The 55,371-nt window shown below is 66.6% G+C and carries 56 protein-coding genes (2 of these 56 running past the window's edge); 25 read left to right on the plus strand and 31 right to left on the minus strand.

Annotation, left to right across the window (positions count from 1 at the left end; genetic code table 11):
* The 3 genes from ACZYZF_RS25675 to ACZYZF_RS25685 all read right to left on the minus strand — a co-directional run.
* Positions 1 to 269, minus strand: partial view of a nuclear transport factor 2 family protein gene (locus tag ACZYZF_RS25675; protein ID WP_463747912.1) — the 5' portion only. It extends 148 nt beyond the left edge of the window; the window shows 269 of its 417 coding nt (coding positions 1-269); it begins with the start codon at positions 267 to 269; the stop codon falls past the left edge of the window.
* Between the two features lie 31 nt (positions 270 to 300).
* Positions 301 to 2,091, minus strand: a complete 1,791-nt coding sequence (locus ACZYZF_RS25680) for an N-acyl-D-amino-acid deacylase family protein (protein WP_463747853.1) — start codon at positions 2,089 to 2,091, stop codon at positions 301 to 303.
* A gap of 100 nt (positions 2,092 to 2,191) precedes the next feature.
* Positions 2,192 to 3,118 (minus strand): SDR family oxidoreductase, encoded by a 927-nt coding sequence (locus ACZYZF_RS25685; RefSeq protein ID WP_463837170.1) that lies wholly within the window; start codon positions 3,116 to 3,118, stop codon positions 2,192 to 2,194.
* Positions 3,119 to 3,185: 67 nt separating this feature from the next.
* Here ACZYZF_RS25685 and ACZYZF_RS25690 point away from each other — a divergent pair, with 67 nt between their 5' ends.
* From ACZYZF_RS25690 to ACZYZF_RS25705, 4 genes are all read left to right on the plus strand, one after another.
* On the plus strand, positions 3,186 to 4,112 hold the full coding sequence (locus ACZYZF_RS25690; protein ID WP_463837172.1) for a dienelactone hydrolase family protein: 927 nt from the start codon (positions 3,186 to 3,188) through the stop codon (positions 4,110 to 4,112).
* 88 nt (positions 4,113 to 4,200) lie between these two features.
* Positions 4,201 to 5,307 carry a glycosyltransferase gene (locus ACZYZF_RS25695; RefSeq protein WP_463747856.1) on the plus strand — a complete coding sequence of 369 codons (1,107 nt, stop codon included), beginning with the start codon at positions 4,201 to 4,203 and terminating at the stop codon, positions 5,305 to 5,307.
* Positions 5,308 to 5,415: 108 nt separating this feature from the next.
* Positions 5,416 to 6,834, plus strand: coding sequence for an APC family permease (locus ACZYZF_RS25700; protein WP_463837173.1), 1,419 nt, complete (start codon positions 5,416 to 5,418; stop codon positions 6,832 to 6,834).
* Positions 6,835 to 6,904: 70 nt separating this feature from the next.
* Positions 6,905 to 7,291 (plus strand): cupredoxin domain-containing protein, encoded by a 387-nt coding sequence (locus ACZYZF_RS25705; RefSeq protein WP_463747858.1) that lies wholly within the window; start codon positions 6,905 to 6,907, stop codon positions 7,289 to 7,291.
* On the opposite strand, the gene ACZYZF_RS25710 is transcribed toward ACZYZF_RS25705, so the two are convergent.
* On the minus strand, positions 7,284 to 8,576 hold the full coding sequence (locus ACZYZF_RS25710; RefSeq protein WP_463747859.1) for a cytochrome P450: 1,293 nt from the start codon (positions 8,574 to 8,576) through the stop codon (positions 7,284 to 7,286). The genes ACZYZF_RS25705 and ACZYZF_RS25710 overlap by 8 nt on opposite strands.
* A 177-nt stretch (positions 8,577 to 8,753) precedes the next feature.
* Between ACZYZF_RS25710 and ACZYZF_RS25715 the strand changes: the two genes are divergently transcribed.
* Positions 8,754 to 9,233, plus strand: coding sequence for a hypothetical protein (locus tag ACZYZF_RS25715; RefSeq protein ID WP_463747860.1), 480 nt, complete (start codon positions 8,754 to 8,756; stop codon positions 9,231 to 9,233).
* Positions 9,234 to 9,250: 17 nt separating this feature from the next.
* Here the strand turns inward: ACZYZF_RS25715 and ACZYZF_RS25720 are convergent, their stop codons facing one another.
* Positions 9,251 to 9,691, minus strand: a complete 441-nt coding sequence (locus tag ACZYZF_RS25720; RefSeq protein ID WP_463747861.1) for a DUF6188 family protein — start codon at positions 9,689 to 9,691, stop codon at positions 9,251 to 9,253.
* Between the two features lie 86 nt (positions 9,692 to 9,777).
* Between ACZYZF_RS25720 and ACZYZF_RS25725 the strand changes: the two genes are divergently transcribed.
* The 3 genes from ACZYZF_RS25725 to ACZYZF_RS25735 all read left to right on the plus strand — a co-directional run bounded on the left by ACZYZF_RS25725 (position 9,778) and on the right by ACZYZF_RS25735 (position 12,197).
* Entirely contained in the window at positions 9,778 to 10,659 is an 882-nt protein-coding gene (locus ACZYZF_RS25725; RefSeq protein ID WP_463837174.1) for a TIGR03854 family LLM class F420-dependent oxidoreductase, read from the plus strand.
* A gap of 107 nt (positions 10,660 to 10,766) precedes the next feature.
* Positions 10,767 to 11,279 carry a protein disulfide oxidoreductase gene (locus tag ACZYZF_RS25730; RefSeq protein WP_463837328.1) on the plus strand — a complete coding sequence of 171 codons (513 nt, stop codon included), beginning with the start codon at positions 10,767 to 10,769 and terminating at the stop codon, positions 11,277 to 11,279.
* A gap of 9 nt (positions 11,280 to 11,288) precedes the next feature.
* Positions 11,289 to 12,197, plus strand: a complete 909-nt coding sequence (locus tag ACZYZF_RS25735) for a cytochrome c biogenesis CcdA family protein (protein WP_463837176.1) — start codon at positions 11,289 to 11,291, stop codon at positions 12,195 to 12,197.
* Here ACZYZF_RS25735 and ACZYZF_RS25740 read toward each other — a convergent pair.
* A complete protein-coding gene (locus tag ACZYZF_RS25740) occupies positions 12,149 to 12,373 on the minus strand; it encodes a hypothetical protein (protein WP_463837177.1) in 225 nt (74 codons plus the stop codon). The two genes, ACZYZF_RS25735 and ACZYZF_RS25740, sit on opposite strands and share 49 nt — an antisense overlap.
* A 71-nt stretch (positions 12,374 to 12,444) precedes the next feature.
* Positions 12,445 to 12,867, minus strand: a complete 423-nt coding sequence (locus ACZYZF_RS25745) for an acyl-CoA thioesterase (protein WP_463837179.1) — start codon at positions 12,865 to 12,867, stop codon at positions 12,445 to 12,447.
* Between the two features lie 69 nt (positions 12,868 to 12,936).
* On the opposite strand from ACZYZF_RS25745, the gene ACZYZF_RS25750 reads away from it, so the two are divergent.
* Positions 12,937 to 13,890: a threonine ammonia-lyase gene (locus ACZYZF_RS25750; RefSeq protein ID WP_463837330.1), complete on the plus strand. Its 954-nt coding sequence runs from the start codon at positions 12,937 to 12,939 to the stop codon at positions 13,888 to 13,890.
* Here the strand turns inward: ACZYZF_RS25750 and ACZYZF_RS25755 are convergent.
* Positions 13,884 to 15,341 (minus strand): peptide MFS transporter, encoded by a 1,458-nt coding sequence (locus ACZYZF_RS25755; protein WP_463837181.1) that lies wholly within the window; start codon positions 15,339 to 15,341, stop codon positions 13,884 to 13,886. The two genes, ACZYZF_RS25750 and ACZYZF_RS25755, sit on opposite strands and share 7 nt — an antisense overlap.
* A 211-nt stretch (positions 15,342 to 15,552) precedes the next feature.
* Between ACZYZF_RS25755 and ACZYZF_RS25760 the strand changes: the two genes are divergently transcribed.
* Together ACZYZF_RS25760 and ACZYZF_RS25765 are read left to right on the plus strand one after the other, a co-directional pair.
* Entirely contained in the window at positions 15,553 to 17,010 is a 1,458-nt protein-coding gene (locus tag ACZYZF_RS25760; protein ID WP_463837182.1) for a DUF7159 family protein, read from the plus strand.
* A gap of 176 nt (positions 17,011 to 17,186) precedes the next feature.
* Entirely contained in the window at positions 17,187 to 17,966 is a 780-nt protein-coding gene (locus ACZYZF_RS25765; protein ID WP_463747869.1) for a L,D-transpeptidase, read from the plus strand.
* On the opposite strand, the gene ACZYZF_RS25770 is transcribed toward ACZYZF_RS25765, so the two are convergent.
* The 3 genes from ACZYZF_RS25770 to ACZYZF_RS25780 are packed head-to-tail and all read right to left on the minus strand — an operon-like array spanning position 17,947 to position 20,112.
* The gene (locus ACZYZF_RS25770; protein ID WP_463747870.1) at positions 17,947 to 18,603 is read right to left on the minus strand and encodes a sterol desaturase family protein; all 657 of its coding nucleotides are present in this window, start codon (positions 18,601 to 18,603) and stop codon (positions 17,947 to 17,949) included. The two genes, ACZYZF_RS25765 and ACZYZF_RS25770, sit on opposite strands and share 20 nt — an antisense overlap.
* Positions 18,600 to 19,322 carry a FadR/GntR family transcriptional regulator gene (locus ACZYZF_RS25775; RefSeq protein WP_463837183.1) on the minus strand — a complete coding sequence of 241 codons (723 nt, stop codon included), beginning with the start codon at positions 19,320 to 19,322 and terminating at the stop codon, positions 18,600 to 18,602. The genes ACZYZF_RS25770 and ACZYZF_RS25775 overlap by 4 nt, the downstream gene beginning before the upstream one ends.
* A 40-nt stretch (positions 19,323 to 19,362) precedes the next feature.
* Positions 19,363 to 20,112 (minus strand): helix-turn-helix domain-containing protein, encoded by a 750-nt coding sequence (locus ACZYZF_RS25780; protein ID WP_463837331.1) that lies wholly within the window; start codon positions 20,110 to 20,112, stop codon positions 19,363 to 19,365.
* 147 nt (positions 20,113 to 20,259) lie between these two features.
* Here ACZYZF_RS25780 and ACZYZF_RS25785 point away from each other — a divergent pair, with 147 nt between their 5' ends.
* Positions 20,260 to 20,583: a hypothetical protein gene (locus ACZYZF_RS25785; protein WP_463747872.1), complete on the plus strand. Its 324-nt coding sequence runs from the start codon at positions 20,260 to 20,262 to the stop codon at positions 20,581 to 20,583.
* On the opposite strand, the gene ACZYZF_RS25790 is transcribed toward ACZYZF_RS25785, so the two are convergent.
* A complete protein-coding gene (locus tag ACZYZF_RS25790) occupies positions 20,537 to 21,784 on the minus strand; it encodes a cytochrome P450 (RefSeq protein WP_463747873.1) in 1,248 nt (415 codons plus the stop codon). The genes ACZYZF_RS25785 and ACZYZF_RS25790 overlap by 47 nt on opposite strands.
* Before the next feature lie 207 nt (positions 21,785 to 21,991).
* Between ACZYZF_RS25790 and ACZYZF_RS25795 the strand changes: the two genes are divergently transcribed.
* Positions 21,992 to 22,594 (plus strand): hypothetical protein, encoded by a 603-nt coding sequence (locus tag ACZYZF_RS25795; protein WP_463837184.1) that lies wholly within the window; start codon positions 21,992 to 21,994, stop codon positions 22,592 to 22,594.
* 16 nt (positions 22,595 to 22,610) lie between these two features.
* On the opposite strand, the gene ACZYZF_RS25800 is transcribed toward ACZYZF_RS25795, so the two are convergent.
* The 4 genes from ACZYZF_RS25800 to ACZYZF_RS25815 all read right to left on the minus strand — a co-directional run bounded on the left by ACZYZF_RS25800 (position 22,611) and on the right by ACZYZF_RS25815 (position 27,194).
* Positions 22,611 to 24,860, minus strand: coding sequence for a molybdopterin-dependent oxidoreductase (locus ACZYZF_RS25800; RefSeq protein ID WP_463837185.1), 2,250 nt, complete (start codon positions 24,858 to 24,860; stop codon positions 22,611 to 22,613).
* On the minus strand, positions 24,857 to 25,432 hold the full coding sequence (locus ACZYZF_RS25805) for a TetR/AcrR family transcriptional regulator (RefSeq protein WP_463837187.1): 576 nt from the start codon (positions 25,430 to 25,432) through the stop codon (positions 24,857 to 24,859). Before ACZYZF_RS25805 ends, ACZYZF_RS25800 begins: the two co-directional genes overlap by 4 nt.
* Positions 25,433 to 25,576: 144 nt before the next feature.
* Positions 25,577 to 26,707, minus strand: coding sequence for a nitronate monooxygenase (locus ACZYZF_RS25810; protein ID WP_463747877.1), 1,131 nt, complete (start codon positions 26,705 to 26,707; stop codon positions 25,577 to 25,579).
* 121 nt (positions 26,708 to 26,828) lie between these two features.
* On the minus strand, positions 26,829 to 27,194 hold the full coding sequence (locus ACZYZF_RS25815; protein ID WP_463837189.1) for a VOC family protein: 366 nt from the start codon (positions 27,192 to 27,194) through the stop codon (positions 26,829 to 26,831).
* Between the two features lie 67 nt (positions 27,195 to 27,261).
* Between ACZYZF_RS25815 and ACZYZF_RS25820 the strand changes: the two genes are divergently transcribed.
* A complete protein-coding gene (locus ACZYZF_RS25820) occupies positions 27,262 to 28,026 on the plus strand; it encodes an HAD family hydrolase (RefSeq protein WP_463747879.1) in 765 nt (254 codons plus the stop codon).
* On the opposite strand, the gene ACZYZF_RS25825 is transcribed toward ACZYZF_RS25820, so the two are convergent.
* The gene (locus ACZYZF_RS25825; RefSeq protein ID WP_463747880.1) at positions 28,023 to 29,099 is read right to left on the minus strand and encodes an NAD(P)H-dependent amine dehydrogenase family protein; all 1,077 of its coding nucleotides are present in this window, start codon (positions 29,097 to 29,099) and stop codon (positions 28,023 to 28,025) included. The two genes, ACZYZF_RS25820 and ACZYZF_RS25825, sit on opposite strands and share 4 nt — an antisense overlap.
* 102 nt (positions 29,100 to 29,201) lie before the next feature.
* On the opposite strand from ACZYZF_RS25825, the gene ACZYZF_RS25830 reads away from it, so the two are divergent.
* The 5 genes from ACZYZF_RS25830 to ACZYZF_RS25850 all read left to right on the plus strand — a co-directional run bounded on the left by ACZYZF_RS25830 (position 29,202) and on the right by ACZYZF_RS25850 (position 35,680).
* Entirely contained in the window at positions 29,202 to 29,939 is a 738-nt protein-coding gene (locus tag ACZYZF_RS25830; protein ID WP_463747881.1) for a glucose 1-dehydrogenase, read from the plus strand.
* Positions 29,940 to 30,112: 173 nt separating this feature from the next.
* Positions 30,113 to 32,839, plus strand: coding sequence for a glycoside hydrolase family 2 protein (locus tag ACZYZF_RS25835; protein WP_463837332.1), 2,727 nt, complete (start codon positions 30,113 to 30,115; stop codon positions 32,837 to 32,839).
* Positions 32,840 to 32,848: 9 nt separating this feature from the next.
* The gene (locus ACZYZF_RS25840; RefSeq protein WP_463747882.1) at positions 32,849 to 33,073 is read left to right on the plus strand and encodes a hypothetical protein; all 225 of its coding nucleotides are present in this window, start codon (positions 32,849 to 32,851) and stop codon (positions 33,071 to 33,073) included.
* A 76-nt stretch (positions 33,074 to 33,149) separates the two neighbouring features.
* A complete protein-coding gene (locus tag ACZYZF_RS25845; protein WP_463837191.1) occupies positions 33,150 to 34,376 on the plus strand; it encodes an enhanced intracellular survival protein Eis in 1,227 nt (408 codons plus the stop codon).
* 35 nt (positions 34,377 to 34,411) lie between these two features.
* Positions 34,412 to 35,680: a competence/damage-inducible protein A gene (locus tag ACZYZF_RS25850; protein WP_463837192.1), complete on the plus strand. Its 1,269-nt coding sequence runs from the start codon at positions 34,412 to 34,414 to the stop codon at positions 35,678 to 35,680.
* Here the strand turns inward: ACZYZF_RS25850 and ACZYZF_RS25855 are convergent.
* From ACZYZF_RS25855 to ACZYZF_RS25885, 7 genes are all read right to left on the minus strand, one after another.
* Positions 35,677 to 37,077: an FAD-dependent oxidoreductase gene (locus ACZYZF_RS25855; RefSeq protein WP_463837194.1), complete on the minus strand. Its 1,401-nt coding sequence runs from the start codon at positions 37,075 to 37,077 to the stop codon at positions 35,677 to 35,679. The two genes, ACZYZF_RS25850 and ACZYZF_RS25855, sit on opposite strands and share 4 nt — an antisense overlap.
* A gap of 92 nt (positions 37,078 to 37,169) precedes the next feature.
* Complete coding sequence (locus ACZYZF_RS25860) at positions 37,170 to 37,817, minus strand: MBL fold metallo-hydrolase (protein WP_463747886.1); 648 nt, start codon at positions 37,815 to 37,817, stop codon at positions 37,170 to 37,172.
* Positions 37,818 to 37,867: 50 nt separating this feature from the next.
* The gene (locus tag ACZYZF_RS25865) at positions 37,868 to 38,782 is read right to left on the minus strand and encodes an alpha/beta fold hydrolase (RefSeq protein WP_463747887.1); all 915 of its coding nucleotides are present in this window, start codon (positions 38,780 to 38,782) and stop codon (positions 37,868 to 37,870) included.
* Positions 38,783 to 38,806: 24 nt separating this feature from the next.
* Complete coding sequence (locus ACZYZF_RS25870; RefSeq protein ID WP_463747888.1) at positions 38,807 to 39,709, minus strand: fructose bisphosphate aldolase; 903 nt, start codon at positions 39,707 to 39,709, stop codon at positions 38,807 to 38,809.
* 106 nt (positions 39,710 to 39,815) lie between these two features.
* A complete protein-coding gene (locus ACZYZF_RS25875; protein WP_463837196.1) occupies positions 39,816 to 41,291 on the minus strand; it encodes an amidase in 1,476 nt (491 codons plus the stop codon).
* Positions 41,292 to 41,297: 6 nt separating this feature from the next.
* A complete protein-coding gene (locus ACZYZF_RS25880; RefSeq protein WP_463747890.1) occupies positions 41,298 to 41,522 on the minus strand; it encodes a hypothetical protein in 225 nt (74 codons plus the stop codon).
* A gap of 43 nt (positions 41,523 to 41,565) precedes the next feature.
* On the minus strand, positions 41,566 to 42,204 hold the full coding sequence (locus ACZYZF_RS25885; RefSeq protein ID WP_463747891.1) for a hypothetical protein: 639 nt from the start codon (positions 42,202 to 42,204) through the stop codon (positions 41,566 to 41,568).
* Between the two features lie 399 nt (positions 42,205 to 42,603).
* Between ACZYZF_RS25885 and ACZYZF_RS25890 the strand changes: the two genes are divergently transcribed.
* Genes ACZYZF_RS25890 through ACZYZF_RS25910 form a run of 5 tightly spaced genes read left to right on the plus strand, consistent with a single transcriptional unit; the run spans position 42,604 to position 47,149 of the window.
* Positions 42,604 to 43,533: a TauD/TfdA dioxygenase family protein gene (locus ACZYZF_RS25890; RefSeq protein WP_463747892.1), complete on the plus strand. Its 930-nt coding sequence runs from the start codon at positions 42,604 to 42,606 to the stop codon at positions 43,531 to 43,533.
* A gap of 1 nt (position 43,534) precedes the next feature.
* The gene (locus ACZYZF_RS25895; RefSeq protein ID WP_463747893.1) at positions 43,535 to 44,398 is read left to right on the plus strand and encodes an ABC transporter permease; all 864 of its coding nucleotides are present in this window, start codon (positions 43,535 to 43,537) and stop codon (positions 44,396 to 44,398) included.
* Complete coding sequence (locus ACZYZF_RS25900) at positions 44,385 to 45,128, plus strand: ABC transporter ATP-binding protein (RefSeq protein ID WP_463837198.1); 744 nt, start codon at positions 44,385 to 44,387, stop codon at positions 45,126 to 45,128. The genes ACZYZF_RS25895 and ACZYZF_RS25900 overlap by 14 nt, the downstream gene beginning before the upstream one ends.
* Before the next feature lie 4 nt (positions 45,129 to 45,132).
* Entirely contained in the window at positions 45,133 to 46,197 is a 1,065-nt protein-coding gene (locus ACZYZF_RS25905; RefSeq protein WP_463837200.1) for a PhnD/SsuA/transferrin family substrate-binding protein, read from the plus strand.
* Positions 46,198 to 46,231: 34 nt separating this feature from the next.
* Entirely contained in the window at positions 46,232 to 47,149 is a 918-nt protein-coding gene (locus ACZYZF_RS25910; protein ID WP_463747896.1) for a TauD/TfdA dioxygenase family protein, read from the plus strand.
* A 12-nt stretch (positions 47,150 to 47,161) separates the two neighbouring features.
* Here the strand turns inward: ACZYZF_RS25910 and yaaA are convergent, their stop codons facing one another.
* Positions 47,162 to 47,908 (minus strand): peroxide stress protein YaaA, encoded by a 747-nt coding sequence (gene yaaA / locus ACZYZF_RS25915; protein WP_463747897.1) that lies wholly within the window; start codon positions 47,906 to 47,908, stop codon positions 47,162 to 47,164.
* Between the two features lie 53 nt (positions 47,909 to 47,961).
* Positions 47,962 to 48,630 carry a C40 family peptidase gene (locus ACZYZF_RS25920; RefSeq protein ID WP_463837202.1) on the minus strand — a complete coding sequence of 223 codons (669 nt, stop codon included), beginning with the start codon at positions 48,628 to 48,630 and terminating at the stop codon, positions 47,962 to 47,964.
* Between the two features lie 548 nt (positions 48,631 to 49,178).
* Here ACZYZF_RS25920 and ACZYZF_RS25925 point away from each other — a divergent pair.
* Positions 49,179 to 49,952 carry an ArsR/SmtB family transcription factor gene (locus ACZYZF_RS25925; RefSeq protein WP_463747899.1) on the plus strand — a complete coding sequence of 258 codons (774 nt, stop codon included), beginning with the start codon at positions 49,179 to 49,181 and terminating at the stop codon, positions 49,950 to 49,952.
* Here ACZYZF_RS25925 and ACZYZF_RS25930 read toward each other — a convergent pair.
* The 5 genes from ACZYZF_RS25930 to ACZYZF_RS25950 all read right to left on the minus strand — a co-directional run.
* Positions 49,949 to 52,846, minus strand: a complete 2,898-nt coding sequence (locus ACZYZF_RS25930) for an MMPL/RND family transporter (RefSeq protein ID WP_463837203.1) — start codon at positions 52,844 to 52,846, stop codon at positions 49,949 to 49,951. The genes ACZYZF_RS25925 and ACZYZF_RS25930 overlap by 4 nt on opposite strands.
* Positions 52,843 to 53,316: an MmpS family transport accessory protein gene (locus tag ACZYZF_RS25935; RefSeq protein ID WP_463837204.1), complete on the minus strand. Its 474-nt coding sequence runs from the start codon at positions 53,314 to 53,316 to the stop codon at positions 52,843 to 52,845. Before ACZYZF_RS25935 ends, ACZYZF_RS25930 begins: the two co-directional genes overlap by 4 nt.
* A 414-nt stretch (positions 53,317 to 53,730) precedes the next feature.
* Positions 53,731 to 54,195: a DUF5078 domain-containing protein gene (locus ACZYZF_RS25940; RefSeq protein WP_463837205.1), complete on the minus strand. Its 465-nt coding sequence runs from the start codon at positions 54,193 to 54,195 to the stop codon at positions 53,731 to 53,733.
* Positions 54,196 to 54,212: 17 nt separating this feature from the next.
* Positions 54,213 to 54,539 carry a DUF732 domain-containing protein gene (locus tag ACZYZF_RS25945; protein WP_463837206.1) on the minus strand — a complete coding sequence of 109 codons (327 nt, stop codon included), beginning with the start codon at positions 54,537 to 54,539 and terminating at the stop codon, positions 54,213 to 54,215.
* Between the two features lie 47 nt (positions 54,540 to 54,586).
* Positions 54,587 to 55,371: the 3' portion of an alkaline phosphatase family protein gene (locus tag ACZYZF_RS25950; protein WP_463747916.1), read on the minus strand. Its footprint extends 376 nt past the window's final position; only the last 785 of its 1,161 coding nucleotides appear in the window; the start codon falls outside the window, past its right edge; it ends in the stop codon at positions 54,587 to 54,589.

Genomic DNA, 55,371 nt, shown 5'->3' on the forward strand with positions numbered 1-55,371 from the left:
GTGACGAACTTGAGCACGGCGGATTCACCTGTCGCCCAATGCCATTCCTCGTGGTGTTCGTACATGGCATCACGACCGTTGTCGACCAGCAGGCCGGGGAAGTTCTCGTAGGAGGCCAACGGTTCGAGACCGATCTTGAGCCGCTTGACGATGTCTTCGGGGCCCCTGGCGGCCGCGGCCGGGCCCACCGGCATGTCCAGGTAGATGCAGTCGTCCGACAGGTACGTCTTGAGAAGTTCCCAATCGCGTTCCGACAGCGCCTTCCACATGCCGTGGACGGTTTCTTCGATCGAGACGTCTTCAACGGGCACTGGTCAACTTCCCATCCTCGGCGGAGATCGACGGGACGCGTTGTGCGGCCCGCAGGAACTGGCCGGTGCGCCGATGTCCCACCAGGTCGGTCAGCGCACCGTCGGCGAACACGGTGCGTCCGCCTACGAGCACCGCGGTGACGGTGTCGTCGTTGCGGTTCACCATGCGGGACAACCCGCCGTAATGGTCGACGGTCTCCTCGGCGTAGGCATCGAGGGAGTCGTCGAGGCGTTCCGGGTCGATGACGACGACGTCGGCGCGGTCCCCGATGCGCAGATGGCCGGCGTCGATCCGGTACCAGTCGGCGAGTTCACCGGTGAGCCGGTGCACGGCCCGCTCGATCGACATGAACGGCGTACCGGACCGCTCGGCGTCGCGGACGTGGCGCAGCAGGCGCAGCCCCATGTTGTAGAAGGCCATGTTCCGCAGGTGGGCACCGGCATCGGAGAAGCCGAGCTGGATACCCGGATCGCGAGCCAGCTTCTTGAGCACCTCGGGACGGTGGTTGGAGATAGTGGTCCGCCAGCGGATCGCGGAGCCGTGTTCGAGCACCAGGTCCAGGAAGGCATCGACCGGATGCAGCTCGCCCCGCTCCTGACCGACCTGGCCGAAGGTCTTGCCCACCACGGATTCGTCAGGGCAGGCGACGATATCGGCGTCGAAGAAGTCCCGGTGCCAGACCCGCACGCCGAACTTGCTGTCGTAGTCCTGGCGGAACTTACGGCGGTAGGACTCGTCACGCAGCAGTTCGTTGCGCTCGACCTCGTCACGCAGATGTAGAGCCGCTGCGCCGGAACCGAATTCCTCGAACACCACCAGGTCGATACCGTCGGCGTACACCTCGAACGGCACCGGCAGATGCTGCCAGCGGAAGTCCCCGCCGAGCGCGTTCGCCGCCTTGGCCAGCGGTCCCATCATCCAGATCGCATACGGGTTGGCCTTGATGTCGGCAGCCGAGAGCAGGCTGGTCTTCAGCTGCTTGCGGAACAACCCGAGGGACTGGGCCACCTGCGAGGCCAGGTTGAGGGGATTCTGGATGTCGGGGCCGGACTGCAGTACCCGGCCTGCGCGCCGCAGCATCGCCTTGAGCCGGCGGAGCTCCCGGGGCTTGGCGTAGGTGGACGGCAGGGTGCGGGATCGGCAGGTCTCACCGTCGATCTTGTCGAAAAGCAATTGCTGTGAGGACATCCCGACGAAGCCGGCGTCGAGGGCCTCTTTGAGCATCTGCTCCATGCGGGCCTGTTCGGCGGCCGTCGGCCGCTGGTCCTTGCGGGTCGCGCGGTCGAGTCCCATCACCGCGGTCCGCATATCGGAGTGCCCGATGAAGGCGGCAAGGTTGGGGCCCAGTGGCAGCGATTCGAGTGCCGATACGTATTCGTCGCAGTTGGACCACGTCTTGTTGTCGTCGACGGCCGCGATCACGTGGCTGCGTGGGATCGCCTCGACACGGCCGAACAAGTCACCCGCGTCGACACCGCCGACATGCACGGTCGACAGCGAGCACGATCCGAGCATCGCTGTCGTCACGCCATGGCGCAGTGACTCCGACAGCGACGGGCCGTTCAGAACCTCGACGTCATAGTGGGTGTGGATATCCAGCATTCCGGGCACCACCCACTTGCCGGTGGCATCGATGACCTGAGGGCAGTCCGTCTCGTCGAGACGGTCGGGGGAGATGGCGACCACGTGCCCGTCACGAATTCCGATGTTGCGCACCGCGGACGGGGCACCGGTGCCGTCGAACCAGCGGCCGTTGCGAATGATCGTGTCGAAGCTCACTCAGACATAGAACCGTCCCGGTAGTGGCAGTGTCAATGAAAATGGTGAACAGATTTGAGAAAATGTCTACTGAAGGCCGAGGGAGTGGGCTGAGCTGGGATTACAGCGGGGCCCAGGCGTCCGGAAGGCGCCCGTCGACGTCGGTGAACCCGTAGTGGCGCGCCAGCGCGGCCGAGCTGACGGAATGCTGGTTCCACTGCGCCCGGTGCGGGTCGGCGGCCAGCGCGGCGATACCGCGCCCGACGAAGCGGGGGGACTCGGATTCGGCGAATCCCGGCGGCGCGGCCGGATAGCCGTCGGTGCGGGCCAGGTCGAGGGCGCATCGCCAGTTGGCCTCGGTGACGCCGTAGTTGTCGAGCATCATCTCTGAGCGCAGCCAGCCCGGAGTGGCCGCGACGGCGGTGGCGCCGAACGCGGCGAGTTCGTGCCCGTGGCTGAACGCCAGCCGGTTCACCGCATTCTTGACCAGGTCGTAGAACACCGAGAGCCGGGGGTTCTCGGCATTGAATTCGGTTGTGCCATCGGTGATCTCGACCAGCAGGCCGCCGGGGCGATCGGCGAGCAGCGGCAGCAGGCAGTGCGACGTGATCAGGTGCGTGTCCAGTCCGAGGCGCAGCATCCGTAACCCGTCGTCCAGGTCGTGCTGCCACATCGGCCGCCCCCAGGTGTCCGGCGGTCCCTTGAGCACCTCGGCTCCCCAGATGTCGTTGACGAGGATGTCGATGTGCCCGTAGTCGGCCTTCAGGCGCCCGGCCAGTCTGCGTACCTGCGTCGCGTCGAGGTGGTCGACCTGTACGGCGAGGCCGGATCCGCCCAGTTCCGTTACCAATTCGGCAGTTTCCTCGATGGTTTCGGGCCGGTCGTAGTCGGAGAGGCGGCTTCCGCATCTACTGCTGCGGCCGGTGCACACGACGGTTGCACCGACCTCACCCAGCGCCGCGGCGATGCCCCGACCCGCGCCGCGGGTTGCCCCGGCAACGACGGCGATGTGTCCCCGCAGCGCCTCGGGGTCGGGTGTCCAGGCCATCCGATGAGTATCCCGCCGCGCGCAGTTCTATAGCTGCGGTTCGGCATTTCAGCGCATACTGGCTGAGGTGACTCCGCTGCAGCGTTACATCGCCGAGGAAATCGCGACCGATCACCTCGACGGGCTGTTGTCGCGTCGTGAGGCACTGCGCCGGCTCGGACTGTTGGGAATAGGGGCCGCCGCGGCGGCCGCTCTGATCGCCGCCTGCGGTGAGGCGAAGCAATCAGCCCCCGGCGCAACATCCACCGCAACGCCCAGTGCCGCACCGGGATCGACGCCGAAAGCCGGCCCGCCGCCGGGCACCGAAGGCGCGCTGCCCACCGACGAGGTCAGTTGGGCCGGCCCCGGCGGGGAGTTGCGGGGCGCCTGGGCCGCCGCGCCAGAACCCAGGGGCGCGGTGTTGGTGATCCACGAGAACAAGGGGCTCACCGACCACATCCGCTCGGTGGCCGGAAGGTTCGCCGGTATCGGGTATTCGGCGCTGGCGATCGACCTGCTCTCGGCGCAGGGCGGCACCGGGGCCTTCGCCGACCCTGCCGATGCCACCGCCGCGTTGAGCAGGATCGAACCGCAGGAGTTCATCGCAGATCTGGCGTCGGGCATCGAAGAGGTGCAACGCCGCGCCCCCGGCCGCAAGGTCGCCGCTGTCGGTTTCTGCATGGGCGGCGGCCTGGTCTGGCGGCTCCTGGCCGCGGGTACTCCTGCGCTGGCCGCCGCGGTGCCGTTCTACGGCCCAGCTCCCGACGATCCGGATTTCAGTGGTTCCCGCAACGCCGCGGTGCTCGCGTTCTACGGCGCCCTGGATCAGCGGGTGAACGCAGGTGAACCGACGATACGTGCGGCGTTGGAGCGCGCCGGAATGGTGCACGACCTGATCACCGAACCTGACGCCAATCACGCCTTCTTCAACGACACCGGCGATCGCTACAACCCGGCGGCCGCCGCCGATGCCTGGCGCCGAATCCAGGAGTGGTTCGCGACGCATCTCGCCTGAGCCCGTCGGCGGCCTTGTTCAGCGGCTGTTCAGGCGTCGGTCGCGGCGTTGTGGTTGACCGCACACGCGGGCCGGTTCTCATCGTGACATGCGGGTTGTCCAGGTTGCGAACTTCTACGGCCCGCGATCTGGCGGGCTGCGTACCGCGGTCGACCGCCTCGGCGCGGAGTATGTCGCGCTGGGCCATGAGGTGTATCTCATCGTGCCGGGTGCACACCCGCAGCGGCATGTCCTTGCCAGCGGCGTCGTGCGGATTTCCTTGCCTGCCAGGCTGATCCCGTTCACGGGCGGCTACCGCGCGGTGCTGCCGCGGCCGGTGACCGCGTTGCTGCAGCAGCTCGGTCCCGACGCGATCGAAGTATCGGACCGGTTGACCCTGCGGTCGCTGGGGCCGTGGGGCCGCAGACACGGTGTGGCCACCGTGATGATCTCCCACGAACGCCTGGACCGGTTGGTCGGTCAGGTGCTGCCGCGATCGGCGGCGGTCATGGTCGCAGACTTCGCCAACCGCCGCACTGCGGCGAATTACGACGCGGTCGTGTGCACGACAGGTTTCGCGCGGGAGGAATTCGACCGGATCGGTGCGGACAATGTGGCGACCGTGCCGCTCGGCGTGGACCTCGAGCAGTTCCACCCGAGGCGCCGGTGTGCCGAGATGCGTAGCCGCTGGGCTGCGCCGCAGCAGACCCTCCTGGTGCACTGCGGCAGGTTGTCAGTGGAGAAACACGCTCACCGAAGTATCGATACCGTGGCCGCACTGCGTGATTCGGGCCTAGATGCCCAAATGGTGGTGGTGGGGGAAGGGCCGTTGCGGGCTCGCCTCGAGAGGCAGGCCAACGGGCTACCAGTGGCGTTCACCGGGTACATCGGTTGCCGCGACACCGTGGCGACCATCCTGGCCTCGGCAGATGTCGCACTGGCGCCCGGGCCGCACGAGACCTTCGGCCTGGCGGCGCTGGAGGCGCTGGCGTGCGGAACTCCGGCGGTGGTGTCCCGGACGTCGGCCCTTGCCGAGATCCTCACCTGCGACAGCGGAGCGACTGCCGACAACGACGCCCACGCCATCGCGCAGGCCGTCACCTCGGTGATCGGCCGGCCCGAACCGATGCGGCGCAGCAGTGCCCGTCAGCGTGCCGAACAGTTCACCTGGCCGCGGTCGGCGGCCGGAATGCTCGACGCACTGGGAGCCGGGTAACAAGGCGGGTTTTGCGCACGCTGACGCCAGACCTGGTGTGCGGGCCGGCCCCGGCCCTATGTTCCGCGGGTCAGATTTACGCGCACGCTGCCTGAAGGACGGTCGAGCATGTCCGAAACCACCACAGCCCCAGAATCGTTGGGCGACCCGCCGCCGGTAGCCGGTCGCCAGTTGCGCGGCAACCTTTCAGTGGCCTCGATCGTTTTCATGGTGGTGGCCGCGGCCGCGCCGTTGGGTGTGATCGGCGGGGTGGTGCCGTTGGGCATCGCCTCGGGCAACGGAGCCGGATTCCCCGCCACGTTCATCGCCGCCACGCTGGTGCTGTTGTTGTTCGCGGTGGGCTTCACCGCGATGACCCCTTATGTCGATGAGGCGGGCGCCTTCTTCTCCTATGTTCGTCAGTCGCTCGGACTGCCCGCCGGCATCGGTATCGCGTTCGTGGCGCTGGTGAGCTACGTGGCGCTGGAGGCGGGCGTGTACGGCCTGCTCGGCCCGGCGGGGGCGAGTGTGGTCGAGCTGGCCGGCGGGCCGACTCTGCCGTGGTGGGTGTTCGCGGTCGCAGGTTTTGCGGTCACGACGTACCTCGGGTACCGCAACATCGAGCTGTCCAGCCGCCTGCTCGGCGTGTTGTTGACCGCCGAGATCGCGATCGTGCTGGTACTCGACCTGGTGATCGTGGCCAACGGCGGTGAGCATGGCCTGTCTGCGGGCATCGTGAATCCGAGTGCGGTCTTCTCCGGCTCACTGGGCATCGGGTTGCTGTTCGCGATCATCAGCTACGTCGGATTCGAGGCGACCGCGATCTTCCGCGACGAGGCCCGCACTCCGGAGCGCACGATTCCGCGGGCCACCTATCTGGCGCTGATCCTGATCGGGGTGTTCTACGCGGTCACCAGCTGGGCGTTGATCTCGGGCTGGGGCGATGAGCAGGCCGTCGCCCGTGCCACCGACTCGGGCTCTACGTTCCTCGGCGACACTGCGCACCGCTACATCGGCGCGGCGGGCGCCGACATCATCACGGTGTTGTACTTCACCAGTCTGTTCGCCTGCATCCTGGCCTTCCACAACGTGGCCTCGCGATACGTGTTCGCGCTGTCGCAGCGCGACGTGTTGCCCGCGCGGCTGAGCCGGCCGCACGAGCGGCACGGCTCGCCGCACCGGGCCTCGCTGTGGATCTCGGGAGTCGTGGCGCTCAGCGTGCTCCTGGCAGTGGTGTTCGGGCTCGACCCGGCCGCCCAGTTCTACACCTGGTTCGCCGGGGCGACGACGGTCGGCGTGGTGCTCCTGATGATCGCCACCAGTGTCGCGGTTCTCGTCTATTTCGGGTCCGACCGGCATGGCCATTCGCTGTGGCGGGTGCGGGTCGCACCGGCGTTGGGTCTCGCGGGCCTGTTGGGTGCACTGGTTCTGATCCTGACCAACCTCAGCGACCTGGTGGGCGGTTCCAGCGTTTTGGCGTGGACCATCCTCGGTGTGCTCGTAGCCGCGTTCGCGGCCGGTGTGGTCGTGGGTCGCCGGGTCGGCTGAAACCGCACATCACACCCCGGCGGGGCCGATAATTGTCTGCGGTCTCAGGACGATTCCCAGGGGGTCCCGGATGTATCGAGTTGCAGTGTTGGCCGTATCGCTGTTCCTGGTCGCGGGAACGGTAGTTGCCTGCGGGCAAGCCAATTCGCCGGCCGGCCACAGCCAGCACTCCGGGACTGCCACCACCGGCCCTGGTAAACAAGTTCCGACCGGCCCCGTCATCGCGATCGAGGGGATGGGATTCAGCGCACTGGGCCCCGTGGCGCCGGGAACCGCGATCACGATCGTCAACAAGGACGAGGTCGAGCATTCGGTGACATCGCGGACCAAGGGACTGTTCGACGTCCACGTCGACGGCAAGGGACAGGCGACGTTGACGGCCCCGCAGGAGCCGGGGGAGTACGCGTTCTACTGCCTCTATCACCCCGCGATGCTGGGCACCCTGACCGTCAAGTAGACGCTGCGCGGGTGGACCAGGCCACCGGCATGCGCTTGATGCCGTGGATGAACGGCGACAGCAGCCGGTCAGGTTCCTCGGTCACCACGATGTCGGGCAACTGCCGGTGCAGTTCGGAGAACGCGACGGTGATCTCACGGCGCGCCAGGTTTGCCCCGAGGCAGAAATGCGCGCCGCCGCCACCGAATCCGAGGTGGGGGTTGGGGTGTCGGGTGATGTCGAACATCCACGGATCGGCAAACTTTGACTCGTCCCGATTCGCCGATCCGTACCACAGCGTCACCTTTGCGCCGGCGGGCAGCGGTGTCCCGCCCAGCACGGTGTCCTGCGTGACCGTGCGGCGCATGTAGCTCACCGGCGACGCCCAGCGCACGATCTCCTCCACCGCGTCGGGGGCCAGTTCGTCATAGCGCGACCACCACTTCTGACGCTGGTCCGGGTAGCGGGTCAGGGCGAGCACACCGTGGCTGATGGCATTGCGGGTCGTTTCATTGCCCGCGACCACCAGCAGGATGAAGAACGAGGCCACCTCGGCCGAGGTCAGCCGTTCCCCGTCGACCTCGGCCTGAACCAGGCTGGTGGTCAGATCCTCGGTGGGCGCCGCACGCCGTTCGTCGGCAAGCGCGGTCGCATAGGCGCCGATGTCCATCGCGACAGTCACGAACTCGTCGAAATCGGTGGTCAGGTCGGGGTCGCCGAATCCCAGGATCACGTTGGTCCAGTGGAAGATCCGTTGGTGGTCGTGCTCGGGGATCCCCATCATGTCGCAGATGACCTGCAGCGGTAATGGTCCGGCGAGTTCGGTGACCAGTTCGGCGGTGCCGTCGGGATTCCTGGCCACCATGTCACTGACCAGGCGTCGGGCCCGATCACGGACCGAATCCTCGATCCGCGCCACCACGCGCGGCGTGAACGCGCTGCGCACGATGTTGCGAAGCCTGGTGTGCCGCGGATCGTCCAACGCAATCATCGAGCCGAAATACTCTGCCAATTCCGGAGTTTGATCGCCAACGGTGATGCCGGACGCGGAGCTGAAGATCTCCGGATGGCGGCTGGCGTGGAACACGTCGTCGTACCTGGTCACCGCCCAGTGCCCGGCGCTCTCCGGTGAGCCGTCGAGAACGCAGGCACGGTGGAACGAGATCGGGTCGTCACGGCGCAGCACGCTGAATGCGCCGTCCCGGACGTCGTCGTCCTCACGCCAGAACTGCCAGGATCCGAGGTCGATCTCCGAGCGCGGCACGTCGCTGGGACGCGCCCCATTGATCCGCGGTGCGATACCCACCCCGCCAGAGTAGGGCCCCGCAGGGGCCGGAAAATGGGTAACGCTCGGATCGGCGGTGGCGATACCCCTCTGGGGTGCACGTTTCGCCGCTCGCAGCCAGGTGAGTCGCAAGGCGTTGCGGCGCCGGGCCATTGGGGGATGGCCTGCGCCGGGGTCACGACCGTAGGAGGTTCAGGGATGAAACTGACGAAGTTCGTGGCGGCTGCGTTGACAGTCGGTGCGTTCGGAATGGGCGTCACGGGGTTGGGGGCTCCGGTGGCGTCGGCGTCGCCCGCTGTGCCGGCTCCGCTCAAGCCGGGGCACGGCAACGACGACTGCTTCCCGTTCTGCAACGGCGGGCCGCCCGGCCATGACCGTGATTTCGATCGCGGCCGCGATTTCGACAACCGCGGGCACGATTTCGACAACCGTGGACATTGGGACGACAAGGGTCCCTGGTGGTCGAACAACCGGCACGACTGGTGGGACGACCGTAACGGGCCGCCGCCATGGGGCTGGGGCCCGCCGCCACCGTTCGAATGGCGGGGTGGGCCGCTGCCGCCGACCATCAACTACTGGGGCTACAACTTGAACCCTGTGTGGGACAACGGGTTCCGCCAGTGGGGTGTGTGGCTGTTCGGCGTCTGGGTACCGATCCTCGGGGTCGGCGTCCGCTGAGACCCCATCGGTAGTGGTCAGCCGCTCTCGCGGGTGGGGCCCTCGTCGCCGTCCTGATCGAAGTCATCCTGATCGTGACGGACGACGCGGACCCGCCCGTGGGGCAGGCATGCGGCGTAGCCGTGGTATTTCCCGTACAGCTCCCACGATGTCCGGCCTTCTTCGGGCCGGACATCGATCCGGTGGCCGTCGGAAAAGCTCAGGTGGAGGCTGCCGTTGTCCTCCCAGTCGGCGTGCGTGCACCGTTGACCGGCGAAATCGAACAGCGGCCGAACTTCATCGCGCAGTGACCGTGGGTCCAGCGACACCACTTCGGATGCGTCGGTATCGGTCGCCGGCAGTGTCAGTTCCAGTGGGACCGAGATGACGAGTTCGTTGTAGTCGTCGAGGTTGAGCACCAGGCCATCATGAAACGCGATCCGCTGGACCAAGCACCCTTGAATCCATTGTTCGCTCATTGTCTTACTCTGAACCGCCGGGCCGGCGGGCACAAGAGGCGGTTGCGCGGTGTTGGGTCGAATATGGATGACATGGGAAACGTCCGATGAAGGTGCGGTTCGGTGTCGGCGTCGGCGCCGACACGGCCCCAGGTGAACTGGGCGGCATCGTCGATTACCTGGAGAATTCCGGGATCGACTCACTGTGGTTCTCCGAACTGGTCTACACCCCGGCGGTGGATCCGTTCATCGGCATGGCCTACGCGCTGGCACGAACCCAGCGGTTGAAGGTCGGGACCTCGGTTGCCATCCTGCCCGGGCGCCATCCCGTGCTGGTGGCCAAACAGCTGGCCTCGCTGGCAGCGCTGGCGCCGAAGCGAGTGCTGCCGGTATTCGGCCTGCATTCGGCCCTGCCTGCCGAGCGGGACATCTTCGTCGTGCCCGACCGCCGCAGGGCTGCCGTCTTCGACGAATCACTGCACCTGTTGCGATCGGCGCTGAACGGCCGTGACGTGTCGTTCGAGGGTGAGTACTTCACTGTCCGCTCCGCTCAGGTGCAGCCGGTACCGGCCAAACCGATCGACATCTGGCTGGGCGGCTCGGCCCCGGCGGCGTTGACCCGCATCGGTCGATTCGGCGACGGATGGCTGGGCAGCTTCCTCACGCCCGACGAGGCGGGGGCAGCGCGCCGGCGCATCGAGGCGGAGGCAGAGACGGCCGGCCGGGTCATCGAGCCTGACCACTACGGCATCAGCCTCGCGGTGGGGGACGGCGTGCTCTCGGATGATCTGCTCGCCGCGGTGCGCCGGCGCAGGCCCGACGTCGACCCGACCGAACTGCTGGCCGCGGACTGGCCCGACCTGCACCGCCAGATCGACGGTTACCTGGCTGCCGGGCTGACCAAATTCGTGATCAGGGCGGCAGGCTCCACCGATCGCGCCGCATTCCTGGACCGGTTCGCCGCCGAGTTGTTGCCCCGGCAGAACTGAGCTCGGTGAGGTTCCGCGTTGAACCCGGAAGTGTGGACTTCCGTGTTAGGGGGTATGCGCGGGCCGTGCGTGCGGCTGCGCCCTGAGCGAAGGAGACTGCCATGAGGATGCGACTCCGGTGGTTGCGCCAAACGGCGATAGCCGGGCCGGCCGGCGTGCTGTCGACGGTTGCGGTGGTGTTGGCGCTGGTTGCCGCACCGACCGCAGCTGCCGACGATCGGCTGCAGTTCACCGGCACCACGTTGTCCGGCGCGCCGTTCAACGGGTCCGGCCTGGCCGGGCGGCCCGCGGTGCTGTGGTTCTGGACGCCGTGGTGCCCGTTCTGCAACGCCGAGGCGCCGTCGGTGAGCGAGGTTGCCGCAGCCAATCCACAGGTCAGTTTCGTCGGTGTGGCGGCACACTCCGATGTCGGGGCCATGCAGGGGTTCGTCGACAAATACCACCTCAATTTCCCCAACCTCAATGACGCCGACGGGTCGATCTGGGCTCGCTACAACGTCCCGTGGCAGCCGGCCTACGTCTTCTACCGTGCCGACGGGTCGTCCACGTTCGTCAACAACCCCACGTCGGCGATGCCGCAGCAGGAGCTGGCCGATCGGGTCGCGGCTCTGAAGAGCTAGTCGCCGGGCGTGTCAGACAACCTGGTGGGGTTGGCGTTCGGCGCCGGACTCGTCGCAGCACTCAATCCGTGCGGTTTCGCGCTGCTGCCCGGGTACCTTGCGCTGGTGGTGCGGGGCACCTCGCCGCGCGGGCCGCTCAGCGCGTTGGGACGAGCGCTCGTGGCCACCGCGGTGATGACTGCCGGATTCGTTGCGGTGTTCGGCACTTTCGGGCTGCTGACCGTGGCGGCCGCAAATACCGTGCAAACCTATCTTCCCTATGTCACCGTGGTCATCGGGATCGTCTTGGTCGCGCTGGGGGCCTGGCTACTGGCCGGCCGCCGGCTCGGGATTCTGCTGCCCGATGCGGTGGCGGGCCGTGCCGGCTGGGCACCCACTGCGCGGCTCGGCTCGATGGCCGGCTACGGCGTCGGATACGCGCTGGCGTCACTGTCGTGCACCGTCGGACCTTTCCTGGCGGTCACCGGTGCAACCCTGGAATCGCACACCGCGCTGCACCGGGTGGCGGTGTTCGGCGCGTACGCGGGGGGTTTCGCTCTCGTCGTCGGGGTGCTGGCCGTGGCTACGGCGCTGGCCGGCACCGTCGTGATCGACCGGTTGCGTCGCGTCGTCCCCTACATCAGCCGGATCAGCGGAGCCCTGTTGATCGCCGTCGGCGCCTATGTCGCCTACTACGGGTGGTATGAGATCCAATTGTTCGGCGCCGCAGGAAATCCCGAAGATCCGGTGATCGCCGCCGCCGGTTACCTGCAGGGTACCCTGGCGGGGTGGGTGCACCGGCACGGCGCCTGGCCGTGGGTGCTCGCCCTTCTCGTCTTGGTGGCGCTCGGTGTGTGGCGGGTCAGATTCGCCGCCGGGCGTCCTTCCGTTCAGCGGTCGAAGTCGGACTCGTCGTCTGACGGCACCACTATCGCCTGATCGATGAGGTCGGCCTCGGTGGCCTCCACATCGGGTGAGATTCGCACCCGGCGCAGATCCGCCAACGCGTCGTCTTCGTCATCGACGCCGACCGGAATCAGCTGTTCGACGACATCGGCCTCAGGGGCGTCGTCGAATCCGTAGCCGTCGAAGCCCTCGTCATCCACCTGCGTCATGATTGCCCCTCTCACCGGCCGGCGTCGGCTCTCCATTCGATTGTGCACCACGGCGGCCCGGGTCGGGAGATTCATTGGTCGGCAACGGAACTGAGTGCCGCGCGAACACCTTCGGGAACGGGTCGCTTCGACCAGTCACCGGTCGAGACAACGACGTAGACGTTGCTGCCGCACACCCTGGGCTGCTCGTCGCCGGAGGCGTCGGTGCCCAGCACGGTGAAGCCCAGCGTGAAGCTGGTGGTGCCGATGCGCTCGCAGCGCACAACGACGCGCACCGGTTCCCGCCAGCGGACCGGCGCCCGAAAATCGATCTCGGTGTGCACCACCTGCATGTCGATGCCGTCGGCGATCAGGTCGGCGTAGCTCACCCGAAGATGGTCGAACAGCCCGGTGCATGCCTCGTCGAACCAGGTGAGGTAGTGGCCGTTGAACACCACGCCCTGCTGGTCGATCTCGGCGTAACGCGGAACGATTCCGAAGCTGTACTGGGTCACGTGAGCACGGTAGCCGGGGTGCCGCAGCCCGGGCTTTCGCAGGGCCCGTCCGCGGGAGAGACTTGTGCGGTGAAGCTGGTGACTCTCGACGACATCGACGCCGCAGCCCGGCGGATCGCCCCCGACATCGTGCGGACCCCGCTGCTGGCCGCCGGGTGGGGAGACCCCGACCGTCCGTTGTGGCTCAAGCCCGAGAGCCTGCAGCCGATCGGCGCATTCAAGATCCGCGGCGCGTTCAACGCGCTGGGCCGGCTCGAACCCGATGTACGGGCCAGGGGAGTGGTGGCTTACTCCAGCGGCAATCATGCGCAGGCGGTGGCGTATGCGGCTGCGGCCTTTCGCGTGGACGCCCACATCGTGATGCCCGAGGAGACGCCGACCGTGAAGGTACAGGCCACCAGGGACCGCGGGGCACAGGTCGTGTTGTGCGGGGCGGGTCAGCGTGAATCGGTTGCCGCCGAACTGGTCGAGCGCACCGGTGGTGTGCTGGTGCCACCCTTCGACCATCTCGACGTGATCGCCGGCCAGGGCACCATAGGGTTGGAGATCGCGCAGGATCTCCCCGACATCGCGACCGTACTGATCCCGATCAGCGGCGGCGGCTTGGCCTCGGGCGTCGGCACCGCCATTCGGGCGATGTGTCCGCGGGCCAAGATATTCGGTGTCGAGCCCGAACTCGCCGCGGACACTGCCGAGAGCCTGGCTGCTGGTCATCTGGTGGATTGGCCTGTGGGGCAACGTAACCGGACCATCGCCGACGGACTGCGCTCGACACCGTCAGAGCTGACATTCGTCCATCTGCGTCGGGTTATTGACGGTGTCATCACCGTGACCGAAGGTGAGATTCGTTCAGCGGTACGACAACTGGCGCACCGCGCGCATCTCGTTGCCGAGCCCAGCGGGGCGGTGGCGCTGGCGGGCTACCACAAGTTGGCAACGCCACCCGGGCCCACTGTCGTGATCGTCTCCGGCGGCAACATCGAGCCACAGTTGCTGGCCGACATCCTCTCCGGCGATCAGTGAATGCCTTCCATCAGCCGGCTGATCCGTGGCGACATCAGTAGCACCACGACACCGGTGAGGATCGCCACCGCGCCGAGAATCCCGAAGTAGGCGAACTCGTTCGCCGGATCGTAGCGCTGCGCGAGCACACCTGACATCGCCGTACCCAGACCGACCGAGAAGAAGAACAGCGCCATCATCTGCGCCCGGAACGCAACTGGTGCAAGCTTTGTCGTCACCGACAGGCCGATCGGCGACAACAGTAGCTCGGACACCGCGAACACCACCATGATGGCGGCCACCAGCAAGGCCGGCACCACTTTTCCGGTGGTCTGTGCCATCGGCAAGAACAGCAGGAATGCTGCGCCCATGCCGATCACTCCGTAGCCGAACTTGCGAGGTGTGGTGGGTGCCCGGTTGCCCAGCCGGGTCCACAGGATCGCGAACAGGGGGGAGAGCAGGATGATCCACACAGGTTCGATCGACCCGATCCAGTTCGACGGCGCGGTCCAACCGAAGACGGACCAGTTGACCCGTTCATCGGAGTAGACGGCCAGCACCGTGAAGGTTTGTTGGAACAGTGACCAGAACACCGCGTTCGCGATGAACAGCGGGATGAAGGCACGGACCCGCGTCCGTTCGGTTTCGGACACCTTGGTGCTGGTCAGCATCACCACGAAGTACATGACCGAGGCCACGACTATCACCGCGGTAATGAACTGCGACAGGTTGGCCAGGTTGACAAGGTGCACCGAGAACAGCACCGCCACGGCCGCCGCCAGTACCGCCACCACGCCGACGACCTTGCCAATTGACCCTGGCGGCAACGGATTTGCCACGACGCGTCCGTGGTTCCCGAGATTGCGCCGGAACATCACGTACTGCGTCAGCCCCAGCGCCATACCGATGGCCGCGACGCCGAAGCCGTAGTGAAAGCCGATGTGGGTCTGCAACAATCCCGTCGCCAGAGGTCCGACGAAGGCGCCGAGGTTGACGCCGAGATAGAACAGGGTGAACCCACCGTCGGCGCGCGGATCATCCTTGGCATAAAGCGTGCCCAGCAGTGCGGAGGCGTTGGCCTTGAGTGCTCCGGATCCTAGCGCCACCAGCACCAGTCCGATACCGACACCGGCCAGACCGGGAACGACGGCCAGTGTGATGTGGCCGGCCATCACGACCACGCCGCCGTAGAATACCGTCCGCTCCATGCCGAGGAGGCGATCGGCGATCCACCCTCCGAGGACGGTGGACAAGTACACCAGTCCGCCGTAAGCGCCGACGATGCCGGTGGCGGTGCTCTTGGGTAGCCCGAGTCCGCCGTCGGCGGCCACGTAGTACAGGTAGTAGCCGAGGATCGTGAGCATCCCGTAGAAGGAGAACCGCTCCCACAGTTCCACGCCGAACAGGTTGGCTAACCCGATGGGATGACCGAAGAACGTGCCGCGCTGCGATGAATCCTGCATTTCCTGCATGCGCCCCCACCTTGCCATGCAACCGACCCGGGTCGGTCGATATTGACGGGCTCGGCGGCAAACTAACACTCGGTTGTGTACTGGCGATTCTGCGGCACAGCACATTTCGGTGCCGGTGATGAACAGCGACCGCAGGTGCAGGGGGTGGGCACGAAGCTGCCACCGGGTAATGTCACCGTGAAACGTTTGGACGACGGCCACACTTTCGGGGGTGCATGTGGACGCGGTGCTCGGTGTTTCGTTGACACCGTCCACCGTCGGTCTGGTCCTGGTCGAGGGCAGCGAGGCCGACGGGGCGACCGTCGACCACGAATCCCTCGACATCCGGGGCCTTGCGCCCGCGCGCACCGATGACATCTGCGCCGATGTCGTGAAGGCCGCCCGGCGCGCCGAAAGGGTTGCGGCAGAACGCGGTCTGCAACTGACCGCGATCGGTGTCACCTGGAGTTCCGGGGCGGCTGCCGAGGGCGCGGTGTTGCTGAAGAAGTTCGCCGATGCCGGGTTCGCCGATGTGGTTCCGGTGCGGCTGCCCCAAGCGACCGATGCACTGGCGCGGCGTGTCGCCGGCATCGTCGGATTCGACACGACGGGCGTGTGCGTCCTGGAACCCGATGTCGTGCAGGCGATGACGGTGGGCGGCGACGATCCGGTACAGACCGCGGTCAGCCGGGGCATCGAGACCGTGGCCGGCCTGATCACCTGGTTGTCCGACGTGCTCGGCGCGGCCGCTCCGCGGCCCGATGCGCTGGTGGTCGTGGGATCCGCCGTCGACCTGGACTCTGTGCTACCGAAATTGGAGCAGGCCCTCCGGGTGCCGGTGTTCACACCGGCCGAACCCGGGTTGCCGTTGGCCCGGGGCGCGGCCCTGGCCTCGGTACGGCGGGGCCGGCGGGCATCCGATGACCGCGTGGCCTCGGCTGGTTGGCGCTGGCCCCCTACACAATTGACTCCGCTGGCGATATTGGTTGGTGGAATCTTGGCCTTCGGAGTTTCGCTGGCGCTGGCGGTCAGTCAGCAGCTGCTTCCCGGTTCAGAGCCGACTCCGCACCGCAGCACGCGTCCGGTGGTGAGCACGTCGGGCGACTCGGCGTCGGTACAGCAGACGTCGGCGGTCCCGGCACCGTCCGTACCGACCGAATCCCCGCCCGTACTCGAACCCGTGGTCCAGGACGCCGGCCCGGAGTACGTCCCCGATCAAAGTGTCACCGCCCCGCCCGAGCACACCGCCGTACCGGGCGAGCAGCTTGCTCCTGCGGGGTCCGAGCCGGCACCGGTGACTTCCGAGCTCCCGCCGGCACTGCCCGAGAACGTCCCCGGTGCGCCACCGCCCGATGCGGCGCAACAGCCACCGTCGGCCGACCAGATGCCGCCGGGAGAGGCTGCCATGTCGCCGGAACCGTCCCCGACATCGGAAGTGCCACCACCTCCACCACCTCCGCCGCCTCCTCCGCCACCACCGCCTCCGGCACCCGAGGTTGCACCGGCTCCGCCGAGTACGGCGCAAGAGGCGGCGCCGATACAACAGACGGCCGCGCAGGCTCCGGCGGTCGAACCGGCGCCACCCGCGCCACCCGCGCCCGAAGCGGTGTCACCGGAGGCGACACCACCCGCGCCTGAAGAGGTCCCGGCCGTGCCCGAGTCGCAGGCTCCGGTTCCCGTCGCGCCCTGATCCCGGTGACGTTGCTGAGGCCGCCGCGATGGCGCTGATGCGTGGGGTGAAACGTTCTGAGACGCCGTGCCGATGAGTTCACCATGGGCAACCCACCGCGCGACCGCCGACCTCGAATTGCCGCCGTCACGCTGCGCCTGAAAGGGGCAGCGCCAGCGCTCACCTACACTGGTGGAATGCTGACCGCCCCATCGTCGTCATTCGGAACCGTTCGAGCGTCGGTACTGAAAGTGTTTGCCGCGATTGGTGTGGCCACCTTGGCTGCCGCGAGCACGGTCAATGTCGCAGCTGCCGCAGTGAGCACGCCTGCACCCGGTGTGACCATCGAGCCCGCCGCGGGTTCGGTGGTAGGTGTCGCCATGCCACTGACCGTGACGTTCGACAACCCGGTGACCGACCGGGATGCGGCGCAGAGCAGCCTGAAGATCAGCTCGCCGGAAACACCAACCGGCACCTTCACATGGCTCAGTGACGATGTGATGCAGTGGAAACCCGATCAGTTGTGGCCGGCGCATTCGAAGATCTCGGTCACCGCCGGTGGTGCCAAGACCAGCTTCGAGACCGGGGCGCAGGTGCTCGGCGTGGCCGACATCGATGCGCACACCTTCACGGTCAGCATCGATGGCGCCGTGGCCCGGACGATGCCCGCCTCGATGGGGAAGCCCAAGCACCCCACTCCGATCGGTACGTTCAGTGCGCTGGCGAAAGAGCCTGTCGTGGTGATGGATTCACGCACCATCGGGATTCCGCTGAGTGACCCGGAGGGCTACAAGCTCACTGTGTACGATGCGGTCCGCGTGACCTGGGGCGGCGTCTACGTGCACGGTGCGCCCTGGTCGGTGGGATCGCAGGGCTATTCCAACGTCAGCCACGGCTGCATCAACTTGAGTCCGGACAATGCCGATTGGTACTTCAACACGGTGGGGTTGGGCGATCCTATTGTCGTGCAGTCGTAGCCGCGTGCAGGTTCTTCGACGTTGGTGAGGTGGACGCCGTCGCCGGGTCCGGATACGTCCGCAGTATCCGGTCGGCGGTTCCGGCGGTGGTGACCGTGAACCAGTAGTGCTCGTTTTTGTAGTGGTGCTGCCGATGGTTCCGCCAAACCGCTCGGTATGCACGGGTTTTCGGCTTGTAGTCGCTGTGGATCAGGTAGTGGCACCACTCGTATGACAGTCCGAGCACCGTCAACACTGACAGGAACGTCAGCCCGAGGCCGGTCCGCGGAAAGACCAGGAATGCCACAGCCACAGCGATGGGCAGGATCCACAGCAGAGCCTGCCACGGTATGAAGATCAACGGGATATCGCGCGGCTCTACGTGGTGGCGCCGGTGATCGCGAGCCAGCCGCGAATCCAGGTTGAGCGCGCCGAACTGCCTTGGCCGCCAGTGCAGTACGAAGACGTGGACGATCCACTCGAAGAACGGGAACACCGCAAGCATCACCACCGGCACCACCGCATCGGTGAATTGCCAGTTGCCGACGGCGCACCGCGCGACGACGCTGATGACCAGTGCGGTGCCGATCATCCAGGGGGAGGGGTGCCTGATGAATTCCCGTACCGCGTCGCCCAAGGTGAAAGCGTTGCGCGTCATCGGGTTTCCTCCAATGCGTCGAGTGCGCTCATGAGCGCGTTGGTGGCCGGCTCCAGCAGGTGCTGAGCAGCATGGCGGGCGGCCACCGGGTCACCCGCTTCGATGGCCGCCACGATCCGCCGGTACGCGTCGGGACGGCCGACCTCGGCGGCCATCATGGTGGCCAACGCCGGAAGCGCGGGCTCGTAGGTTTGCCGAAGAGTGTTGTACATCAACCGGAATGCGATCGAATTCGCGCCGTCGACGATCAGGTCCCAGAAGGCGAGCGCGTGGCGCTGTTGCTCCACCGGATCAGGTTCGGCCGCCAGTGCGTCGACCGTGCGCGAGAGTTGCGTGACGACCTCGGGCGCCGCCTGTTCGGCGGCCAACTCGGCGACCTTGGGTCCGTTGTGCAGACGGGTTTCCAGGATGCTGCGAACCACGCTCACGTCGAGTTCGCCTGCGCGCAAGAGGAGTCGGGGCAACAGGTCAAGGCCGGCATGCTTGCGGAAGTCCCGCACCGTGGTCGAGTCGCCCTGTCGAACCTCGACCAAGCCGGCCTCGGTGAGCCGCTTGATCGCCTCCCGTATGGCCGGGCGGGACACCCCGAGTACCTCGGCGAGGCGGCGTTCACTGGGCAGGGGTTCGCCGGGTTGCATCTGACCGCTGAGTACCTCGGCGACGATCTGCTCGAAGACGTCCTCGGGCACGGATCGGCGGTTTACCGGTTGTAACGCCATGGGACCATGCTGCCTCGCCTAGCGGTCAGAGGTCAAGTGGTCAGACCAGTGGATTTCTGCGCAGCGCGGCGGCGGTCTCGGTGTCGGCCGGCAGAAACGCCTCGATACTCAGTTCCGCGGCAGTCAGGTCCAGCGCGGTGCCGAAGGTGGTGACGGTGCTGAGAAAGGTCAGGGCGGTGCCGTCCGGCGCGGTCAATCCCAGTGGGACGACGACTCCGCCGAGATCGCGGACCGGCTCCATCCCTCCCGGATAGGACTCGATCTCGGTGAGAAGGTCGGCCAGCTCGGCCGATCCGCTCACGGTGACCTCACGACGCAGCCGGCTGATCAGGTGGTGACGCCATTCCGCCAGGTTGCGGATGCGCGGTGCCATGCCCTCGGGGTGCAGGGTGATACGCAGCGCATTGGGTCGGGTCAGCAGGTGTGGTGCGACACCGTCCAGCATCACCGCGGTGCCCGCATTGGCCTGCAACAGGTTCCAGGTGCGATCGACGACCACGCAGGGGTAGGGGTTGTAGGCGTCCAACACCCGGGTTACCCCGTCGCGTACGGCGGTCATCTCGGGATCCTCCAGGGTCCGCTCGGCGTAAACCGGTGCCAGCCCCGCGGCGAGGAGCAGTTGGTTCTGGTCGCGCAGCGGCACCTCCAGTGCCTCGGCGAGGCGCAGAACCATGGCCCGGCTCGGTACCGACCGTCCGGTCTCGATGAAGCTGAGGTGACGTGCCGAAACGTCGGCCTCGATGGCCAGGTCCAGCTGACTGATGCGGCGGCGTAATCGCCAGTCGCGCATGAGCGATCCGATCGGTGTCTGGGTTGCCGCGCTCGTCACCACCCGAGTCTCGCTCACGCAAAGGGCGATAACCACTACCTGGGGGGTAATTGCGGAGATTACCCAGTTCGCGTGATGGTTGGTGTCGTCCCCACGGAGGAGGCTGCGATGAGCGAGAAAACCCAGTCACACCAATCGATCCCGCGGTGGCTGCACGCCGTCATGGCGGCCGACCGAGCCGGGTCGGCCGGCTATGTCGCGGCCGGGTTCTTCTTCGCGCCGGTGCTCGCGGTGGCATCGCCGTGGCCGGCGCTGACAACGGCGCTCTGGATTGCGATCGCGCTCGCGGGACTGTGGCTCGGGCTTCTCGGCATTGCGATGGCAACCGGTCTGGCGATCGTGCTGCGGTCGAACACCGAAATCCCGGATGACTACTGGCGATCGATCATCGACTATCCGACCGGCCGCGGTAATCCACCTGCCAATGTTTGATGCCGTTGAGCCAACCAGACCGAAGTCGTTCGGGCGCCGCCAGCGGCGTCAGGTCGGGCATCCCGTCGGCGATCGCGTTGAAGATCAGGTCGATCGTCATCCTGGCCAGGTTGGCGCCGACGCAGTAGTGCGCGCCGGTGCCGCCGAATCCCACGTGCGGGTTGGGATCCCGCAGGATGTCGAAGCGGTACGGGTCGTCGAACACCTCCTCGTCGAAGTTCGCCGAGCGGTAGAACATCACCACCCGCTGCCCCTTCTTGATCGGCACGCCGGCCAGCTCCGTGTCTTCGAGCGCGGTGCGCTGGAATGACGTGACGGGTGTCGCCCACCGGACGATCTCGTCGGCCGCGGTGCCCGGGCGCTCCCGTTTGAACAACTCCCACTGGTCGGGGTGGTCGGCGAAGGCCATCATGCCCTGGGTGATCGAGTTCCGGGTCGTCTCGTTGCCGGCCACCGCGAGCAGGATGACGAAGAAGCCGAACTCGTCGTCGGACAGTTTGTGCCCCTCGACGTCGGCCTGCAGAAGCGTGGTGACCAGATCATCGCCCGGGTTCTTCGTCCGCTCGGCCGCCATCTGCATTCCGTACATGATCAACTCGACGGAGGCGCTGATCGCATCGTTGGAGGCGAACTCCGGGTCCTGGTCGCCGACCATCTGATTGGACCAGTCGAACAACTTCATGCGGTCTTCCTGCGGCACGCCCATCAGTCCCGCGATTGCCTGTAGCGGCAGTTCGCACGAGACCTGTTCGACGAAATCCCCCGAGCCCTCGGCTGCGGCGGCCGCGACGATGGCCCGGGCGCGGTCGGCCAGGTCGGCGCGTAGGCGTTCTATCGCCCGGGGAGTGAAGGCCCGGGAGATGATCTTGCGCAGATGCGTGTGGTGCGGTGCGTCCATGTTGAGCATGACGAACTTGCCCTGTTCGATCTGCTGCTGGACGGTGCCGTCGCGATAGCGCGGGAGGGCGGTCTTCTCCTGGCTGGAGAAGACGTCGCTGCGCAGGGAGACCTCTTTGACGTCCTTGTGCTTCGTGACGACCCAGAACCCTCCGTCGTCGAAGCCGCCTTGGCCCAGCGGCTGTTCGTTCCACCAGATCGGAGCCAGCTTGCGCATCTCCGCGAGCTCCTCGACGGGAAGTCGCTCGGCGTATATGTCAGGATCGGTGAAGTCGAACCCGGGCGGGAGGTTGAGAGTCGGCATGGCGTTGGCGCTCCTCGCGACGACGTTGTGTAGTGGCGTAAAGCCATTGCTACACCACAGGTGGGGCCCCTTGGACCGGGTTTCGGAAACTCCCACATCGTTGGTATTGGAACGTGTTCTGATGCCTGCGCTGTAACGATTGAACGAGCGCGACGATGCACTCAGCGTTACCATCTGTCCCTGGAGCAACAGCAGGAGGAAATAGAGATGCGTGTCGACATCCGGAGGATTGCGTCGTTACTGGCGTGCGGTGTGTCGGGGCCGCTCGTTGCGCTGTCGCTGGCCGGCGCGGCGGCTGCCGAACCAGCCACCCCGGTGGTCCCGCCCGCTCCGGTTCCCGCCCCGGTACCTGGGCCGGCATCGGCGCCCGGACCGGTACCCGGGCCGACAGCGCAGGCTGCCGGAGATCCGGGGGCACTGCCGGTCGAGCCGCAGGTCGGGACCCCACACCTGGCGAGCCCGGACGCCCTGCCGCCGGGAGCGACGATGGACCCCAGCGGACAGGGAAATGAGACGCCGAACCTGAGCTATCTCAAGGATCTGTGGCACGCCGTGCAGAGCCAGGAGATCAGCGGCAAGGAAGCACTGATACTCGGCGTCGCGCAACGCGGGATGAACACGCCGGTCCCCGGTCAGGCACCCGGTCCGAACGTCCCGGTCTCGCCGGGCGCGTCGGGTCCGATGGGTGGACCCGTTGCGCCGGGAGCATCGCTGTCTCCCGGCACGCCGATGCCACCGGGCACGCCGATGGCGCCTGAATTGCCGGCGCCCGCCGTGCCGGCCGGTCCGTCGCCGGCGCCCCTGCCCTGAGGTCCGGACGAGCCGATCAGGCAGTCACGCTTGCGGCCGGGATCCGATCCACCCGAGCGGGGACATGCTTGTGCCACGGGGTGCCCGCGTACTCGTCACGCCACTGTGACGAGGTGAGCTCATTTGGAGCGACTCCGGGCACAATCGACTGTCCCTGGCCGTCGGTGTGGTCGAGGCCGTACCCGTTGGGGAGCGCGATGTGTCCGGGCAACATCGTGTCGCTGATTTCCACGATGGCTTCCGCGGCTCCCGCCGCGGTGGTGATCCTGGCCCGGTCGCCGTCGAGCAGGCCGATGGCCCGGGCATCTTCGACACTGATCCGCAACGCGCCCTCGGTATCGCGCTTGCGCCAGCTGGGGTCGCGGAAGATGTCGTTGGCGGTGTAGGCACGCCGCTCGCCGGCCGAGAGCACCATCGGGAACTCTGCGGTGGTCAGCGCTGCGGGTGTGCTCGGCAAAGCCCTTACCGCGTCGAGCATTTCGGGCATGTCGAGTGCGATCTTGTGATCCGGATGGCTGATCAGGGCGAAATCGTCTTGATACTCGTGTTCGGTGAACGTCAACCCGGACCGGCCGGCCAGGATGGCCTCGAACAGCGCGTTGCCGTCGGCGTGACCAGCGCGCCGGACCGCGTCCGGGTACGTCATCGCCGTCTTCTGGGCCAAGCCCCACAGGGCCGCGGCACCGGCCAGGCCGTCTGGAAGCGCCGGTCCGAGCGTCTCGTACAGGACGTACGGCAGCACCCGGCCGAGGCCTGGATTGGCACCCACCGCTCCCAGGAATGCTGCGGCGTAGGCATCCAGTCCCTCCCGGGCGGCGCGGCGCAAGGGATCCAGCTCGGCATCGTCGACCGCGCCGATCGCACGGACCAGGCGGGCCCAGATTTCCGGTTCGGGCAGGGTCCCGGGCAGCGGTTCGAACAGCGGGTGGCGCAAATGGAAGTCGTTGTGCGGGAATTCGAGGTTGAAGAAGGTCGCCTCGGGTTTCTCGAACTGATTGGCCGCGGGCAAGACATAGTCGGCCAGCCGCGCAGTTTCGGTCATCGCGACGTCGATCACGACGAGCAGATCCAGCGAATCCAGAGCAGCCCGCACGGCTGCGGAATCGGCGATCGAGTGTGCCGGATTGCTGCTCTCGACGATCATCGCCCGAAACCGGTCGGGGTGATCGGTGAGGATCTCCTGCGGCACCGCGTTGGACGGAACCAGGCCGGCGATCACAGGTGCGCCGGTGACCGGGCTGCGCCCGACCCCACCCGAGCCGAACAACGGGGCGAACGACGAATGTAGGTGTTGCCCACCGCGTTTGCCGAAGTTTCCGGTGAGAATCCACAGCATCTTGTTGAGGTATGAGCACAGGGTGCTGTTGGGCGCCTGCTGGATGCCGAGGTCCTCGAACACCGCCACGCTGCCGGCGGCGGCGATGCGTCGCACCGATTGGCGCAGCAGGGTCTCGTCGACGCCGCACCGCTGGGCGTAGTCGGCGATCGGCACCTGTCGCAGCACGTCGAGAACCGGCTCGGTGCCATTGACGTGAGCCTTCAGAAATGCGTCGTCGCAAAGGTTTTCCTGCACCAGCACCGCCGCCATCGCAGCCAGGCACCAGGCGTCGGTACCTGGCTTCACCCGCAGGTGGAAGTCGGCGAGCTTGGCAGTGTCGGTGATCACCGGATCGATCACGATCATCGCTCGGTCCGGGTCTTTGGCGATCTCGTTGAGCACCACCCTGGCGCGCGGGAAGCTCTGTGACATCCACGGGTTCTTGCCCACGAACACCGAGACCTCGGCGTGGGCGAACTCGCCGCGGGTGTGTCCGCCGTAGAGGTGGGCATCGACCCACGCCTCGCCGGTTTTCTCCTGTGCCAAGGCATTTGACCGGTACCGCGACCCGATCGCCTTGAGGAACGCGCCGCTGTATGCGCCGCCGAGATGGTTGCCCTGCCCGCCGCCGCCGTAGTAGAAGATCTTGTCCCCGCCGTGACTGTCCCTGATGGCGAGGAAACCGGCGGCGATCTCGGAAATCGCAGTGTCCCAGTCGATCTCCTCGTAGCTGCCGTCAGGCTTGCGGCGCAGTGGCGAGGTCAGGCGGTTGGTGCTGCTCTGGTAATGGTCCAGCCGCAGCGCCTTGTTACAGGTGTAGCCCTGTGAGGCCGGATGGTCCTTGTCGCCGCGGATCTTGGTGATCGACCGGCCTTCGGTCTGCACCACGATGCCGCAGTTGCACTCGCACAGGATGCAGGCGGTGGGTTGCCATTGGTCGGCGGTCATGACGATGTTCCTTCCGGCAGGAGTGCACGAAGTTGACCGTGGGTGAGGTCCAGCGGTTTGAGGTCACGGGTGGCGCGGGCAATGACGATCGCGCCCTCGATGGCCGACAGGATCAGCATCGCGAGTTCGTCGGCACGGTCCGGATCGGCTCCGTCGGCGCGCAGTCGGTCGGTGATCAACCCGGTCCACCGGGTGAACGCGGCTCCGGCGCGTTCCAGCACAGGGTCGGGCGCCTCGGTCTGCTGCGGATCGCCCGCCTCCACCGCGACGGCGACCACGGGGCAGCCTGCGCGGAAGTCCGAACCGAGAAGCTGCTTGCGGTACATCTCGATCATGCCTTCGAGCAGAGCCGCGGCGCTGTCGGCTTCCGCCAGCCGGGCCACCACATAATCACCGGCGTAATCGATTGCCTCGCAAAGGAGTTGGGTACGGCCGCCGGGGAAGTAGTGGTAGGCCGAGCCGCGAGGCGCGCCGCTGTGGGCCAGTACGTCGGCGATCGCGGTCGGGTGTGCGCCGCGCTCCCGGATCAGCAATGCCGCCGACGCCACCATGCGCTCACGAGGACCAGCCATGTCGACGCCCTTTCGACGATTATGTATGTCACCATACATAGTGGCGGTGGCTGGGACCAGAACCTCCCCGAAAAAGACGAAATGGCTGCGAGAACCTAGGTTCTCGCAGCCATTTCGTCGACTTCGCGGCCGGCGCGGCGCCGATCAGACGCCGGCGGCCTCGTTGAGCGCATTGAGGTTGCCCGTCGCCTCCAGATATTCCTGCACCCAGCGCTCGATCACCGCGGAGGTCTTCTCCACCTTGGTGAACTGGCCGACCACCTGGCCCACCGGGTTGAACGCGACATCGATGCTCTCGTTGGGGTACTTGTGTGTGGCGGCCACGGCCATGCCGGACACCATGTACTGCAGCGGCATGCCGAGCGGCTTCGGGTTGTCCGCGTCCTCCCAGGCCTCGGTCCAGTCGTTGCGGAGCATGCGGGCCGGCTTGCCCGTGAACGACCGGCTACGGACGGTGTCGCGGCTGGTCGCCTTCGCGTAGGCCGCGTGCTGCACCTCGGTGTGCTCGGACTCCTCGACCATGACCCACTGGGATCCGGTCCAGGCGCCCTGCGCGCCGAGTGCCAGTGCCGCGGCGATCTGCTGGCCGCTGCCGATGCCGCCGGCGGCCAGCACCGGAACCGGCGCAACCTCCTTGACCACCTGGGGCCAGAGCACGATCGAGCCGACCTCACCGCTGTGACCGCCGGCCTCGCCGCCCTGGGCGATGATGATGTCGACTCCCGCGTCGGCGTGCTTGCGGGCCTGTGAAGGCGATCCGCACAGCGCCGCGACCTTGCGGCCCTCGGCATGGATGCGCTTGATCATCTCGGCCGGGGGCGTGCCCAGCGCGTTGGCGATCAGCGTCATCTTGGGGTGTTTCAGCGCGATCTCGACCTGAGGCGTCGCGGTGGCCTCGGTCCAGCCCAGCAGCTGGAGGGCGTCATCGTCGCTGTGGTCGACCGGCACGCCGTGGTCGGCGAGGATCTTCTTGGCGAAGTCCAGGTGCTCCTGGGGCACCAGGGACTGGAGCATTCCCTTGAGGTCGTCGGCCGACATGTTGGCGTCCATGCCCTCGTACTTGTTCGGGATCACGATGTCGACGCCGTACGGGTGGTCACCGATGTGCTCGTCGATCCAGTTGAGCTCGATCTCGAGCTGCTCGGGGGTGAATCCGACGGCGCCGAGCACGCCGAAACCACCGGCCTTGCTGACGGCGACAACGACGTCGCGACAGTGGGTAAATGCGAAGATCGGGACGTCGATCCCGAGCTCGTCGCAGAGTGCGGTGTGCATTCGGAGCTCCTTGTGGTGGCGGTGCGGTTTGCGAGTCCCCGGTCGATCCGACCCGGACAGAAGTGAAACGTGTTCTAGTTTAGTACCACGGCGGATCGTTTGGGGGCTCGACCCAGAAGTTTCAGGCGAGATCCGCGACGAAGGACACTTCGTTGCCGTCCGGGTCGGCTACGTCGATCACAGCGACCATGTCAGCGATGACCTGCGGCTCTCCGACTGTGACACCGTCGCCCCGCAGCCGGGCGACGGTGGCTTCGAGGTCGTCGATCCCGAACCGCACGGCGGTCCGGCCTGCGCCGGCGGGATCGGTGACGACCTGTAGCCATGCGGTGGCGGTCAGCTGCCATTCCGCGACACCTGGAACCGGTTCCAGGTCGGGTTCGCGGTCGAGGAGCCGCGCATACCAGTGCTTCGCGGCCTCGAATCGGCCGGTGGCGATGACGGCCGCGATGTCCTTGATCGCGATGGTGTGCAGTTGTTCGGACATCCTTCTGTTCTAGTCCTGATCCAGTCTCGACTGGCCGATTGTCGTGGCGGCTTGATGTACTAGCCCCATGGGCCGCACGTTGTCGCCACCCGAGTCGCTCGATGAGATCGGGGACGGTCCCGGTGGCGCGCAGGTGGGGGCCTTCTTCGATCTGGACGGCACATTGGTGGACGGATTCACCGCCACGGCGCACGCCGGTCACCGCATCCGCCGGCGGCAGGCCGCTGCCGGCGAGATCCTCGGAATCGTCGAAGCCTCGGTGCGGTATCGGATCGGCCGGATGCCATTCGAGCGGCTGCTGGTTCGGGCGGCCGGATACCTCCGGGGCGAATCTCTGCTCGAGCTCGACGAGCTGGGTGAGTACCTGTTCGAGAGTCGCATCAACCAGCGGGTCTACCCGCACATGCGGGACGTGGTGCGTCGTCACCAGGACCGCGGCCATACCGTCGTGATGAGTTCCTCGGCCCTGACCATCCACGCCGAGCCGGTTGCCCGCCACCTCGGGATCAGCCACGTGCTGTGCAATCACTTCCTGACCGACGGCCAGGGGCGGCTGACCGGGGGCATCGTCCAGCCCATCATCTGGGGACCGCGCAAAGCCGCTGCGGTGCAAGATTTCTGCCATGCCAGGCAGGTCGACCTGGCCCACAGCTATTTCTATGCCGACGGCGACGAAGACGGCGCGCTGATGCGGTTGGTGGGCCGGCCCCGGCCGGTGAACCCGCGACCGGGCCTGGCCGCGGTGGCCACCGACCAGGATTGGCCGGTGCTCACCGTGCCGCGTCCCGGCAGCCGGCGTCGGGGCGATCGTCGGCTGCGACCCGGTGCCTAGCTCAGCTTGTGCAGACCCTTGCCGGTGACCAGCGGCAGATCCAGGGTGGTACGGATACCGGGCTGCGCGGCCACCACATCCGGGATGGCGTTGACGATGCGCCCGGCCGCCGCCACGATCGCGGCGTGGTTGTGGTCACCTCGATCGCTGGTCGGGCAGATGTCCACGACATACGACGGCTCGCCGGTGATCTCGACGCGGTAGGAGCCGCCGGGCTGGGCCGGTTGCGCCCAGTCCGGTCGCAGGTCCGCACGCACCCGGGTGACGTGTTCGACGACGATCACCGGCTTACCGCCGACCATGCCGTTGATCTGGAAGCGCATCGCCGCCACTGTGCCCTTGGCGATGACGCCGGTCGCGACCTCGATGTCCTCGGGCGCGGGCTCCAACTCGTAGTGCTCGGTGATGTCTTCGACTTCGACGCCCAGTCCGGCGGCGAGCATCCGGATCGCGGTTCCCCAAGCGGCGCTCAGGATTCCGGGGAGAAACAACATTCCGGGCTGGTCGATCGGATTGCCGAATCCCATGACGATCGACATCACCTCGGTGCCGTCATAGGTGGCGTAGTCGGCGATCTCCATGGTCTTGATCTGATCGATGCGCTGACATGTACCGGCGATCGCGAACGGCACCAGGTCGGTGGCGAACCCGGGGTCGACCCCGGTGATGAACACACTTGAATTACCCGCGTGAGCAGCTTCCTCGACCCGTGCGATGGCCTTCTCCGGCATGGCGCCCCAGGGGAATTGCAGGCCGCCCGGGGCCGAGCCGACCACATTGATCCCGGCGGCCAGTGCGGCCATCACATCGCGGGTGGCTTCCACGGGGCGGGTGTCACCCATCGCGCAGTACACCAGGCAGTCCGGTTTGGCGGCGATCGAGGCATCGATGCCCAGCGTGGCGGTGACCCCGGTGACGCCGCCCAGTCCGGCCAGTTCGCCGGCGTCCAGGCCGACCTTCGCCTCGGTCGAGGTGCCCACCGCGACGAGTTCGAACCGGGGGTCGTCGATGAGCTGGATCAGGGCCAACCGGCCGCAGTTTCCGGTGCCGACGATCGCCACGCGAATGGCCATACAGGTCTCCTCAAGGTGTGCGGTCTAGTCGCAGTATGCCGATCCGGTGCCCAAATTGGAACAGGTTCTAATTTCGCGCCGCAGGCGGTAGCCTCACCCGTCATGGGACGGGTAGACGGAAAAGTGGCACTCATCAGCGGCGGCGCGCGGGGTATGGGCGCGGAGCACGCCCGGGCGCTGATCGCCGAAGGCGCCAAGGTGGTGATCGGGGACATCCTCGACGACGAGGGCAAGAAGCTGGCCGCCGAGCTCGGCGACGCGGTGCGCTACGTCCACCTCGACGTCACCGACGCCGACCAGTGGGACGCCGCGGTGCAGACCGCCACCTCGGAGTTCGGGTCGCTCGACGTGCTGGTGAACAACGCCGGCATCGTCGCGATCGGCCAGATCGGCAAGTTCGATATGGCCCAGTGGCAGAAGGTAATCGACGTCAACCTGACCGGCACCTTCCTGGGCATGCAGGCGTGTGTGAAGGCGATGAAAGCCGCCGGAGGCGGTTCGATCATCAACGTCTCGTCCATCGAGGGACTGCGCGGTGCGGCCATGGTGCACCCGTACGTCGCCTCCAAATGGGCGGTGCGCGGCCTGACCAAGTCCGCGGCGCTCGAGCTCGGACCCAAGCAGATCCGGGTCAACTCGATCCACCCAGGATTCATCCGGACCCCGATGACCGAGCATTTCCCCGAGGACATGCTCACCATTCCGCTGGGCCGGCCCGGACAGCCCGATGAGGTCTCCAGCTTCGTGGTTTTCCTGGCCAGCGATGAATCCCGCTACGCCACCGGTGCCGAGTTCGTCATGGACGGTGGCCTCGTCAACGACGTCCCGCACAAGCTCTGAGGGTGCACCGGCCGCACGAGGCGGCATTCACCACGGCAGAATGACCGGTCACGGCATCGACTCACCGACACGGTGCCGGACCGGTCCTTGAGGAGCTGCCCATTTCCGCCCGGAATCGCCGCGCCGGCTTGAGTCTGGCGGGTCTCGTTGTCGTCGCGCTGCTGGTGTTGTCACTGTGTGCGGCTGATTTCCCGCCGTTCGCCAGGCCGGAGCCGCCGTCGGGACGGGTGGAGCTCGCGCAGGGCTGGCAGCTGGCCTCGGCGCGGACCGTGACGGCCGACGGTGCGGCGTTGTCCACGCCGGGCGAGGTGAACGCCGACTGGCACTCCGTCAAGCACATGCCGTCCACCGTCCTGGCGGCACTGCAGGACGACGGCACCTACCCGGACCTGTATGTCGGCGACAACCTGGCCGATGTGCCGGATGACCTGTACCGCCAGGACTGGTGGTACCGCACGACGTTCAGCGCACCGCAGGGAAGCTCGAGCTACCGGTTGGAGTTCCCCGGCATCAACTACCGCGCCGAGGTCTGGCTCAACGGCAAGCTGATCGCGGGCAATTCACTGGTGGTCGGCATGCATACGGTCCACGAGATCGACGCCACGCTGTGGATCAACCCCGGCGGCGCCAACACGCTCGCCGTGAAGGTGACACCCGAGCAGGCGCTGCAGGACATCGACGGGGTCGAGCTGGCTGACAGCTGGTGGGACTGGCTCAACTGGAACCGCATCGGCTACCAGGGCCCGGACAAGAACCCGCTGCGCGGCAATTCCTATGTGGCCGACCGCAATGCGGGCATCTTCAAGCCCGTCTACCTGAGCTATTCGGGCCAGGTCGTGCTCAGCGACCCGCTGGTCACCTCGGAGCTGCCGTTGCCTGACACCGCTCACGCCCGGCTCACGGTCTACTCCGACATCCGAAACACCGCCGACGTTCCGATGCGCGGCGTGGTGCGGGCCCGGATCAGCCGACCCGGAAAGCCGACGATCTCGGTGGATCAAGCGGTCAGCCTGGCGCCGGGGGAGAAGCGTGAAATCCGGTTCGATCCGGACACTTTCGCAGCGCTGCGGGTGAGCGACCCGGACCTGTGGTGGCCCTACACCATGGGCAAGCCGGACCTGTACGACCTGCGGCTGGAGTTCGTGCGGTACGGCCGGGCAGACGACACCGTGGATTCGCGATTCGGCATCCGGACCGTGGCGCAGCACCGGGACAACGACGAGGAGTTTCCCGATCTGGGCCGCGGCGGCAGCTTCTACCTGACCGTCAACGGGCGCGACTTCCTGGTCCGGGGTGCGGCGTACACCCCAGATCTGCTGTTCTCCTACGACCCGAAGCGTGAGGACGCCATCCTCGGATACGTCCGGGACCTCGGGCTGAACATGCTGCGCCTGGAGGGAAAGTTCCCGGGCGACAACATCATCGAGCGGGCCGATGAACTGGGCATTCCACTGATGTACGGGTGGATGTGCTGCAACCAGTGGGAGAAGTGGTGGCAGTGGGACGACGAGGACCGGCGGGTGGCCGACGAGAGCATGCGCTCACAGATCCTCTCCCTGCGCGGGCACGCCTCGGCGTTCCTGTGGGCCAACGGCAGCGACGGCAAGCCCCCGGCGCCGGTGCTCGACGGCTACCACCGCATCCTGGGTGAGCTGCACTGGCCCAACACCGTCGTCGACACGGTGTCGTCGTTGGCCCGCGATGCCAACGGCGAGCCCGACTGGGATGGCATCCACATGGCGGGCCCGTACACCTGGCGCCCACCGAGCTACTGGTTCGACGGCCGCTATCAGGCCACCCGCGGCTCCAATGCCGAACAGGGCGACAACGAACACATCCCGCCGTTCGCCAGCCTGCAGAAGTTCATCCCGAAGGACAAGCTGTGGCCGATCAACGAGGCCTGGTATTTCCACGCTGGGGCAAACCCCAGCAACGCCGCCCTGGAGAGCATTCGTACGGCGGTGGTGCAGCGCTACGGTTCATCGCGCGGCGCAGAGGAATTCGCCCGCAAGGCGCAGCTTGCCCACTACGAGTCGACCCGCGCACAGTTCGAGGCCTTCGCGGCCGGCGGGTGGGACAACCACAAGATGACGATCTACTGGATGCTCAACAATCACTGGCCGTCGTTCTTCGGCCATCTCTTCGACTACTATCTGCGTCCCGGCGGTGCGTACTTCGGAGCCAAGAAGGGGCTGCGTCCACTGTCGGTGGTCTTCGACTCATATGCGACCGGTGACCACGACACAGCCGGCGTCAAGGTGGTCAATCAGTCACCGCAGGAGCGGACAGGTCTTCGGGTGCGGGTGCGTACCTACGACCTGACCGGCCGGATACGCGACGACCGCGGTGCCGATGTGCCGGCCGTGCCGTCGAACGGAGCGGCGCCGGGGTTGACGCTGCCCCGGCTGGCCCTCGACTCGCCGGTGGTGTTCGTCCGCTGCGAACTGCTCGACGAGTCCGGCGCCGTCGTCGCGGACAACACCTATTGGCAGTCGCAGAAACGGGATGATGTCGGCCCCCCGGTGAACGACCAGGCCTTCGACCTGATGCAGGCCGGCTGGGCCGACATGACGCCGCTCAACACCATGGCGCCGGCACCGCTGGAGGTGACCGCGCACCGCACCGAATCGCCCGACGGCGGCGCCAGCGTGAAGATCCGTCTACACAATCCGGGCGGTCACATCGCCTTCTTCGAACGTGCCGAGATCACCACCACCCGTGACGGTGACGAGATCCTGCCGATCGAGTACTCCGACAACTACGTCACGGTGTATCCGGGGGAGACGGTCGAGGTGACCGGCACCGTGGCCGGATCGGAGCATGCCGCGAACTGGGTTCGCGTCGGCGGCTACAACAGCGCACCGACGGTGGTGCCGATCGACCAGCGGGTACGGCGATAGGATCGGCAGATGACCACAACCGATGAGCGCCATGAGGTCGGCCGGCTGGCCGAGAGCGGTGGATGGCGGCACCGCGACCTCGACCGGGTGGATGACTACCAGCGCGGGGCGAACCGGATCAGGGTGGTGTGGCAGGGCCCGACCAAGATCAGCGGGGCGACGCTGTACCAGGACGACATCATGACCACCTACACCCGTGAACTGGCGACGCTGAACAACTGGCTCAAGCGCTGACTCACCCCACCGGCCCGCCGGCGCGGCCGGAAAATCGGTCGCCCTGGCCGGTGACGGTGTGGCACTGTCGGTTTCTGTGATCGACAACGTCGCTTCTCCGGCAACAACCCTCACGCTGCACAGCGTCACCGACCTCGACTGGGCGGGAATGGCGCTGCTGGGCAACACCGCCTTCGGCGAGGTCAACCACCCCGATTCGATGTCGGCGTGGCGGCAGATGGTGCCCGCTGACGGTGGCGTGGTGATGTCTGACGGCACCGGCGACGGAAATATCGTCGGCCAGTCGATCTATCTAGATCTCACTCTCACAGTGCCCGGTGGCGCGGTCCTACCCGCGGCGGGTCTGAGCTATGTGGCCGTCGCGCCCACTCATCGACGCCGCGGCATCCTGCGCTCGATGTACACGGAGTTGCATCGCCGGATCGCCGAAGCGGGATATCCGATCGCCGCGCTCACCGCCAGTGAAGGCGGCATCTATGGCCGATTCGGCTACGGCCCGGCCACCACTGTGCACCTGCTGACCATCGACCGCAGGTTCGCCGAGTTCCAGGCGTCCGTCCCCGACCCCGGCGGAGTCCGGCTGGTCACACCCGCCGAGCACCGCGACACGTTCGCCGCGATCTACGACCGCTGGCGACAGCAGACGCCGGGCGGGCTGGTGTGCCCGACGCCCTTGTGGGACGACCTGCTCGCCGACCGGGAGAACACTCGAGACGGCGGATCGGAACTGTTCGCGTTCCTGCACCCGGACGGTTATGCGATGTACCGCGTACACGGTGACGAATCCCGGTCGATCCGCGTACGCGAGGTCACCGCGGTGACCACCGATGCCTACATCGCCCTGTGGCGGGCACTGCTGGGGATGGACCTCATGGAGAAGGTAAGCATCTGGACGCACCCGGGCGAGGCCTTGCCCTACCTGCTGACGAATCCACGGCTGGCCCGGGTGACCTCGAGCAGCGACGACATGTGGATCCGGATCATGGACATCCCGGTTGCCCTTGAGTCCCGCCGGTACCTGGCCGACCTCGACACCGTCCTCGACGTCACCGACGGCTTCCGCGATGACGGCGGACGATTTGCCCTGCAGATTCGGGACGGCCAGGCCCGGTGTACGCCCACCGAGGCCCCGGCTGACATCGAGTTGGGGCTCGACGTGCTCGGGAGTCTCTACCTCGGTACCCACCGACCTGAGGCCTTCGTCGCCGCAAACCGGTTGCGCAGCAAGGATTCAGCCGTGGTGCGGCAGCTCGGTGCGGCCTTCGCGAGCGACGTTCCGGCCGAGCTGGGCTACAGCTTCTAGGTGGCGGCGAGACCCTGCTGCGTAGTGTTCATCTGGTGAGCGCACGCGCAGGCATAGTCGTTACCGGAACCGAAGTACTCACGGGCAGGGTTCAGGACCGCAACGGTCCGTGGCTGGCCGACCAGCTCCTCGAGCTCGGAGTCGAACTCGCCCACATCACCATCTGCGGCGACCGTCCCCGGGACATCCAGGCACAGTTGCGGTTCCTCGCCGCCGAGGGCGTGGACCTGATCGTGACCAGCGGCGGGCTCGGACCCACCGCCGACGATCTCACCGTGGCGACGGTCGCCGAATTCTGCGGTCGCGAGCTCGTGCTCGACGAGGCGATGGAGGAGCGGATCGCCGCCATCCTGCGCAAGATGATCGGCGACCGACCGGGTGTGGATTTCGACGCGGTGCGCGCGGCCAACCGCAAACAGGCCCTGGTGCCCGTCGGCGCGGACGTCCTCGCGCCCGTCGGCACCGCGCCAGGCGTGGTGGTGAGCGGCAGTCCGACGGTGGTGGTGCTGCCCGGCCCGCCGCGGGAGTTGCAGCCGATGTGGCACACCGCCGTCGCTACCGAGGCCGTGCAACAGGCCATCGCGGGCCGGACGAAGTACCGGCAGGAGATGGTGCGGATGTTCGGCCTGGCGGAATCCGGCCTGGCCGAGACCCTGCGCGAGGCCGAGGGCGCCGTCGCGGGCTTCGATGCACTCGAGATCACCACGTGCCTGCGCCGCGGTGAACTCGAGATCGTCACCCGGTATGAGCCCGACGCTGCCGGTGCCTACCACGATCTGCTGACCCTGCTGCGCGACCGGCATGGTGCCGCGCTGTACTCCGAGGACGGCACCACCGTGGACGAGCAGGTGGCCGCTCTGCTGGCGGGGCGGCGGATCGCCACGGGAGAATCCTGCACGGCCGGACTGCTGGCCGCCCGGTTGGCCGACATCCCCGGCTGCTCGGACTACTTCGCCGGTGGGGTGGTCAGCTATTCGAACGAGGCGAAGGCCGAACTGCTGAACGTGGATCCGGTTCTGATCGCCGAGTACGGTGCGGTGTCCGAACCGGTGGTCGAGTCCATGGTCAACGGCGCGCTGCACCATTTCGGCGCCGATACCGCGGTGGCCATCAGCGGCATCGCCGGCCCGGACGGCGGCACTCCGGAAAAGCCCGTCGGCACCGTATGTTTCGCGGTCCGGGCCGGATCGGCCGCGATCACCCGAACCCTCCGGCTCCCTGGCAACCGATCCGACATCCGGGAGCGGGCCACCACGGTCGCCATGCATCTGCTGCGCCGGGCGCTCTCCGAAACCGTGGACTAGCCCGCCACTTCCTCGCGGACGGCCGCTGCTGCGGGAACGGTCCGGGGCCGGGAGGCTTCTCGGCGTCGTCGCGGGGTACTGCGCGCCACCCGCGCCACGATGGACGGCTGTGCCAGTCTGCTGGGTGGGTCGACAAGGTTCATCACGCGGAAGAACGCCTCGGTCACCACCGGATCGTCCTCGGCAGCCGCGAGCACCCGTTCGGTATACCAGTTGGACAACCGCATCGAGACCGGCCGGTGGCCGGGGATCTGCGGCAGCGCCAGATCGGCACCGCATGCCATCTGCCATGGCGTGTCGACGCAGTCGGCGGCGGCCCGCAGGAACCTGCGTCCCAGATCGTCGGCGCCCCGGTCCAGGCAGTCGCGCAGCGCCAGCGCCTCTAGCGCGGCCACCGACATCCCTTGCCCGTACACCGGATTGAAGCTGCAGATCGCGTCACCGAAGACCAGGAGACCATCGGGGAAACGGGGCATGCGTTCATACCGTCTGCGCACGCTCGCGGGATAACGGAAGGTGGCCGCCGGTCCCAGCGGTTGGGCTTCGCGCAGGGCCGCGACCGTCTCGGCCGGGAACACATCCTCGACGAAGTCGATCATCCCGGCCAGATCGGTCGGTGGTTCGCAGCCCGCCATCCCGGCGGTGGTGAGAAGCCACGTGTTGTTCTCGTAGGCGAACAATGATCCACCACTTGGTCTTTCAGGAACAGTACCCACGAGGGTGAGGCGATCGCGTGGGACGTTGTCGCCGAAGCTCAACAGTTGGCTGGAATAGGCCACCTTCACCTCGACCCGGTCTTCGGCCGGACGTCCGAATCCCGCGCTCTCCAGGAACACCGGGGACCGGCCGGCCCGCCCCATGGCGTCGACGATCAGATCGGCGGCTATCGCCTGTCCGGTGCCGCCGCCCCGGGGAGCGACCAGGACGCCCGTCACGCGCCGGGCGTCGGTCATCAGCAACTCGACCGCGTCATGCCCGTCGAGGATGTCGATGTTGGCAATCGCGCGCACCCGGTCCCGCACATGACCTTCCAGGAACGGTCTGCTCGCCAGATAGGTCGCGATCGGTCTGGACGGCTCCCGGTTGAGATTGAGCCGGTGACCGCCGAACGTCAGCGAGACGAGTGACAGGTTCGGCCCGTCGAGCACCGTCGCACCGTCGGCGGCCAGTTCCTCGGGGAGCCCCGGAAACAGTTCGGCCAACGCCTGCAGCCCACCGCTGAGCAGGCCATGGCCGTGCCTGCCCTGCGGGACGCCCCGTCGCTGGGCCGCGCCGTCGGGCAGCACGTCGCGCTCCACGAGCGTGACGGTGTCGTAGAAGTCGGCCAGGACGCGGCCGGCCAGCAGCCCGCCCATGCTCGCGCCCAGCACCACTGCGTGTTCGCCGATCGTTGCCATTGCCGACCTCCGCACCGAGCTGGCTCGTCGCCAGTTGTTCGAAGTATCGGGGCAGGCCGGAGCCGGGCCTAGAGTAGTGCGCTACTCGAACGTCAGTGGGCGACCGGTACCGAGCGCCGCGCCTCGTCGACGCATGCCGGCCAGGTGCCCTTATCGAGGACGGTGACCGCACGCGCCCCGAAGGCGCTGGAGATGACGACATCGGGTTGCAGGCGCGCCAACACGTTCAGGCTGTCGGCCATCGCTGCGGCATCGCCGACGCCCGGGATCACGAAGGTCGACCATCGCCCGTCGGCCGCGACGAACATGGTGTCCCCGGTGAACAGATAGCGGCCCTGGGCGCCCTCCACCAGATAGCTCGTGCTGCCCGGAGAATGACCGGGGGTGGGGATCACCTCGACTCCGCGGTCATCGACATGTCGGTGCGAGAGCGGTACGTCGATCGGGTTGTGCCGCTCGATCGTCTCGCGTTCGGCGGCAGGTGCGTGCAACCGGGAACCGAACCGCTCGGCGACGCGGGCCAGCATCGGTCCAGCCTCGTCCTGGTGTGACAGGTAGTGGTCGCCGACTCCGCCGAGCGAGTCCAGCGTGGCGAAGTCGGCGTCGCCGGCCGGGCAGTAGAACAGTGCGTTGGGCCCGTCCGGCGTCCACAGGTAGGCGTGCGTGGTCAGTCCGGGAAACGGTGTGTCGGTGCGTGTTTCCCACAGGTCCGGCCGAATCTGGTTCATCGAGTTTGTCATGACAACAGCCTCGACCCTCAACAATGGTTGAGGTCAAATCCTCGGCGAGCTCAGTCGGTTTTCGCCTGGTCCCACGTCGAGATCATGGTGCCCATGATTTCCTCGGCGCAGCCCAGTCCACCGAGGTGGCTCTCGTAGGGCAACTCGGTCATCACCGCATCGGGCAACCGGGAGACCACATGCTGGCCGTGCGCGAACGGAACGATGTGGTCGTGGTCGCCGTGCCACCAGCGCACCGGAACCTTGACCTCGTCCAGTCGGAAGCCCCAGTCACGCTCGAACACCACGATGTCGTAGAAGGGGGCGGCCAGTTGCTTACGGCTGCCGTTGAGCAGGTCGTCGAGGAACATGGCCTTGAACTCGGGCCGCGCGAGCATGCGCCGGTCTCCTTCGGGGGAGATGCGCGCATAGATCTCCAGCGCGGGGGAGGCGACGGGCCGGATGAGCCGGATCAGGCCCGAGGCGGCCAACCGGATCGGTGCGCCGGCCACCTGCAGGATCGGTGCGACTGCCGCGCCGAGTTGCATCAACGGACTGCTGATCGCGTCGGGGCCGACCATCGGCGCCACACCGCCGAGCACCCCGGCCGCCATGACCCGGTCGGGCATGGCGGCCGCGGTGGCCAGCGTGTAGGGACCGCCGCCGGACAACCCGATGACGGCCATCTTGTCGATGCCGAGCGTGTCGGCGATGGTGCGCAGATCGTCACCGAAATCCAGCACGCGGTCGTACTGGTGTGGCGTGGAGGAGCCGATGCCGGGACGGTCCACCCCGATCAGCCGGATGTGGTTCCGCTCGGCGTAGATCCGGGCCTCGGTCGGGATCTGCCTGCGGGCACCCGGGGTGCCGTGCAGCCAGAAGACCGCACGGCCCTGTGGGTCGCCGAACTCGGCGAATCCGAGTTGGCGGCCGTCGTCGACGGCGACATTGCCCTCCAGTTTGGGGCGATCGATCGGGATGACCATCTGTGTGCGCCTCGCCGGGTCCGATTACTCTGCGCCGGACGCGACAGAGGCTTCAAAGATCGATTGGATGGACTTGTCCAAAGTGGCATTGAACTCGTCATCGCTCTGCTGAGCCGACAGCCCCTCGGTGAGCGCCCGGCTGAAGCTCGCGATCACGCCGGAGTTCTCGGCAAGCATCTTGTTGGCCTCATCGCGCGAGTACCCGCCGGACAGCGCGACCACCCGCATCACCTTCGGATGATCGACCAGCGACTGGTAGTGGTTCGCATGAGTCGGCAGGGTCAGCTTGAGCATGACCAACTGGTCGGCGGGCAGTGCATCCAGGTTCTTGGTGATCTCGTCGCGGAGCAGATCCTCGGCCTCGGCCTTGTCGGAGATCGAGATGGTGACCTCGGGCTCGATGATCGGAATCAGGCCGTGCGAGAGCACCTGCTTGGCCACCTCGAACTGCTGGGCCACCACGGCGGCGATGCCGTCGGCGTTCGCCGCGCCGATCACCGAGCGCTCCTTGGTGCCGAAGATGCCGTTCTTCGCCGCACGGGCCAGCAGATCGTCGAGGCCGGGCATCGCCTTCATCACCTGCACACCGTCGGAGACCTCGGCCAGACCCTTGTCGATCTTGAGCAGCGGCACCACGCCTTTGTCCTCCCAGAGGTAGGTGGCGGTGGGCTTGCCGTCGATGGAGCGATCCATGGTCTGCTCGAACAGGATTGCGGCCAGCACCCGGTCACCGGTGAACACCGGGGAGGTGATGATGCGTGAGCGCATCTGGTGGATCAGGTCGAACATCTCCTCTTCGGAGGAGTAGGCGCTCTCCTCGACACCGTAGAGACGCAGGGCCTTGGGGGTCGACCCACCGCTCTGGTCGAGCGCGGCGATGAAGCCCTTGCCCGTGGTCATCTTGTCGGCCTGCTGCTGGTTCACCATGAGGTTGTCCACTCCTTTGAAGACGGTCGTGCTGTTGTCGTGCTGTGGGGTGCCGGGCGGTGTAATACGCCGGTGACGCACCCGTTCGCCTCAGAGGATATGCGGGCTACGTCACGGTGGTGGCGGCCACCCATCGGGGCGGGATGCGGGGGGCCCACGGGGCCGCCAGCTCGAGCTGACCGGCCAGGCTGAGCAGGATCGACTCGTCGGGCGCCATCAGCTGTACACCGATCGGCAAGCCGTCCCGCGTCTGGCCCAGTGGCAGGGAGATCGCCGCCCAGCCGGTCACATTGGCCAGGGCGGTCCATCCGGTGGTGGCGAACTCGACGTCGAAGAAGGCCCGGGTGGTGCCCCGGGGTTGGTTCAGCAGCCCGTACGGCGGGGGACCGGTCAGCAGCGTCGGTACCAGCAATACGTCGTGACCAGCCATTTCCCGGGTGAACCGACGGGTCTGGGCATGGATCGCCGAGATCGCGTTCGCGTACGCCACTCCCGTCGTGGTGAAGCCCTCGCGCATCATCACCCAGGTGCTCGGCTCGAATTCGTCCTCACGCGGCGCCCGTCCCAGGTGGTCGGCGGCCAGGTCGTGTAGTTCAGCGTTGCTGACGGTGTGCAGCACCGCGATGGCATCCGCGACCGCATCCGCATCGATGGTCGGAGCCCCTGGAGTGAGCCGATGCCCGAGGCTCTCGAGCAGACGACCCGTCGCCTCGACCGCCGCCACCACCTCCGGGTCGATCCGGTCGGTGGGAAAGGGTGACGAGGTGGCGATCAAGATGCGTTGGGCCGGTGGGGTCTGAGCGGCCAACTGGAGGAAAGGGACCGCCGGGGCCGCGGCGGTGTAGGGGTCGCCGGGGGCGCTACCGGTGATGACGTCGAGCAGTGCCGCGCAATCGCGCACTGTGCGGGTGAGGGCGTGGCCGTTCACCAGGCCTTCGAGTCCGTGGCCACCGTCGGGGGCGAAGGACGACCGCCCGCGCCGCGGTTTGAGGCCGACGACGCCGCAGCATGAGGCGGGCACCCGGATGGAACCGGTGCCGTCGCCGCCCGAGGCCGCGGGCACCACCCCGGCGGCCACGGCCGCTGCCGACCCGCCGCTGGATCCACCCGGGGTGACGAGGGGGGACCAGGGGTTCACCGTGGGGCCGAACAGCATCGGCTCGGTGGTGCAGTGGTTGCCCCACTCCGGGGTGTTGGTCTTGCCGAACACCACCAGGCCCGCGTCCAGGTAGCGGTCCACCGTCCATGCGGATTCGGTTGCGACATGGTCGCGCAACGCGCGCGACCCCATGGCCTCGCGGGCACCGGCGAGCGCTGCACCGAGATCCTTGAGCAGGAATGGCACCCCGGCCAGCGGGCCGGCCTGCTCGTTGCGGAGCACTCCGGACTCGTCGAGGGCGGCAGCTTGTGCGCGGCCCCTCTCGAACAGGTCGGTGATCACCGCGTTGAGTCCGCGGGTCGCCTCGACCCGGGCGATTGCCGCGTCGAGAAGCTCGACAGCGGTCAGCTCGCCGGCGGCGGCCAGTGCTGCCTGCCCGATCGCATCGGTGCGTGCAAGTTCGAATGCCGACGAGGAGTCCATGCCACATCACTCCGGGAGGTCGCTGGTGGTGGTGTTCGGCCGTGCGGTGCTGCGGGTCACCTCGAGCGCGATGAGAACGTCGACGGCAGTGATGATCAGACCCGCGAAGTACATCCACTTGAAAGTCGGATCTGGTTGTGCAGCAAAGTAAATGATCAGGAAGATCGGTCCGACGATTCCGAATACGAACACCATGGCCTGGATGCGGATATACCGCCAGAATGTGGACATCGATCTCCCGCCGCATGGCCGATGAGCGGCCAGCTTAGCGCGCTTACCGCGGTGCCACGACTACCGGCGTCGACAGGATTTCGCGGTATTCGACCATCGGTTCGCGTTTGAGGACCGCACTTCCCGAGGTGACGAGCAACTCGGTCGGTGAGACCGCGTAGTTCACCTGGTAGTTGCGGGCGACGAACCTGCGGCCCGGCGTGACATCGGCCGACGCCGCCAGAGCGGCCCGGTCGGTCAGCCGCACGCCGTGGTATTCCAGTCGGCCGGTGCGGTCCAGGCAGATCACGACAAGCGAACCTTCGGTGCGGCCGATGGCCCGCGCGGTCTGGGTATCGCGGCAGCGCGCTTGGGAGTCGACGAAGCCGGACCCGTCGGAGGCGAACGCAGCGGTCAGCGGAGCGGTGGCGCTCTCGGTGAATACGGGTTGCTGCGGCCGATTCGGTATCACCTCATACGTTCTGGCGCCGACGGCGTACACCGAATCCCTGGCCGAGAGCTTGGAAGCCAACGTGGTCATGATGACGAATGCGGTGAGCAAGGAGCTGACCACGGCTGCGGCCGCCACTCCGATCCCGACAGGCAGCCACTGTCGCTGCGGCGCCTTCCGGTGCCGTCCACGGCGAACCGGCTGATACGGCGGATGCGGCGGATGCGGTGTGGAAACTGGGTGGGTGACCAAGCTTGCTCCCGGGAAACGGCGGTGTGATGGGCGTGGCACAGGCGACGGGCGCTGACGCGAGCTCATATTCTGCACGACGAGGCAGGCCGCTGTGGGTGACACCCGGGAATTCGCCGAAATCGGGTGGCGGTGTGGGCCGGTCGCGTTGCGGTGGCAATACCGCGCTGAAAGTAGCTCGGCAACAGTGCGATTCGCACCCGCACTCCGGCGAAGTGTCAGTGCACCGCAGGCAGGGGCGATTTGGATCGTCGGCTCGGGCCGCGGCCGGCAACGCAATTTCGGTCACCTGCTCGACGAAACCACTTCAGGTCACGTCGATTCAAACGGGTAAGCCCAGCGGCCAACCCCGTTAGCGTCCAATGGCCGATATATGCAGCCGCTTTCGAGGGGAGTGTGGCCATGACTTCTACGGAACTCACTATCAGTCCGCTGTCGGGATTCACCGGCGCCTTGATCGACGGGGCCGACTTGTCGGCGCCGCTGGCCCACGAACAGGTAGCGGCGATCCGCGAAGCCCTGCACCGGTGGAAGGTGGTGTTCTTCCGCGGGCAGGACCTCGACCACGCATCGCAGATTGCGTTCGGCGCCCAGTTCGGCGAGGTCACGCCCGGCCATCCTTACGAGGGCGACTCTGCCCCAGCCGGATTCCCGCAGATCCACACGGTGTCCCCGGCCGCTTACGACCACAGGTACGGCACGAAATATCGCAAGCGGCAAAGTCCGAACGGCCCCGGGTGGCATGCCGATGTCACCCCGCTGATCAACCCGCCGTCGCATTCGATACTGCGGGCGGAGCGTGTGCCCGGCTACGGCGGCGACACCCAGTTCACCAATGTGGCTGCCGTGTATGCCGGTCTGTCGCCGTCGGTGCAGGGACTCGTGGACGAACTGCGTGCCGAGCACCGCTTCGGTTCGACGACGCCGGCTGAACGCAGCACCGAGAAGATCGGTGATCTGGTGCGCAGCAATCCGCTCGCGACGATCCACCCGGTGGTCCGGGTTCACCCGGAGACGGGGGAGAAGGTTCTCTACGTCAACCCGTCCTTCACCCGCGAGATCGTCAATCTCTCGCCGCGGGAGGGCAGGCACCTACTGGATCTGTTGTTCGAGGAGATCGCCCGGCCCGAGTACTCGGTGCGGTTCAGGTGGGAGCCGGGCAGTGTGGCGTTCTGGGACAACCGGGCCGTGCTGCACCTGGCCCCGCGGGACTTCGAACATGTCGAGGGTGAGCGGGAGCTGCATCGCATCACCCTGGTGGGTGAGATTCCGGTGGGCCCCGATGGTGTTGCATCGGAGTCCATTTCGGGCGACTACTTCGGCGCCGCCTGAGATGTCCATCCTGTTGTCGCGGCCGCCCGGCGCCGCGCATACCGATACTCCGATCGGGCTCGTCGATCCGCGGGCGGCGGTCCGGAGGGCACAGCGTAAGCCGATGGTGCCGCGTTCGGTGCAGCGGCTGCTGGGCCCTGTCCTACTTGTCGGCCTGTGGCAGCTGCTCTCCACCGTCGGCATCTTCGACGAGCGCACCGTGCCCCCGCCGGCCCGGATACTCGCTACGGCATGGACGCTGATCGCCGACGGAACCTTTCAGGAACACCTGACCGCCAGCCTGCTGCGTGTCGGATACGGCCTGGCGTTCGGCATCGTGCTCGGACTGGGGCTGGCACTGATCTCCGGGCTGTCCCGCATCGGCGAGAACTTCGTCGACGCCAACATGGAAGTGCTGCGCGCGGTTCCGAACTTCGCACTGGTGCCACTGCTGATCGTGTGGTTCGGCATCAGCGAGGTGCCGAAGATCCTGCTGATCACGCTCGCGGTCGCCGTGGCGATCTACATCAACACCTTCAGCGCGATCCGCAGTGTCGATGCGACGCTCGTCGAGGCCGCCAGATCCTTCGGTGCGGGCCGCGGCGAAATGATCTACCGGGTCATCATTCCCGGATCGCTGCCGGGATTTCTGATCGGCCTGCGGCTGGCGCTGACGGCCTCCTGGTTGTCGTTGATCTTCGCCGAGACGATCAACGCCAAGAAAGGTCTGGGCCGGATGATGACCGACGCCCGCGAGTACTTCCAGATCGACATCGTGTTCGTGTTGATTGCGGTGTACGCGATGCTCGGCCTCATCTCGATTCTGGTGGTCCGGTTTCTCGAAGGCCGTTTGCTCACCTGGCGGCGGGCCTATGACGGAGACTGACACGCCGGCATCCACTGCCGGTGCCCCGTCGGTAGTGATCGCCCGTGACGTCCGGAAGCGGTTCGGGGACAACGTCATCATCGACGGACTCGATCTGGAGATCCGGGCCGGCGAATTCGTTGCGCTGTTGGGCCGCAGCGGTTCCGGCAAGAGCACGTTCCTGCGGGCACTGGGCGCGCTCGACAGTGATGTGGGTGGATATCTCCGGGTACCCGGCCGACGGGCGATCGTGTTCCAGGATTCCCGGTTGCTGCCCTGGCAGCGGGTGCTGGCGAACGTGACGATCGGATTGCCCGCCGGCGGCGCGGTACAACGGCGCGCGCTGGCGGCGCTGGGCGAGGTCAATCTGGCCGACAAGGCAAAGGCGTGGCCGCGCACGTTGTCCGGAGGAGAGGCTCAGCGGGTCGCGCTCGCCCGGGCCCTGGTGCGTGAGCCGCAACTGCTGCTGCTCGACGAACCGTTCGGTGCACTCGACGCGCTCACGCGGATCAGGATGCACGGCCTGCTGATGGACCTGTACCGCAGGCACACTCCGGCGGTCCTGTTGGTCACCCACGACGTCGATGAAGCGATCCTGCTCGCCGACCGCGTGATCGTGCTGACCGACGGCGTCATCTCTCTCGACGTCGACGTCACGGTGCCCAAACCCCGAGCCCGTGACACCCACGAATTCACCACGCTGCGAAAGCAATTGCTTTCCGAACTCGGTGTGTCCGAAGACAAGGAATGATCAGATGCCCTTTGGTGGAGCTCGATTGCGGTCCTTCGTGTTGTTGGTTCCGTTGCTGCTGAGCGCGTGCGGGTTGTCCGACGACGAGTCCGGCGGCGCCATCGACACGGTGAAGATCGCGGCCAAGACCGAGGTGCCGGCCGGCATCAAGCTCGTCGTCGCCGAGCAGAACGGGACACAGTCGCTGCCCTGGAATCTGGCCAACGCCGGCCAGGGAACTCCCTACACGGTGGATTTCGCCGATTTCAGCGGTGGAGCCGCGGTCATCGAGGCACTGCGTTCGGGGGCAGCAGATATCGGATCCGTCGGCGAAGCGCCGATACCCATCGCGGTGGACAGCGGCGTCACGGACCTGGTGACCGTTGGGCTGCAGGCGAATCCGGGCACCAGCGGTGGCTATTACCTGGTGGCCCGACCCGACAGCGGAGTCAGGACGATCGAGGATCTCCGTGGTAGGCGGGTGGCCTACCCGCCTGGGTCGGGCCGGCACATGGTGACCGCCGGGCTGCTCAAGCGCCATGGCCTGGATCTGCGTACCGACGTTCAGCCGGTGGAACTGGCTGGGGCAGAGGTGGTCCCGACGTTCGCCGCCGGAGCCGTCGATGCGGCCATCGTGTTGGGCAATCAGTACTACCAGTTGGGTGAGCCGCCGATCCTCGGTGATGGCAAGGGCATCAACACCGGCATCCAGACACTGATCGTGCGAAGGGACGTGCTCGACGATCCCGCCAAGGCGGCGGCGATCGGCGACTATGTCGGAAGGTCGGTCGCGGCCAACAACTGGAAGGACACCCACGCCGACGAGTGGATCGACGAGTACTACGTCAAGGTTCAGGGCATTGCCTCCGACCAGGGCAGGAAGCTCTACGACGAGGACGGGGTGGCCTCGTACTACCCGATCGATGCGGAGTCCACGGCGCTGTTCCAGTCCGTTGCCGACGGCCTGCACGAGACCGGAACGATCAAGGGCCGCATTGACGTCAAGCCCTATGTCGACGGGCGTTACAACGACATCGTCAGAGCCCAGAACGAACTCGACGGTGTCACACCGAAATCGCTGAAATCGTAGCGGCCCCAAATAGATAGAACCGAGAGGAACATCGATGACACAACTGGCATCCGCACTGAGTGTCCGACCACAGTCCGGCTGGATCGGCGCCGAGATCCACGGAATCGACCTCACCGCACCGTTACTCGATGAACACGTCGCCGAAATCCGTGCTGCGCTGCTCAAATGGAAAGTGGTGTTCTTCCGCGATCAGTTCATCGGCCACGATGATCATCTTCGGTTGGCTCGGGCTTTCGGCTCTCCGACCCCCGCCCATCCGCTGTTCGATTCCATCCCGGACCCGGATTACCCGACGATCTATCCCATCTTCGCTGACCGGTTCAAGTCCCGTTACGGCACCAGCCGCGGTTACGACAAGGCGAACTGGCATGCCGACGTCACCGCGGCGGTGAATCCGCCTGCCGCGTCGATACTTCGGGCCGAGGTGATCCCGCCCTACGGCGGTGACACCCAGTGGGCGAACACCGTCGCGGCGTACGCCGGGCTGTCGGCGCCGTTGCAGAGGCTCGCCGACGGACTGCGGGCGGTGCACCGTTTCGCGCCACCGGACGGCGCGACGGCGACCGAGGACTATCAGCGCCGGGTGGACCGCCGTCCGCTGCTGACCGAGCATCCGGTGGTGCGGGTGCATCCGGAGACCGGAGAGCGTGCGCTCTACGTCAACCCGGGATTCACCAGCCATATCGTGGATGTGTCGCCGCACGAGAGTCGCCGCCTTCTCGGTTTGTTCTACGACGAGCTGGTTCGTCCGGAGTACACCGTGCGGTTCAAATGGGAGCCGGGCAGCATCGCGTTCTGGGACAACCGCTCGACAGTGCATCTGGCACCGTCAGATCTCACCGGTGAGTACGACCGTCGGTTGTATCGCGTGACGTTGGTGGGGGATGTGCCGAGGGGTCCGGACGGCCGGCCCTCGGTGGCTTTGGACGGCGAGCCGTTCGAGGCAGCCTGAGACGGCGAGCCGTCAGGCCGGCACCACGACGGTGAGCTCGTCGCCGTCGCGCTCCACATTCATCCCGGCGCGGCGGGCCACGGCCGCGACGCCGGCGGCGTTGTCGGGTTCGCTTCGGGAGCTGACCAGTGCACGGGCCAGGTGGCCTTTGTGGGCCTTGTTGAAGTGGCTGACCACGGTGCGTTGCCCGTCAGCGCGTTCGGCCAGGACCTGGACCCGCACCGCACCGGGTAGTCGGCCCAGACCGGCGTATGACCCGGATCGCAGATCGACGATCAACTCGCGGGCTGACAGGTCGGCCAGTACGGGCTCCAGCAGCGGGCGCCAACGTTTGGCCAGGCCGGGCTGTCCCGGCAGTTTGGACGAGGCGGACAACCGGTAGGCGGGCACCGGATCGTCGGCACGGAGTAGACCGAACAGCGCGGATCCGACGGCAAGCCGGGTGCGAGCCCGGTCGGCGGCCGCACCGCGCAGCGATCCGACGTCGAGGGCGTCGTAGAGCACCCCGGTGTATCGCTCGATGGCCGGCATCGTGGGCGCCTGTCGGAGTGCCGCGTTGCGTTCGATCTCGGCGTCTTGGCCGGCGGAGATAGCCAGAGCCCTGCGGCACGCGGGCTGATCAGCGGCGAGCTCGATCAGTTCGTCGATCAGTGACTGGCGGAGTGGGGTGAGCTCTGGCGAGCTCAGAATGTCCAAACGCACCGGCGGGCCGTCCCCGCCGGTGCGTTTGGTCTCCGACGGTGGAAGCAGCACGAGCACATCCAGACGCTAGCCGAATGTCTGCGGTTCGCTCACCACCGACCGGTGTGATGTCAGATGGCGATCGGCGCCGGCTCGTCGGGGGCCGGGGGTGCCGGTGGGGGCGGGACATCCAGCACGATCGGTGCCGGACCGTCCATCGGTGCCGCTGGTGGCATTGCATCGGCCGGCGGGGGCGGCGCGAACGGGTCCATCGGTGCCGGGGCGGCCATCGGATCGATCGGCGGGGGCGGCGGCGGTGCGAAGGGGTCCATGGGTGCCGGGGCGGCCATGGGGTCGATCGGCGGGGGCGGCGGGGGCGCGAAGGGGTCCATGGGTGCGTCCGCAGGCGCCTCCTGTGGCTCGCCTGCCGCCACGGGGAGGTACATGTGGTGGTTGAACTGGCGCTGGTAGGCGCCGCCGCCACCGACCTTCACGCCGTGGCCGCCCTCGCCCGAGGACACCGGCGTGCCGTCCGGCAGGGTCACGGCGGTGTGGCCGCCGTTCCAGCCGATCACCAGGGCGCCGGGCTGTGTGCCGTACTTGAAGCCACGGGCCAGGAGTGCACGCTCCTGGTTACCGGTGTTGAACCGGTCGCCGTAGACCGGACGGCCGGTCGCCATATTGCTGACCCAGGAAGCCAGGCCAGAGCAGTCTGTGCCGGCCGGCGAGTCTCCACCCGAGATGTACGGCGTGCCCGAAACCTGCTGGACAAGCGCCATAAGCGTCGCGATAGCAAACATGCGGCGGGACGCTAGCAGAGCCGATTTTGAGCGGGCAAAATATGTGACTCCGTTCACAACGGGTGTTGTATATGGACTGCTTCACCTGCTGTGGGATTGAGTGTGGTTGTCTGCGGGGCTAATTCCGTTGCGGGCGACGGGCGTGTCGCCGGTGGCCTATCGCCATATCGAACTATCGCCAATAGTGCTGTGACACTGGGCTTGTCCGGTGATCCGTGGTCTGTCATCCCAACTGGTTCGGCCGGTCGGAATCTCGAATTGCCTTGACGTCAAGGGTATTTCGGACCTCAACCGGGCGCGCGTGCGATGTGGGGCCCCGTCGGCGCTGCCGACGGGGCCCAGTGTGGTGTTCTCTAATGCTGACTAGACGCAGGTGTGCGATTTTGGCAACGTCGGCTCCTCCTGGCGGTGGCTGGGCGCCTGCGATCCGGCGGGCTGGCGCACGGTTCTGATACGTCCGCCCGGGCCGGTGAGGCTTGGACATGCAGCCGATTAGCTGCATAATCGCATGGGGCAGCCGAGCGGCTGCGTATGACGGGATGGCGAGGGTGGACGAGGTCTTCAAAGCACTGGCGGACCCTAATCGGCGGCTGCTGCTGGACCGCCTCAACCACACCAACGGCCAGAGCCTGCGAGAGCTCTGTAGCGGCCTGTCTATGGCCCGGCAGTCGGTCAGCAAGCATCTGGCGGTGCTGGAGGCGGCCAACCTCGTCACGACGCTGCGTCAGGGTCGGGAAAAATTGCACTACCTCAATGCTGAGCCGATCAATGCCATCGCCGAGCGCTGGATCGACCGCTACGACTCGACGAGGGTGCAGACCCTTGCTGACCTCAAGACGGTGTTGGAGAGCCCTGCCCTGCCCGGCGAGTTCGTGTACACCACGTACATCCTCACCACCCCGGAAAGGCTGTGGCAGGCGATAACCAATCCGGTGTTCTCCCGCGGCTTCATGGGACACGCCATCGAATCGGAATGGCAGAAGGGATCGACCTACACCTGGGTCGAAGACGGGCTACGGATCGACGACCCCGAGCAGGTGATCGTCGAGTCCGATCCCTATCAGCGGTTGGCCTTCACGTTCCACACATTCACACCCGAACTGGGACAAATCGCCCCGGACCTGAGTCAGGAGGACATCGCCAAGGCGGCGGCGGAGCCGCGGTCGCGGGTGTCGTTCGACATCGAGCCGGTTGGGGACCGGGTCAAGGTCACGGTGACCCACGACGGTTTCGACCCCGCCGGCACCGTGCGGGAGATGATCTCGCACGGTTGGCCGGTCAAGCTGTCCAGCCTGAAGTCCGGACTGGAGCAGGCCTCCTAGACGAGTGAGTCCTGCGGGTCGCGCTGGACGGGAGTCGGCCACGGTGCCGGCAGGGGCCGCTGACGCACCCGCTGTGGCCACCAGAACCACTTGCCCATCAGGGCCGCGATCGACGGGGTCATGAACGAGCGGATGACCAGGGTGTCGAACAGCAGGCCCAGGCCGATCGTGGTGCCGACCTGACCGATCACGGCCAGCTCGCTGATCGCCATCGACATCATGGTGAAGGCGAACACCAGGCCCGCCGAGGTGACCACCGAGCCGGTGCCGCCCATGGCGCGGATGATGCCGGTGTTGAGCCCGGCGTGTATCTCCTCTTTGAACCGGGAGACCAGCAGCAGGTTGTAGTCCGCGCCGACGGCCAGCAGCACGATGACCGCCATGGCCAGCACCATCCAGTGCAGTTCCAGTCCGATCAGGTGTTGCCAGATGAGCACCGACAGACCGAATGATGCGCCGAGGGACAGCACCACGGTGCCGACGATCACCGCGGCGGCGACGACGCTTCGGGTCAGGATCAGCATGATGATGAAAATCAGGCACAGCGCAGCGATCCCGGCGATCAACAGGTCGTAGTTGGCGCCTTCCTGCATGTCCTTGAAGGTGGCCGCGGTGCCGCCGAGGTAGATCTTGGAGCCCTCCAGCGGAGTGCCCTTGATGGACTCCTTGGCGGCCTGCTTGATCGCATTGATGTGGGAGATCCCTTCGGGGCTCATCGGATCGCCCTCATGGCTGATGATGAACCGCACCGCGTGCCCGTCGGGGGACAGGAACATCTTCATGCCGCGCTTGAAGTCCGGATTGTCGAAGGTTTCCGGCGGCAGATAGAACGAGTCGTCGTTCTTGGAAGCATCGAACGCCTGGCCCATGGCCGTCTGGTCCTTCATCATCGCTTCCATCTGATCCTGCAGCCCGCCCATGGTGGCCTGCATGGTCAGCATCATGTTCTTCATGTTCTTCATCGTCGCGATCATCGGCGGCATGATCGTGAGCATCTGTGGCATGAGCTCATCGAGACGGTCCATGTCCGGCATCAACTTCTGGATGTCGTCGGTCATGGTGTCGATGCCGTCAAGCGTGTCGAAGATCGAGCGCATCGACCAGCACATCGGAATGTCGAAGCAGTGCGGTTCCCAGTACAGGTAGTTGCGGATCGGCCGGAAGAAGTCATCGAAATCGGCGATGTGGTCCCGCATTTCGGCCACATCGAGGACCATGGCGTGCATCTTTCCGACCATGCTGTGCGTGGTGTCGGACATCTGCTTGACCAGTGTGAGCATCTGCTCCATGGTGGTGACCGTCGTCTGCATCTCGTCGGCCATCTTCAACATGTCCTTCATGCGGTCCTGCATGTATTTCATGTTCATCATCTGGGTGGTGCCCTGCATGCTGATCTGGAACGGGATCGAGGTGTGCTCGATCGGCGTTCCCTGCGGGCGCGTGATGGCCTGGACCCGAGAAATGCCGGGCACACCGAAGATTCGCTTGGCGATTCGGTCGATCACCAGGAAATCCGCCGAGTTGCGCAGATCGTGGTCGCTTTCGATGAGCAGCAACTCGGGGTTCATCCGGGCCTGCGAGAAGTGGCGGTCGGAGGCGGCGTACCCGGTGTTGGCCGGCAGATCTGCCGGCAGGTACTTGCGGTCGTTGTAATTGGTCTTGTACCCGGGCAGGGTCAGCAGGCCGATCAGCGACAGCGCGATGGTGGCGATCAGGATCGGGCCGGGCCAGCGCACCACGGCCGCACCGATCTTGCGCCAGCCGCGGGTGCGCATTGCCCGCTTGGGTTCCAGCGTCTTACCGAACCGGCTGGCCACCGAGATGATGGCCGGTCCCAGAGTCAGCGCGGCGAGGACGCCGGTGACCATGCCGATGGCCAAGGGGAAGCCCAGTGACTGGAAGTACGGAAGGTTGGTGAAGTGCAGACACAGCGTGGCGCCGGCGATGGTCAGGCCTGAGCCAAGCACCACGTGGGCGGTGCCGTGGAACATCGTGTAGTACGACTGCTCGCGGTCTTCGCCGACACTTCGGGCTTCCTGATATCGCCCTATCAGGAAGATTGCGTAGTCAGTCGAGGCGGCGATGGCCAGTGTCACCAACAGGTTGGTGGCGAACGTCGAGAGCCCGATGATGTCGTAGTAGCCCAGTGCGGCAACGACGCCGCGGGCCGCTGAGAGTGAGAGCACCACCATGACCAGCGTGAGGATCACCGTGATGATGGAGCGGTAGACCAGCAGCAGCATGATGATAATGACCGTGAAGGTCAGTGCCTCGATGACTTGCACGCTGCGGTCACCGGCAATGTGCTGGTCGGCGGCCAGTGCGGCCGGGCCGGTCACGTAGGCCTTGACGCCCGGCGGCGGAGTGACGCTCTCGACGATCTTCTGGACGGCCTCGACCGATTCGTTGGCCAGTGCCTCGCCCTGATTACCGGCGGTGTAGACCTGCACGTAGGAGGCTTTGCCGTCGGAGCTCTGGGCACCCGACGCGGTCAGCGGGTCGCCCCAGAAATCCTGGACGTGCTCGACGTGCAACTTGTCGGCCTCGAGCTTGGCGACGACCTCGTCGTAGAAATCGTGCGCTTTGATGTCCAAGGGCTCGTCGCCCTCGAGCACGACCATGACCGAGCTGTTGGACTTGAACTCCTGGAACACCTCGCCGACGCGCTTCATCGCGATCATCGATGACGCCTGGTCGGGGCTCATCGACACCGACCGCATCTTGCCCACCTCTTCGAGCTGGGGCACGACCGTGTTCAGGATGCCGATGAGGACGATCCAGCCGAGGATGATCGGCACCGCCAGGCGCCGGATCCACTTGGCGATCCCACCGTGCTGGGCCGGCCTCGGCCCGGTGACCGGGATGGCGTCGGTCGGGGCGTCGTGGGTGCTCATGCAGATTTCACCAAGCAGAAGGTCTGGGCGTTCACGCCGTTGGAGGTTCTCTCGTCCTTGAGTTCGTCATCGACGGTGATCCGGCAGCCGATCGTGTCGCCGTTGCCCTGGGCGACGATGTTGGGGAACACCGACGGGGCGGTGGACTCCAGGCGCAGCGTCCAGGGCAGGGTGACCCCGTCGATGCGCTGGGGCTGGGCGTCGAGATCGAGGTAGTTCACGTCCGCAGTGGCACCGGGCACGCCGTAGATCTCATAGACCACGACCTTGGGGTCGAAGGGCTTGGTGTCATCGACCTTCGCGCTGGCCATACCGGAGCCGTCGCCTGCGCCGAAGAACGTGCGCACCCGCATCACCGTGAATCCGCCGACCACCACCACCACCACGATGATCAGGGGGATCCAGAACTTCTTGGCCAGGCCAGAAAGCGAAAACAGTTTCCGGCGAGAGGTTTTCGTCGCGTTGGTCATCGTTAAATGGCACCGGTCCGTCGGTTGTGGGCAAATTGGGTGTCGAGGCGGCGAGGCACCGTGGCCAGGCCGGCGGCACGGCAGTCGATGGGGGAGCACCCGTGCACCATGTTCACCTCGATACGTCTCGCTGTCTAGCCGAATGGCTAACTAAAAACTTAGCGAGATATTAGCCTATTTAAATGAGTGGCAAAACGGTGACACAGCTGTGATTCGGCACCCGCGGTCCTGAGCTGCCGTCGGTGAACTTCGGACTCCGCCTACGGGCGCGTAGTCAGTGGTCAGGCAGCATTTTCGCCGCGTACCAGCTGCGCTGTCGGGTGTCGCCGGGATACTGATTGTGATGGAGCTAACGGAATCGGGCTGGGCCTCGCCGCCGTGTCGGCGGAGGTGCCCAGCCCGAGGGGAGTTCCGTCAGTGCCAGTCCCAGACCGACATGTCGTTGGGTGGGTAGTTCTGGCAGACGTCGGTGGTGTTGGCGGCGACGCCCTTGTTGTTGAAGAAGAGCTTGGCCCAGTTCGGCCAGCGCCAGGCCATGTTCTCGAAGAAGGCGTTGGTGGCGGTGTTCTCGGAGTATTGGCGGCGGCCGGCGTAGTCCATGGAGAAGAACCAGTGGATGCGGTCCTGGGCGCCTTGCTGATCGGCGACGGGTTTGTTGTTGTAGTCGATCATGTAGCGCTCGTAGTAGACCGGTTCGACGTCGCGGGCGGCGGCCATGATCTGTTCGGCGGTGCAGGGGGTGCGCAGGATCCGGTTGGGGATCGGGTAGTCGTCGGTGGCGTCGGCTCCGGCGATACCGGCTCCGGCAAGGCTGGCGGCGACGGCGCAGGTGGCTACGCCGGTGTGGAAGAGGTTTTTGACGCTCGTGCGGTTGGACATGTCGCTCCCAAAGTCGGTTAGTGCGCGGCCTGCTCGTAAACGCCGCGCTGATCGACGCAGTAGTAATTGATGGCGGTGCCGGTGAACTGCCAGGCCTGGGCGTCGGTGCTGTCCTTGGCCAGTTGCTTCTTCACGAAACCGACCGAGTCCTGGGCGGTGTGATCGACCCCGTTGTGCAACCGCTTGCACATGATCTTGGCGATCCAGGCGTTGTAGTCACGCTGCCCGTAGATACCGAATGTGTGCAGCTCATTGGCGAAATCAGTATCAATCTCGGCATGTGCGGGAGCGGCGAAGGCGATTGCCGCCGCGGCACCGATCACTGCCAGCCCTGCAAGCTTCATGCGGTGAATCTTAGCCCATCTAAGCCTGTTTCGGGTGTGCGGTTCGCTCAGCCGATCGCCGACAGCAGCGGGACGTATTGCTCGGCGTGTGTCAGCGAACCGTGATGGCCGATCAATGCCGACTCCAGAGGTTCGGCATGGCGTCTCAGCAACGCGGCTGAGCCGCGCGCGGCAGCCACGACATCACCGATTCGGGGCCGGACGTCGTCACGTACCCGAGGTCCGAACCAACCCGTCGCGATGGCCTCCTCCCGAGACATCACCCACGCCGAATCTGCCAGGGTGGTGCGCCATGCGGTGAGAACGTCGTCGGCCGCACCGGCGGCGGTGTAGACGTGCCGGGCGCGGGCTTCGCCACCGACGGCGACCACCCCGTCGCGGAGCGGATCGCACTCGTCGATGTCCACCGCGGCCGCCGGGTCCACTGTGACCATGCCGTGGTCGGCGACCACGGTCAGCAGGCACTCCGACGGCAAGGCTTCGAGCACCGATTCCACCAGCCGGTCGACCTGCCGCAACTGCATCCGCCAGGCCGGGGAGCCGGGCCCGTGCAGGTGGCCCGTCAAGTCGAGGTCGGCGTGGTATCCGTAACAGAAGCCGCTGCCCGCGACGGCCGCGATGATCTCGGCAGCGAGATCGCCGAGGGCATGCACGCCGACGTAACGCCCGCCACGCAACAGCGCCCGGGTCAGTCCGGAAGTGGCGTGTTCGGCGCCCGATACGACCGAGACCTCGAACCCGGCGTCCCCGGCCCGTTCGAATGTGGTGGGTAACGGCTGGATCTGTTCGGGCACCACGCGGTCTCGAAGATCGGGTCCCCACGGATGGGGGC

The sequence above is a fragment of the Mycobacterium sp. IDUB_24 genome, from assembly GCF_055419385.1.

Bases quoted from the DNA above. Each gene is read 5' to 3' on its own strand.
- ACZYZF_RS25705 (WP_463747858.1), top strand. From the start codon at position 6,905: ATGTATCGAGTTGCAGTGTTGGCCGTATCGCTGTTCCTGGTCGCGGGA.
- ACZYZF_RS25875 (WP_463837196.1), bottom strand. From the start codon at position 41,291: ATGGACTCCTCGTCGGCATTCGAACTTGCACGCACCGATGCGATCGGG.
- ACZYZF_RS25905 (WP_463837200.1), top strand. From the start codon at position 45,133: ATGCCCTTTGGTGGAGCTCGATTGCGGTCCTTCGTGTTGTTGGTTCCG.
- ACZYZF_RS25805 (WP_463837187.1), bottom strand. From the start codon at position 25,432: ATGGCTGGTCCTCGTGAGCGCATGGTGGCGTCGGCGGCATTGCTGATC.
- ACZYZF_RS25820 (WP_463747879.1), top strand. From the start codon at position 27,262: ATGGGCCGCACGTTGTCGCCACCCGAGTCGCTCGATGAGATCGGGGAC.
- ACZYZF_RS25900 (WP_463837198.1), top strand. From the start codon at position 44,385: ATGACGGAGACTGACACGCCGGCATCCACTGCCGGTGCCCCGTCGGTA.
- ACZYZF_RS25840 (WP_463747882.1), top strand. From the start codon at position 32,849: ATGACCACAACCGATGAGCGCCATGAGGTCGGCCGGCTGGCCGAGAGC.
- ACZYZF_RS25945 (WP_463837206.1), bottom strand. From the start codon at position 54,539: ATGAAGCTTGCAGGGCTGGCAGTGATCGGTGCCGCGGCGGCAATCGCC.
- ACZYZF_RS25865 (WP_463747887.1), bottom strand. From the start codon at position 38,782: ATGGTCATCCCGATCGATCGCCCCAAACTGGAGGGCAATGTCGCCGTC.
- ACZYZF_RS25855 (WP_463837194.1), bottom strand. From the start codon at position 37,077: ATGGCAACGATCGGCGAACACGCAGTGGTGCTGGGCGCGAGCATGGGC.
- ACZYZF_RS25720 (WP_463747861.1), bottom strand. From the start codon at position 9,691: ATGAGCGAACAATGGATTCAAGGGTGCTTGGTCCAGCGGATCGCGTTT.
- ACZYZF_RS25815 (WP_463837189.1), bottom strand. From the start codon at position 27,194: ATGTCCGAACAACTGCACACCATCGCGATCAAGGACATCGCGGCCGTC.
- ACZYZF_RS25740 (WP_463837177.1), bottom strand. From the start codon at position 12,373: ATGACGCAGGTGGATGACGAGGGCTTCGACGGCTACGGATTCGACGAC.
- ACZYZF_RS25775 (WP_463837183.1), bottom strand. From the start codon at position 19,322: ATGGCGTTACAACCGGTAAACCGCCGATCCGTGCCCGAGGACGTCTTC.
- ACZYZF_RS25685 (WP_463837170.1), bottom strand. From the start codon at position 3,118: ATGGCCTGGACACCCGACCCCGAGGCGCTGCGGGGACACATCGCCGTC.
- ACZYZF_RS25935 (WP_463837204.1), bottom strand. From the start codon at position 53,316: ATGACCAACGCGACGAAAACCTCTCGCCGGAAACTGTTTTCGCTTTCT.
- ACZYZF_RS25730 (WP_463837328.1), top strand. From the start codon at position 10,767: ATGCGACTCCGGTGGTTGCGCCAAACGGCGATAGCCGGGCCGGCCGGC.
- ACZYZF_RS25810 (WP_463747877.1), bottom strand. From the start codon at position 26,707: ATGCACACCGCACTCTGCGACGAGCTCGGGATCGACGTCCCGATCTTC.
- ACZYZF_RS25800 (WP_463837185.1), bottom strand. From the start codon at position 24,860: ATGACCGCCGACCAATGGCAACCCACCGCCTGCATCCTGTGCGAGTGC.
- ACZYZF_RS25830 (WP_463747881.1), top strand. From the start codon at position 29,202: ATGGGACGGGTAGACGGAAAAGTGGCACTCATCAGCGGCGGCGCGCGG.
- ACZYZF_RS25910 (WP_463747896.1), top strand. From the start codon at position 46,232: ATGACACAACTGGCATCCGCACTGAGTGTCCGACCACAGTCCGGCTGG.
- ACZYZF_RS25920 (WP_463837202.1), bottom strand. From the start codon at position 48,630: ATGTTTGCTATCGCGACGCTTATGGCGCTTGTCCAGCAGGTTTCGGGC.
- ACZYZF_RS25755 (WP_463837181.1), bottom strand. From the start codon at position 15,341: ATGCAGGAAATGCAGGATTCATCGCAGCGCGGCACGTTCTTCGGTCAT.
- ACZYZF_RS25860 (WP_463747886.1), bottom strand. From the start codon at position 37,817: ATGACAAACTCGATGAACCAGATTCGGCCGGACCTGTGGGAAACACGC.
- ACZYZF_RS25870 (WP_463747888.1), bottom strand. From the start codon at position 39,709: ATGGTGAACCAGCAGCAGGCCGACAAGATGACCACGGGCAAGGGCTTC.
- ACZYZF_RS25770 (WP_463747870.1), bottom strand. From the start codon at position 18,603: ATGACGCGCAACGCTTTCACCTTGGGCGACGCGGTACGGGAATTCATC.
- ACZYZF_RS25940 (WP_463837205.1), bottom strand. From the start codon at position 54,195: ATGTCCAACCGCACGAGCGTCAAAAACCTCTTCCACACCGGCGTAGCC.
- ACZYZF_RS25725 (WP_463837174.1), top strand. From the start codon at position 9,778: ATGAAGGTGCGGTTCGGTGTCGGCGTCGGCGCCGACACGGCCCCAGGT.
- ACZYZF_RS25785 (WP_463747872.1), top strand. From the start codon at position 20,260: ATGAGCGAGAAAACCCAGTCACACCAATCGATCCCGCGGTGGCTGCAC.
- ACZYZF_RS25895 (WP_463747893.1), top strand. From the start codon at position 43,535: ATGTCCATCCTGTTGTCGCGGCCGCCCGGCGCCGCGCATACCGATACT.
- ACZYZF_RS25795 (WP_463837184.1), top strand. From the start codon at position 21,992: ATGCGTGTCGACATCCGGAGGATTGCGTCGTTACTGGCGTGCGGTGTG.
- ACZYZF_RS25695 (WP_463747856.1), top strand. From the start codon at position 4,201: ATGCGGGTTGTCCAGGTTGCGAACTTCTACGGCCCGCGATCTGGCGGG.
- ACZYZF_RS25780 (WP_463837331.1), bottom strand. From the start codon at position 20,112: ATGCGCGACTGGCGATTACGCCGCCGCATCAGTCAGCTGGACCTGGCC.
- ACZYZF_RS25715 (WP_463747860.1), top strand. From the start codon at position 8,754: ATGAAACTGACGAAGTTCGTGGCGGCTGCGTTGACAGTCGGTGCGTTC.
- ACZYZF_RS25880 (WP_463747890.1), bottom strand. From the start codon at position 41,522: ATGTCCACATTCTGGCGGTATATCCGCATCCAGGCCATGGTGTTCGTA.
- ACZYZF_RS25700 (WP_463837173.1), top strand. From the start codon at position 5,416: ATGTCCGAAACCACCACAGCCCCAGAATCGTTGGGCGACCCGCCGCCG.
- ACZYZF_RS25765 (WP_463747869.1), top strand. From the start codon at position 17,187: ATGCTGACCGCCCCATCGTCGTCATTCGGAACCGTTCGAGCGTCGGTA.
- ACZYZF_RS25930 (WP_463837203.1), bottom strand. From the start codon at position 52,846: ATGAGCACCCACGACGCCCCGACCGACGCCATCCCGGTCACCGGGCCG.
- ACZYZF_RS25825 (WP_463747880.1), bottom strand. From the start codon at position 29,099: ATGGCCATTCGCGTGGCGATCGTCGGCACCGGAAACTGCGGCCGGTTG.
- ACZYZF_RS25790 (WP_463747873.1), bottom strand. From the start codon at position 21,784: ATGCCGACTCTCAACCTCCCGCCCGGGTTCGACTTCACCGATCCTGAC.
- ACZYZF_RS25890 (WP_463747892.1), top strand. From the start codon at position 42,604: ATGACTTCTACGGAACTCACTATCAGTCCGCTGTCGGGATTCACCGGC.